We start from the raw sequence: 54,706 nt of genomic DNA, 5'->3' as shown, positions 1-54,706 counted from the left end.
ATATTATGACCATTTGCAATATCAAAGCCAATCACTTCATATCCGTCGGCACACAAAACTTTTTCAACAACTGAACCAATCATTCCTTCGTTGCCCGTAACTAATATTTTCATAGTCCTCACCTGCATATGATTTTGCTCAAGACCTGCTTAAAGTGGCAGCCCCGCACAAAAACCAATAATCCCCGCGAATACAATAAGAATAATCATTTTAATAGGGGGAGAAAGCGGTTGCTGCCGACAACCGCTTTCTCCCCCTATTAAATATCCATGAGAAGCTTTGCACTCTGTAGTAAATTAATGGTGCATGATAATAATTAGTATTGGATTATTTTGACAATTTTAAGCTTTTATAAAAATTGACTTCTCTTAGGTTATTCCACCATAAATATCAATAAACCACTCACCTAAATTAGGAAATTTTTCGTGCGTAGAATTGGTGAGACGCTCAATTTTTTGTTCAATTTCATCCATAGCTTTTTTAGTAAGTTTAACTCCATTAGAGTAAGCTTGAGTTACTAATTTAACAACAGGATGCTTCCCTTTCCATGTCATATTTTTAGCAAAGTTCAAAGCTGTCTCTACTTCATCCAAAATACTTCCATTCCAATGTTTCTCTAATATCCCCCATGTTCGCTCAATCGGATTATATTTGCTGTGATAGGGGGGATAGTAGGCTAAACGGATATTTAATTGATTAGATTGAGCAAATTCTACTATACGTTTCATGAACTGGGTACGCCGAGAATTATTCTCTCCACCATTATCTTGATTAAGAATAAGCGTTTTTATATTTGAAAATCGCCGACGTTCGCTTTTCCAAAAATCTTCTAAAATATCAACGATAAAATCACTGGTTACCTTAGACTCTGTAAAGTATAAAAATAGTTCATCTAGCTCTGGAAGAAAGATACCATAAGGAGTGACAGTTGTTTTTGGATTAAAATCATGGTCTTCAGTCTTGGTTAAAGCCCTGTTTCTGCCTCCCCTATCAAAAGGACCAATATTTACACGAGCTTTGGCATCAAGACTGAGACGTAAAATGCTCTTATCATCTAAAGCCGATTGATTCACTGTTACTAGTTGCTCAAAGATTGCATCAGTTTCTGGGATTTTTTTTGAGGAAGTACTTTTGCTACCCGTTTGAGCCGATACCCTAAATAATTCAATTTAACGCGAATTGTCTCTTCTGTCGGTAACTGTTCATTACTATAATCAAACTTATCAATTAGTAACTTTCGTACTTGGCTTGCCGTTAGGCGTGTATACAATCTCTGGCTTTTAAAACTAGGGTCTGTTTGACTCTGGTCATCGACTAAATTTTTAATATCTCTTAAAAGATTAGGTACAGCAGATTGCAGGTAAATAGAATACACTAAGATTGGTGCATTAAGAGAAAAAATGAAGCCTTACTCCATCGACTTTAGAGAAAAAGTAGTTAAAGCTTACGAACAAGGAAATACCTCGGTCAGAAAAATAGCAACAAGGTTTGATGTGAGTAAAGCTTTTGTGCAGAGAATGCTGAAACATTCATAAGATAGAAGGTCATCTGATACCAGGAAAACAGGGTGGAACGATCAAGGGTGAGTTAGAAGGGTCTGAAACTCAACTTACTTGTATGGTAGAAAAATACCCAGATGCAACTCTATCAGAATACTGTGAATACTGGGGAGAAACCCATAACCAATGGGTAAGCACCAGCACCATGTGTCGTGCATTACAAAGACAGGAATTGACACGAAAAAAAAGACTTTACGCAGTAGTCAAGCGGCAACTCCTAGAGTCCAAAATCTCAGGGGTGAATATTGGGAGAAAGTCAAAAATATAGAACCTAAAAACCTCGTATTTTTAGATGAAATGGGTGTTTTACTGGGCTTGACAAGAACTCATGCTCGAAGCCCTTATGGAACTAGAGTATATGACTTAAAACCTTTTTACCGTGGAGCAAAAATCACAGTTATTGGTGCAATCAGCTTAAAAGAAGTTTTAGCAGTGATGACTTTAAATGGCTCGATGGGTGGAGATGCTTTTGAAGTCTTCATTGAAAAATGTTTAGTTCCTCAGTTGTGGTCAGGTGCTGTAGTTGTTATGGATAATCTTCCAGCCCACAAGATTGCAACAATTGAACCTCTAATTCAATCTGTTGGTGCTAGTATTCTAAATTTGTCACCCTACTCTCCCGATTTTAATCCAATTGAACATTGGTGGTCTCAACTTAAAGCTTTCTTGCGCCAGTTTTCTCCAACTACAACTCATATGGTTGATACGCTGATTGCCACTGCACTCGATTTGGTCAACTCCAAGCATCTACGAAACTGGTTTACCAACTGTTGCTACTGTACTTCATAAACTTGCAATCTGCTGTATCAAAGTATATGTGTATATCCAGATGGTCCGGTTCCCTTGGATTCTCCACTTTATATAGAACGCTCACTGATTGAAAGCTTAGCTTATCAGGAAATAACTCAACCGGGTTGTGTCATCCGCATTCGAGCTCCAAGAGGTATGGGGAAAAGTTCTCTAGTGTTGCGGTTGTTAAACTTTGCTCAACAGCAGGATTACCACACAGTCAAGCTAGATTGTCAGCAAATCGATACGCTCAGCTTGCATAATGTCAACCAGTTTTTGCGTTGTTTTTGTAGGCAAATGGCAAAAGCATTGGGGATAGAAGCCAATTTAGATGCTAACTGGGATGAAGAAATTGGTATTAAGTTGAGCTGTAGTTTCTACATAAAAAACTACTTACTCGAACAAATTAGAGAGCCGATAGTTCTTGTCTTAGAACAAGTTGACTGTTTGTTTGAATACCCTCAACTTGCTCAAGAGCTTTTTTCTTTGTTGCGATCGTGGTACGAAGAAGCACGGCGGGATAGGAACTGGCAAAAACTAAGACTTGTTGTGGTTTACTCCACTGAAGTTTCTGTTTCTCTAGATATCAATCGTTCTCCGTTCAATATTGGATTACCATTATGCCTACCAGAATTCACTCAGCAACAAGTCCAGGAATTAGCGCAACGACACGGGCTAAATTGGGATTCTAGAAAAGAAGCTAGGAAATTGATGTCTCTGATAGGGGGACATCCAGCACTAGTGAGGAGCGCTCTATATCATGTGTGTTGTCAAGGAATGACTTTAGACGAACTGATTGCCGAAGCTCTTGCTAATGGCGGAGTCTACCGCCATTATCTCTGGCAACATTGGATAGTTCTACAAGAAAAGCCCGCGCTGATACAAGCATATACTCAGCTTGTTAGATCTGACCAAAGCATTGTTCTGACTCCCATTGAAGCTTACAAGCTTCACAGCCTTGGATTAGTTGCATACGTTGGCGAACGTCTGATTCCGCGTTGCGAACTCTACCGCGCCTACTTTCAAAAACAACTATCCGTATTGCATTAGTTATCATTTTATTATTGCTTGCGTTCCCTATAAGAATTCAAAATTTAACAAATATTCTTCAGATATCGGCTAGATAATTCATCCTCTATCTACGTGCATGAATGTAGTCTACAAATTGACATCCTCCCCTAACTAGAAGTTAGGGGATTCCCAGAATCACTTCTGAGACTTCTCCATCAGCTCCAGCAATAGCAAGTAGTGCATATCCATAGTTAAGGTATGCTTCAACAGGAATTTCGGAAATACCTAAGTTCTTTTTTAAAAATTCTGAAGCAGGTAGTACTTCTTTAATAGTGCTCCTTAATGACCTCTTTGATTTTTTGATGATTGACTGTTTAGCAGATGCAATTTATAACTGAAAGAATTGTTTCCTAAGTTACTAATGACTATTTACCTATTACAGTAGTTTTCACCTAAATGAAACACACCGCTTGTAAGGGCGCAACGCCTTGCGCCCTTACGACTGTGGTCTGTTTACCTGAAAATGGCTGTAAATTCTTTCTATAATTGCCGATCCACTGCTAGTGGTATCTACAGGTTTAAATATTCTCAATATCAAAGCGAAAATGCAAGGACAGTTAAGACACTTAAGTAGATTCACAAAAGACCAATGACAAATGACAAATGACATTTCCATAAATCTACTGAGTTACGACCTATAATGAGCAAATGTTTGGCATTACCCATTCTCTCAGTCACATTTTTATATGCGATATCAGGTTGGCGGCAGTCTCCCAAGTAACGATCCGACCTATGTTGTTCGTGAAGCAGACGGAATATTATATAACGCATTGAAAGCAGGCGATTTTTGTTACGTCTTCAACTCCCGTCAGATGGGGAAGTCATCTTTATTACAGCGAATTAGCTATCTTCTAGAACAAGAAGGCTGTGCTTGTGTTTACATAGATGTTTCTAGATTGGGTAGCGATGAAACCACACCGTTGCAATGGTACAAAGGCACTATTCTGACTCTTTTCCACTCTTTAGACTTAGCACAGTACATTAACTTTAAAGATTGGTGGCAACAGCAAGCAGACCTTTCACCTATACAAAGATTGCATCAATTTGTGGAAGAGGTGTTGCTCCGTTACGTGCAACATCAGCGCGTTTTCATCTTCATTGATGAAATTGATAGCTTGCTGAGTTTGAATTTCCCTGTTAACGACTTCTTTGTTTGGATTCGTCATTGCTACAACCAGCGCTCGCACAACCCAAAGTTTGACTGTCTTGGATTTGCTCTATTTGGTGTAGCCAGTCCCAGAGATTTCCTAACTGACAAACGCCGAACACCTTTTAACATTGGTACAGCTATTGAGTTATACGGCTTTCAAGTGCATGAAGCCAGACCTTTACTCAAAGGCTTAGAAGAAGTGGTTAACCAAAGCGAAACTGTGCTGCGAGAAATCCTAGTCTGGACTCAAGGACAGCCGTTTTTAACCCAAAAACTCTGTCAGATAGTCTACCTGATAGCCTTAGAATCTGCCACTGGCACGATTTCCCTACCTGTGGGAACTGAGAAATTTTGGATAGAGCAACTCGTGCGATCGCGCATCATTCAACATTGGGAATCACTTGACGAACCCGAACACTTACGTACAATTCGCGATCGCCTGCTATTCGACGAGCAAAAAGCAGGGCGCTTACTAGGACTTTATCAGCGCATCTTGCTTGCTGAAGAAGCAGAGAGTGCAACACTAGAAAACTGGAGAGGTCAAGAAGCCGGTAGTAGTAACAATGAGCCTTCTTCTGCTCCCTATCGTCTCGTACCAACTGATGACACTCAAGAACAAACAGAACTATTGCTCTGTGGCTTAGTTGAAAAGCACAATAATTATCTCCGCATAAAAAATCCTATTTACCGCAATGTCTTTAATGCTGAATGGGTCATCAGACAGTTAGATAATCTCCGTCCTTACTCATAGACATTTAATGCTTGGGTCAAGTCAAGCTATCAAGACAAATCGCGTTTGCTACGAGAACAGGCATTACAGGATGCTCAAAAGTGGGCGCAAGGCAAAAGTCTCAGCGATCTCGATTATCAATTCTTAGCGGCTAGTCAAGAATGTGAAGCGCAAGAGGTGTAAATGGCACTGGAAGCAGCAAGGCCAAAAGCAGTAGAAGCACAACTTTAACAACAAAACAAAGCGGCTAAACTGCAAAGATTTCTACTGATGGCAGTGTGTATCGGCTTAGTCATTTCTATCGTATTAGGGATAGGAGCATTTATTCTCTACCGTCAAGCACTCAAGAGCAAATATCAAGCAAGAAACAGCGAAATTCAAGCTCTCACTTCTTCGGCTGAAGGGTTATTTGCTTCAAATCGCTCCTTAGATACACTTGTAGAAGCAATTAAAGCCAGAAAAAAATTACAAAAGCTAAATAAAGCAAACACCAAGATCGAGCAAAGAGTAGAAAATATACTACGTCAAGTAGTTTACAATAGCGTTATTGACACGTAGACTAAAAAGCAGAATATTAACAGTTCTCCTTTCCCACTAGAAGATTAGCTATGAGCGTAGGGTGGGCAATACCCACCCTACATACTGGAGTGGAATTTTAGAGCGGAAAGGGAGTAAAGCAGCTTGATTACCAAGTCCATTCTCAACCATGAATATCTTTCAAAATTTATCTATAATTAATAATTCAGTTATTACTATTAAAGATTTTCAACCCACCAATCCGAGTTTTGACGCTCAAGCTCAAATCTCACAATTGTCCCAGGAAGAAGCCACGAGGTTTTTAAATAGTCTTGAGCAATTACCCAATTATGTCAGTGAGTTCTTAGCAACAGCAACAGGAGCTAATGTTGAATTACAACTTGGCAATGACTTTCTTAACCTTAACTTCTTGGGAGAAATTGATAGTCTGAGGATGCTGGAGAACTTATCTCATAGCTTAGGTTTAAGAAAAATTAGTGATAGCCTTAGTGTTTTTCCGATCTTGAATCCCAGTCTTCATGTGAAGGGAGTCGAGCCGCACAATCTGTCCTATCAAATTACTATTCCTGACGTTAATCCAGGAGATATTCTTAGGCTATTCAATTATTTAGGAGGAATCAGCTTACCTGATGCTTTTAAATGGCAACTTAAGTCTTTAGAGAATGTAGCTTTAATCTTAACAAATTCAGTAATTTGTTTACAATTTGTCAACGATATTCAGTTAGATTTAGACGAAATATTTAACCTTGATACTTCTGGACCTTACATGGGTATGGCAATTGATGGCATTATTAGTGGAATTTTTGGCAAATCTGAACTCAGCATATCTACACCAAAGTTCGGTTTTTTTAAAGAAACTCAAGGAGTTGAATTGAGTTTAAAGGGATTATTGAATTCCCAAAATCTTGAATTGACCTTTAATGACAGAATCACGTTAAATTATAAATTGCCTAATGATATTGCTTTTGGTTGTTTAACGGGTGGAATTCCTATTATTAATAGCTTGAAGTTAATCAATCCAGAACTGATTATAACTAACCTTAGCCATTCTTTTACACATTCAGAGTTAGGGCAGATTAATTTAAGCAAAGGGTTTAACTTTATTGGAAATACTGATTTTACAAATCTCGATACGAATTTTGCTAATTTTATTCACAGCCAGTTAGGAGTTGATTGCTTAAAGGTTTATATCAGTTTCGATCCTGTAGGCTCGGTCAGTTTAACGGGTAATATTCAAAGAAATATCCTGCTATATTCCATAAACAATTTTAGTGCTACTTTTAGTCATCTGGTCATAGGGCTAGATATTGGGACCGATCTAGAACCAAACTTTGGAGTAACCGGAAACTTGGCTATCCAAGGCTACGATCCAACGCAAAACGACGAACCCGTATTATTTCTTGCTGGCAAACTTTCCCTCGAACCCGAATCCATAACCGCATGCTTCTATCAACAAGGTAAAAATTCTTGGTGTAATCCCTATGGGTTAGTGGGAACTGAATTTCGCAATATTGGTTTTCAAGGAGGTGGAACTTATTTACCTCCCTACTTCGATAACTTTGGTTTTATCGGAGATTTAAAATGGCAAGAAATAGACCTTGAGGTAGCATTTCTCATGGACACTAACGATCCTGAGAGATTAGCTTTTATTTTAACTACCAATCAGCCAGTTAACTTAGTAGATTTGTGGCAGGGACCAATCGCTTCTGTTATTCTGAAGCAAGCAAGTTCCTCAATCAATTTAGTTAATAAAGCATTAGCGTTTTTAAACACTTTTCTGGACTTAAACATTGAATCTATCGATCGCCATGGAGACGGAAAACTCGATCCCTTAGTAAAGTATGTTCTTTTCCCAGCAACAATTGCAGGTCAACCGATATCAGAAGGGTTGGAAATTAATGGCAAGATGACTGCTTGGGGACGTGAGGCAACCTTAACCCTTCAAGGTGACAGAACTTTCAGTAAAGTTGAAGGTTCTTTGAATGTTCCCGAAATTGATTTAGGATTTCTAAAAATTGGTGGAACGAATGACGATTGTTTAGATTTAGCTCTGAACGTAACCCCTAATGAGCAATACCTCATGGGGGATGGTTATGTTAAGCTTCTTGACAATGAAATTGCAAATGTTGAATTTCAGATTACACCTACCAGTGCCATCTTTAAAAACTTTGACCTGAGTTTGGCTAATCTGGTAGCGATCGATGTGAATACCCTAAGTATCGAGCTAAAATCTGGCAGTGGGAGTGGTACTGGAACGATTTTAGTGTTAGGGAATACTTTGGCCGATAGTACGTTTGATGTTACCAGGGATAGTGTGACACTGAAGAACACCAAGCTGAATTTAGCAGGTTTCTTGACTATCGATATTCCAACTCTCACGGTTAGCTTGAAAAATCAGAGTGCATCGGGAACAGGAAAGATCGCGGCTTTTAATCAATCTTTAGGAAGCGGTACCTTATCATTTAATCCTCAGAAAGTCACCATTGATAATGTTTCTCTCGGTTTAGGGGATGTTCTAAAGCTGAATGTTCCCAGTTTCAAACTTGACTTGACAAATAAAAAGGTTTTTGGAATAGGTGATATTACTCTCCTGGGAAAACAATTCACCTCATCAGGTATCAGCCTCAATGAAAGCGGATTTCAGGCTAACAGTAATTTCAATTTTGGCATTTTAGCTTTCAGTGGTGCTACAGTTACTTTAAACAAAAAGACTAATGGTAATATCGATAACTCTGCTAGTATTGCAGGAAACCTCAAGTTTCTAGGGTATAATTTTGCTAACGTCACTGCTAGCGTTAATAGCAGCAAATTAACTGTGTCTGGTAGCTTCAATTTTGGTGGTCTTTTCATCCTCAAAGGAGCTAACAACAAGAAAAATGCAACCATAACAATCAATAAAGCGAAGAATAAACTGTACAGTTCTGTCAGGATCGCCGGTAGTTTTTATGTGTTAGGCAAAGAGTTGACTTCAATCGCTGTTAGTGATACAATTAAAAAATTAAAATTTTTCGGCATAAAAATTATCGGGAAAGCCGACAAGAATTAACTTACCTTTGTACCAACAAGGAATTTATCTACATCTCTTGCTAAAAAGTGAGAACTATTGATTTGAATAATTTCATATACTTCTGTTTTCAGCAAAGAACCGACACTAGCTACCATATCCGCAAGATATACTCTAGGTAATACTGGCAACTGGAAATTTAAAAATGACTTAGGAACAGTTTTAACAATTAAACACAGTTTTCTGTCATTTATATGCCACACGCCAGTAAATTTATTGCCTGTTATCAATTCTTTTGGTTTGGATAAAAAGAATGTTTGAATTCTGGTTTGCTCATAAGTCATATCATCTTTAAATGAGATAGCAAATTTTTCCCAATCTGTATTAAAACGCCATTTTCCAAAAAGTAAAGTTTCTATTTCTATATCGGAAAGATTCATACGATTAATTAACTCTATTTTTGCTTGATTATTATTCATGAGAAAGTTTCTTTACAAATTTTTACACGAGAAAAGAATAAGTGCATTTGCCATACAAGCCAAGAACCAACTCGCCAAGCTCCCATTGAAAGGGGTTCAACGGAGGAATTTAGAGATAAGTCAAAAATATCTTGGTCATAGTGTAACCATTTGACTGGTAAATGTCCCATCGGTGTCGTGGGGTATAAATTAAAAATGAGCTGGTCATATTCTAACCAGATTCCCTCCTTTCGCCAACCAAGGCGATCGCCAAGTCTCTTTTCTGTTTCATAATCTACTTGACTACCTATTTCACTCCAAATACTTTGCTGAATACTAAAGCCGAAATATCCACGGCTGTGTTGTTGCCAAAGGCGATCGATGGTATAAAGAGCTTTACACGAAAAATTATTAATATCTTCTTTGTAAACTTCATTCCAATCATTCTTACCCATGACTTTTAGCATTAATTTAGCGGTTTCAAGATCGGCTTCTTTCCACTTGTTCTGTGCTAGGAGATTCTGTAGTTGACTATAATCGATATTTTTACTGCTTTTAAAGTCTTTGGTGAACGTAACATCATTATTACTTGTGTTCACCAATTCTCTTTTTTCAAGAGGAAGTATAAAATTTGTATTAACAACATTTGTTTCTTCTATTCCTAGCAATTTTCTTTGAACAGCCAGTTGCTCTGATGTATAATTAGATATTGAGTAAATGATTTTATCTAAAGTAATGATATCATCACTTAATTCAAAATTAGGAAATTGGCCATCTAATAATTCAGACTTATTAAAAGCATCTTTTAGTCTATCTTTTTTTTCGTAACTTGCCACTAATAAATCGAGAAACTTTTCAGAAATTGTGTCTGCTTCTTCTAGTTTTAATAAATTCGATGGAGAATTTAAAGCACTATCAGCTAAATTTTTAATTTCTCCTACAGTTGTGTAAAAATCTGCATCTAATTTTACTACTTCATCTATTAAAGATTGAAATGGACTAAAGTAATCTTGTAAAAAATTTTCAAGATTGATTGCTGTTTCAGCTATTTTTGCTATTTCTTGACGAATTTTAGTGGCTCTTATCTGATATTCATAAATCTCTTGATACACCTCTAAATCTTTAACTATTTGCTGAATAATTTGCTTTTGTTTTTTGGTATCTTCTGCTATATTTTTAATTCCTTCAGTCAACAACTGAATTTTTTCTAACATCAAAAAGTTAGTATTGCTTAAAAGTAAAATTGATTTTAAGTTTTCTTGTTTTTCCCATTTTAGTTTCTCAATAATTTGATGATTTTTCTGATTTTTTATTTCCAACTTGTTTCTTTCGTCATTTATCTTCTTAATTTCAATATATTTTTGATTAAATAAATCTTTCCAGTCATCTGTAAGTTTTAACAAAAACTCTTGATAACTATCTTTATAATTTTCCACAAAATCAATAATTTGAGTGTAATCTCTCATTAATGATTTGATTTCTGTAAAAGTTTGCCCTTGACTTATTTCTTGTTTTCGTTTAATTTTCCCCCAAAAATAATAATGATATTTAATACCTTCTTTCAGTAAGATTTGACATTCTCTAATTTTTTTGGGAATTTTTTTTAATTTTGTATTTTTTAGAATGGGTAATTGATAAGTTTTTTCATAAATTGTAATAGATTCAAAAGTAATTGGTTTGTTTTGCTTTCTAGTTAGCATTGCTGTAGATATGATGGAACTATGCGATCGCCCAGTTCCAATAAACCTGTAGGTAAACTTATGGCATCTGGGATAATTTTGAGCATAACGCGATTGATAAACTTGTAGCCACTAACCTCTCATCCATTTTAACACCTTTGGGTTTTTGTTATAATAGTAGACCGCACCATCTTTAGTAGTGATGGACTTTCCCTGACTTGCTCTGCTTTTAATAGTAGTAATAGAATAATTTGTTAATGTTTTAATCTCTTGATGAGAAAGCCCCACACTTGTGTCTGTTAATGCTGATGTTTCTGGTTGAATTGGAAATCCATTGTTAGAGAAAGTATCTATTATAATTTGCTCGTTTTGAGGTGAATTGTCGATAATTCCCTTTTGGAGTTTATAATCCTGTACGGAGACAAGTTGCCAATTAGAGCCGAATGTAAGCTCTAAAATCCATTGATGATACTTAAACAGGCTCTCTCTATGCCCAACGCTGATAAAAGTTGTTTTTGTTTGTTGTAATTGTTGATATAAATTTCCTTCATTGTTTAAATCTAAAGCATTTGTCGCTTCATCTAAGATAGTGAAGCTAGGGCGAGTCATTAAGAGTCTTGCAAAAGCAAGACGTTGTTGTTCTCCTAACGACAGTATATTCTCCCAAGGAACTTCTGTGTCAAAGCTGTTTACACGGGTAAGCAAGTTTTGGAGATTAACTTGTCGCAAAGTTTCTTCAAGTTCTTTGTCGCTCACTTGCGTAGTTGTATGAGGATAGAGTAACTGTTCGCGCAAAGTTCCTAAAATTATATAAGGACGTTGGGGTAAAAATAAGACTTCTTCTAGGGGAGGTCGTACCAGATGACCAGTCCCCGCATCCCACAAACCAGCGATCGCTCTCAATAGAGAACTTTTTCCTCGTCCACTCGGTCCAATAATTAACAACCCTTCTCCCGATTGAACAGACAGTGACAAATTTTCGACGATCGCTTGTTCGTAGTTTGGCGTTTGTAAGGTGACATTCTCAAAAGCCAAACGCTTGTCTTCTATAACTTTAATAGTACTGACATTCTCCGGTTTTTTGGTAACAGTCTCTAATGCATCTGAGAACTCAGCTAACCGCTCAACGTAACTAGAAAACCGCCCAGAATTCCCAAATTGAGCTATTAATTCTCCCAAAGCATTAGAAAAGAGAAAGCAACAGAAACTAACTTGGTTAATTTCTCCATAGTCAATTTGACCTGTAATAAATAAAGGTGTGAGTACAAACATCGAAAATACAGTGATAGCAGACTGATAGGATCTGTTAAAAACATCTTGACCTCTCTCCCAACTCAGCCTGCGTTCGGCACTTTTTAGAACATTATTAAATCTTCGATTGATTATATTTAATTCTTTCTCTTCTCCCTGAAAAAAAGCTATAGATTCAGCATGCTTGCGAACATGAGTCAGACAATAAGTAAAGTCAGCTTTAAACTCAAGTTCTTCTTGATTAATTTTATTTAGTTCTCGAGTTAAGTAAACAGCAATCAAATTACCAACGATTGTATAAATAATCAAATAAATCGCAATTTGTGAGGAAATAGTCCAAAGAATGATTAGAAAACTCAACATTTCCAGCACTTTTTCTATAAAAGTAGCTGAAAAGAGCAAAGCACTACTAGTAATTGGTTCAAGTTCTTGAGAGATGCGTTGATCTGGGTTACTAATATTGGATTTAAAATTAATTTTATAATAGGCTTGCTTACTCAAATATTTTTCTAAAATGCGCTCGTTCAGCCATGTGTACCAATCAAGAGCGATTCTTTTTCTGACATATCTAGAAAATGCAACCAAGAGCGTTACTACTAGAATACCAAGGGAAGAAATCCATAACGTATCAAGATATTTAGATAAGTCTTTCTCTTGGATAACTATATCCAGCACATGGCGATTCCAAAAGCTATTAAAGGCACTTACACCTACAAGCGAGATGATTAATAATATTAGGAGAGCAAGCATTCCCCATGAGCGAATCACGTCTGAAAATGTTCTTCCTTCTGGCTCTGTTGGATACCAGTAAGGTTGAGCTACCACGCTGACATCCTTCCAAAATTGCGTAAAACCTGAGAGAGGATCGAGCGTGGCTGGATTGCGAGTAACTTGAGTTTGCATATCTTAAAAACAGGAGTTTTAAATAAAGATCTTTGAGGTTTTATCTTAGGATTTCCCAGCAATAAATTCTCCATCTTGTGGGACTAAATTCTCCATCTTGTGGGACTAAATTCTCCATCTTGTGGGACTAAATTCTCCATCTTGTGGGACGGGCGTCCCCGCCCGTTCTATATTATTTGCGGGCGGGGACGCCCGCACCACGAAATTTCGAAATTTTGGAAGTCCCTTATCGATGCCATTTTCTACTTTTACCGCAATTCGGTGCGTTGTTGTTCGTGCAGTTTCCCAATGCTCCATGCCCAATACTCCATGACCTAATTTCTACCAGTCAGCAGAATTTCGGCAATTGCGTGAGAAATCGGGAAGTGTGGTGAAAAAATCTCCAGCCAGAAAAATTCCCCAACTGGGTTAATCTCAAGGAATATATGCCGACCATCGGGTGTAACGATAATATCGATCGCTCCATAGTTTAAACCAAAATAACCCATCAGTTTAAGAAGCTTTTTCTCAATATCCTCAGGCAAATCGTAAGGTTGCCAACTCTCGCTTAAAGCTCTCCCTTCTTTGCGCCAGTCGTAAGTCGCTCTCTCCAAACGTTGGGAGTCCACTGCAGCAGTAAATACACGGTGTCCTACAATAGTCGTCCGCAACTCTAGCGCCTTTGACAAATTTTCTTGAAACGTCATCGGACAAAAACGCAATCCTTCAAGATTTTCCAGATCGTCATCTGTTACTGGATTGGTGAAAACAACAAACTCTTCTCCCCGCTCGCCAAAGATGGCAAAGGAAGAAAGCATTTTTGTGACTATACCCTGCTCTTTACACTCAGAGGCAAATTGCTTCACTGCTTCTGGATTGTTTGAAGTTAAAGTACGCGGAGTCAAAAGACCAACCTCTCGTGCGACTTGCAGCTGTAGTTGCTTATTATTGGTCAAGTCCACACTTGATATTTTGTCGAAGTGGAATCCCTTGATGCTGGCAATCAAACCCCTAACAGTAGCGCGAGATTCTTTAATTGAGGCTTCTCTAAATTGCTTGTCCATCGTTTCAGGAATTTTTTCCCCGTAGCGCATCCGTCGATACCAAACTGAGCACACGTCATTCAAATCTAGCTTCTGTTCGCCATCAGTAATAATTGCTCGCTCGGAATCGCCATGGTAAATATCTAGCTGCACTTCAATAGGAAATCTATCTGTGTCAAAACGAAATGCTTTTTCTCCTCTCGCTTCAATTGCTTTAATGACTAAAGGAATACTTTCGTTGTCTTGACTGAACGTAATTATTAATACTGCCATATGAATTAGGGATTAGGGATTGGGGATTAGAGATTAGGAAATTCTAGCCACTATCCTTTGTTTGAAGTAGGGTGTCAGCGATCGCATGAGATATAGGCAACTCCAGATCTCGTTCCAACATTCCCCACTCTCCTATGGGGTTAATTTCCAAAAAGACATATTCTCCTGATGGTGTGAGGATAAAATCAAAGGCTCCAAAAAAAAGCCCAAATCTAGCCATAAAGGTTTTAAGACGACGAACGACTTCATAAGGAAGCTCATGATGTTGCCACGATCCAATCTCAACACCAGGAATCCGCCAATCCGCTTGTGATGCTGCATCAACAGGCGCATTTAGCGCTCCCACAAAGACATTACCATTCACATACACTACCCGCAATTCCAAATGCTTGGGAATGAGTTCTTGAAAAACCATGGGACAATAGCGCAGTGACTCAGCATCATGCAAATCTTCTTCTTTAACGATACTGGTGTAAAGGAAGAACGAGGTAGGTTCCATACTGCGGGAAAGAGGAGTTAACAACTTACTCACCATTCTTCCGTTGACCTGTTGGAAAAAGTCCCGTACTGCTTCAGCTTTATTGGTGACAAGAGTCCGAGGAGTGACAAAATCGACTTCAGAAGCAACCCGCAGTTGGCGCAGCTTGTTGTGTGCAAAATTTATCCGCTCTAAATCGTCTACCCAACGAGCTTCCCTGAGACTGTCCCAAAAACCATCTAAGGTTGCCTGTGATTCTCGAACGCAGGCTTCTTGGAACTTTGGAGCTAATTCGTGACTTAATTCTGGTTCCCAAATGCGACGCATCCAAACAGCTTGCACCTGCTCTGTGCTGATAGAGTAGGTGCCATATTCTAACCTATGGTAGCTTTTAGACTTGTCAAAGTGTGCTACTATTTGTACTTCTAGAGGAAACTTGTCAGTGTCCAAGCGGAATGGTTGTGCTCCTCTTTTTGACAAAGCTTCTGCCACTCTATCTATAGTAAAGAAATCACCGCTGTGGGTGATTAATAAAACAACATTACGCGACAGGTGCATAAAACATTTTCTTTAAGATTGTTTGGATGCATGCGCTTTGGGCTAGTTGTTTAGCGATCTTCTAAATCAGAAGGAAACTTGAAGGTGAAAGGAAGAGGAGGATAAGGAGGATCTGCGGGAGTATCTTTAGGAGGATCTGCAGGAGGAGCGTCTGACTTTGCTGATGTAGATTGATCTTCCAAGAAGCGGGCAAAAAATGGCACAGCCTTGATACTCGCTGATTCTACTGTCTTTGTAGACATAATCATTTCCTCTTGGTAAATTTGTTTGAGCGTTTTCTTTATACCATTTATTTTAAATAAATACAAAACTCCAGTTAAAGAACTGATTGAGGAAATAATATCCTTGCTAGAACAATGCATCTCAATTTCCGATTCTATTCAAGCAATTGATGAATTTGAGCAAGGTATCAATGAGGATCGAGTGGTGCAAGCGTTGTAGTGAGTCTGTTGAGTCTGGCTGGGAAAGCCGCGATTGAGAGATCTGGTTCGGAGATCAGACACCGAACTAAGCTCTGAAAGTCGAAAACGATCTGAGCGACAGTTGATGAATCAAAGCGATCGCTGTGATAAAGTTCGCCTGATAGACCTCCTAGTTGCTCTTGGGAAGAAAGGCTCGTTTCCAAATTGTCACTTAGATGAAGTTCCAGCTCATAACCACTGGTTTTGAGTGTAGACTGAACTGAGTCGATTTCAAGTTGCGGCAGCGTGAAGGGCTGTACTATCGATCCATGATAGGCAAGCATAAAGTGAGCTAGCGGATTGCGGGCATCGCTGTCTGGAAAGGGGAGATCGGCAAGTAAATTATTGAATGGGACTTGCGGGTGCGCGTAAGATTCTTTGGTCTCGGCTCGAATTCTTGCTAACAGTGTACGAAATGTGGGCATACCTCGCAGATCCACATGGAGAACCAACGTAGTGACGAACATACCCATCAAGCCCTCAAGACTAGTATGGTTACGGTTGGCAACGGGTGTGGCGACGACTAATCGATCCTGCTGTAAATAAAGATGAAGATACGCACCGAAGGCGGCTAGTAAGGACATGAATAATGTCGCGCCCTGACTGCGGGCGAGCGCACGAAGTCCTATAACAACATCCGCAGCGATCGAGAATTCTACCGCACCACCGCTATGACTAGCGTAACTGTCAATCCGTGGGGCGGGCGGTAGCTTCAGTCGCGGTAGTTCCCGAAATTTCTTACGCCAATAAGCGCACTCCCGTTCTAGAAGATTTCCTTGAAAGTCGTGGTACAGATTTTGAATGAACTTTGTATATCGAAGGGGTAGAGGAGATAATGGTGAAGATTGACCTTCTCGAAAAGCAGCATAGACCTGGCTGAACTCGCGATACAGAATCCCGATCGACCAACCATCAGCAATAATGTTGTGTAGATTGAACACCAACAAATGCTCGTGAGACGACAGCTTAAGGAGCAGGGAGCGAAAAAGCGGTCCGGTGCGGAAATCGAATGGGGTTTCTAGTTCCCGCTCGATCAGCAAACAGGCGTGCGCCTCGCGTTGTTCTATCGGTAGTGATTCCAGTTCATACACTGTGAGCGAAGTCGATCTGGAAGGATGAATGAACTGCCAAACCTGCTCATCCTTCACACAAAAAGTCACCCTGAGAGTTTCTTGGCGATCGACTATATAGTCAAGACAGCGACGCAAAGCTTCAACATCGAGTTCTCCCCTGAGTCGGAAAACACCCGGAACGATGTAAACTGGAAGACCAGTACATCTTTGCTCAATATACCACAGCCGCTGCTGTGCAAACGTAAGGGGTAATTGATTTGTCTGTCTTTGGGCAAGAAGCTTTGCAAGCAATTTTCGTTTTTCAGAACTGCTGAGACCAGAGCTAGAAATGTCCATTTACTCAACCGCTCCCGAAAGGTTTTTAAGTAAAAAATGTAACAAAAAAGTTAATAACTGGAAGTTGCTGACAAATATTTATGTCCAAGTTTGTTGAATTGATATGTTATTTACCATAGATCGAATTTAAGTTTCATTTTCTCTACTTAGACGATTCAACATCTCGTCAATTTCCTCATCAGAGAGAGCATTCACTTGTTCGTGAATCTCTTCTTCATCAAAGCCAACCGCATCTTGCCGTTTCGGTACGGGTTTAACCATTGCTTGCTCGATCGCTTGTATCAATTGCACTGGAGTGGGGCAATCAAAAAGCGTATCAGGTCCAAGTTCCACACCGAAAACGTCCCGAATGCGAGAAGTCACCATAATTGCCTGCAACGAATCTCCATTCAGATCGAAAAAGTCGTCATTGATGCTGATTTCGCGAATGTGTAAAACCTCACGAAAAATATTCAACACCCCTGCTGTTATTTCTTCCGTCGAGGCAGTTGGTTGCTTGTTGTTATCGCCAGAGCGATTGTCGATGGTAGCAGAACGCGGCTCTTGGTCTCGAGATGGTGGGTACTTTTCATCTTCCCAAAGGCGAGAGGTTGTGAATTCCCGTAATTGAGGCAAGGCATTCTCCTTGAATCGCAGTACCCTCATAGTTTTGTTTTCAGCCTGCAGGCTGGCAAAATTCTGGGTAGAAACCAACACTTGGGGAGATGATTGTCCAAGGATACGACGGAAGGCTTCAGCACCTTGTTGAGAACTCATTCCCTGCTGGAGTTCCGGATGCAGATCTGGGGAAGCGACGGGACTAGTCAATCTCTTTTTCTGTCGCTCAGTCGCTTTCTTCAGTACAAAACCCTCGATAGAAGCACATACGCGACCTTCTTCACTCAGTAAAAGAATATCAAAAGAAATTGTTTCCTTCCCCGAGCGACCGTTATCTAAATAGCGTGCGTAAGCAACAATTTTAGGTGAAAGCGACTCATAAAGTCTCAACTTTTTGTAATTGAACGGAAAATAAAATTCTTTTGGATCGAGAGCAAAACTTGTTGCTACATCAAGTAGAGCCGGATGCAACTTATAATAGTGTAAATCTTCACAATAGTCTTCGGGTAAGGTTAACTCAGTTATGGCCTGATTTTGACCAAAATATTTATCGGCAATTGTCCGATACCATCGCGGTCCGACAGACACGGCACCAAAACGCTTCACATTCTCTGCGGTGGTTATGAGATCCGGAGCGGCAGATATTTTTACCCGACACGCACGTCTCAAAGCTTCGATTTTATAAAATGTTGGTTGCCAGTCGTCAATCGCAGCAATTTTACCTCGAGCATTTTCATACCACTCGGATGCAGTATCCTGGCTAAAAATGGTAAAGTTGTAGTAATCTCCCCGGTCTTCAAGAACCACACGGACTTCACACTCTTGGGATTCGTACACCTCCAAGGTCTCAAGGAATAGGACGTCGCGTAGCTCTATTGCTGTGCAAGGTTTCCAATGCTGATAAGCAGCTCGACCCAATTCAAGGAAAGCTGTACCGGGAGCCAATGGGCGCTCATCAAGCCAGTGTTCGTTGATAATCCAGTGTTGTTGTGCTGACAAGCGAGCGTGATAAATTCTTCGACCGGGAGCAGTCTCCACACAATGCGTGAATAGGGGGTGAGGAACCCACTGCTGTCGCGGTACACCAGAGGACTTGTCCATTAGCAAGCGCATCGCCGCACCAGCATCACTCCAAATACCCCAGTTAATGGAACAGACAAAAGACTCGCTCTCAGCGTTCATCTTATGAGCAAAGGCATCCTGAAAAGCATTTGCCGCACAATAATCTGCCTGGGCATGTAGACCGAGCGTAGAAGCTAACGATGAACTCATTGCAAAAAAGTCACGTTCTGGATTACGGGTAAGGTCGAAGAGTAGCTGCGTACCTTGTATCTTCGGTCTCAAAACCTCGTTGGCTTTCTCTGGAGTTTCAAGCTGCATTAATCCATCATCAAGTACCATCGCACATTGGATGACCCCGTTGATTGAACCAAAGCATTGATTAATATCTGAAATTGTTGCAGCTAGCTCGTTGCGATCGCAAATGTCGGTGCTATAAATTTGAACTTGTCCACCCCGGCGTTCAATTTCTTGAATGCGACGGATTCGATGTCGTGTTAACTCTTGTGGATCTGCTTCGCTATGCCAATTTTGCGAACTCTCAAGTTGGTCATCGCTCACTTGAGCAACAAGCAAAGCTGTGTCAGTTGCCAACCGTGCTTCTGGAGTAGCTGGTAAGCTCTCAACTGTTGTAAAACCGTGTTCTACAAGTAGCTTTTCCCACCTGTTTTGGCTTAAAAGGGGCGATCGCTGGCGTAAATGGGTATCGTCAAATTGCCACCAACCCTTAGACAAGCCCCATACCATATCTACCCAAGGGGGTGTTTCAATTGCTTCAATCAGTGCTATAATTCCTTGGTCGGCTAGTAGACACCGTAAATTAAAGAGTGTAGCCTCTATGCTTGATGTAGCATGAACAACATTGAGCCCGAGAATGACATCAAAACTACCAAGAGAATAGCCTTGTACTGTGGGATGACTTGAAATGTCGAGAACTCCTGTTTGTATAAAGTCAAACCCATCCTTCTGGGCACGACACTTTAGCTGTTCCACGAAGGTAGGACCAATATCAGTTACCCAATACTCGACTTTAACAGGAGCTTGAGCAAGTGCTTGGGCAATGACTTGTGTCAATAACCCGTTACCAGCACCAACTTCAAGAATCCGTAAAGGACGCTTTTGCTGCTGGATTGCCAGCTGACTCACTAACTCAGCTAAAACGTGTCGATAGATCGGCTCTGTGCTATGTTCTAAAGTGTTTTTTGTGGCTTGTTCGAGAAAATCGAATCGTCCTTCTGGGTAAAGAACACTAATTGCAGGAATTTTACCAGAGAGGGCTTGGTGGTAATGGGCGGCGCAGTGGTCTAAAACATCAATTATGCCAGTAAATAAGGGATAACGAGACCGCAGTGAGGCACTCAAATCAGCCGAATGTAACTGGTTATAATTTGGCTTGACATAAAGTCGCTCATTTTGCCTTACAAGAACCCCGCCTTCTTCGAGTAGCCTCACCATGAAATCGACAAATCGCTCCATGGAAGACAGCACGCCGAGACGCTGCAAAAGTGTTTGACGGTCTATACCTGTGGCTGGGTTTGATTCTTCCAGTGCAACTTTGATATAATCAAATGCATAGCAACGACACAGTTCTAGTAGTCCTTCTTCCAATCCGGGATAATCTCTAAGGGAAGCGATGGAAAGCTGCTTTGACCATGCAGACTCCGCAGCGTATAAATTCTCCTTCCAAGATTGTAGATTAAACGCATCTGGCTGGGTCAGAAAGTCGTGCCAAGATTCTCGTGGCGGAAATGGTGACCGAGCAATCAGTGCTAATTTGGCTGCGTATTCCTTAGCTAAAAAATTGGCAAGGGACAGACCTACACCACCAAGTCCACCTGCGATGAGATAAACCCCACCATGTTGCAATCGTAAAGTTTCATCACAATTTGAGGTTAAGTGTTTGTGTTCGTACTCAAGAATCAGACGAGCTTCGCCGCGATAAGCGATCGCTGGTTCCTCATCTAGTACCGTAGACTCACAGAGTAAGCAATCCATAAGTTGCGATCGCTCTGCTTCATCTACTGGAAATTCGATCTCAAGACTGCGACAAGTTATATGAGGATACTCAAGAGGAATGACGCGACACGGACCTAGTAAAGTTGCTTTTGCCGGACAGATTCGATCGGTTGGTTCAATAGCGTGAAGGTTGGTAGAGACAATTGTCAACTGACACGCAGAGCGATCGTGTCTTCCCAACGCCTGTGCTAAGAACAGAAGCATCAGGAAGCCATCTTCGGGATTTGGCTCGTCCGTCGGCGGTGTAACAAACCAAAAGTTAATGATATATTTTGGAATTTTGTTGCGCTGCTTAAAATCATCTAACAACAACTGGTAGTGTTCTGTCTTGGTCGGATTCATTGCATAGCTTGCACCTGGTAAGGCTTGAAAATCAGTACTGCGACTAACAGTAAATACCTCGATCCCTAAGTTCTGCAAATGCTGGGCAAAACTTTGACCGATACCGCAGTCATCTAAAAACAAAAGCCAGTTATCGTGGCAAGCTACGTTTAAAGGATCGAATGGCAAAAGAGGCAGTGTATGACGCCACCGAGGTGTATAAAACCATTGTGCCATATCCTTTTTCTTGGTCAATGGTATTGGTGGTAATTGTTTGGGTGAAATTGGTAGCGGGGAATTGCCTTTTCGGCTTGGTTCGTACCAATAACGCTGGCGTTGGAAGGGATAGGTTGGTAGCGCTACACGTCCTGGAGTTGTTTCAGCATGAAGCCGTTGCCAATCGATTGCACCACCCGCAAGCCACACATGAATGAGGGCTTGGAAAATAGCTTTTTGATTTTCAGGTGCAGTTGCAACAGAATTGTAGATGTTGATAATTCTCGTACTGTTCTCACTTGCTATCTGAGGACTTGCAAGCAGGTTAAGTACATTGTCATTGGGTCCTAGTTCGAGCAAAAGGTACTCGGAATCAAGTGGTAATTGAGAGATGTCTACTTGCTGAGTGAGTTGACGCACCCAATATTGTGGGTCGGTCACCTCTGTGTCGTCTACCCAATCGCCCGTTACCAAATCGAAGAACGGCACTTGAGGTAACTGGAGAGACACAGTTTGAAGCAGTGTTGTGAGTTGGTCTAACAATAATGTGTCTTTAGGAGACTGCTTGCTTAGGGCACTCTGCTTGACAATCAGCATCAGAGCATCCTCGATTGTCATCACTCCGGCAATGGAGGCACAAATGTATTTTCCTATACCAAAGCCGATGACCCCTGCTGGCTCAACGCCTAAAGATTGTAACAACTTTGCGAAAGCATACTCAATAGCACAAAGGATAGGCTGACTATTGGTGTGCGCGAATAATTCTTTTTCAGCGTTGCTTTCTGCTGTTAATGGATATAGTATGTAGTGCAGATCCTGTTGAAAATAAGGCTTGAGGACTTGGACACAGCGATCGAATGCCCGTGCAAATACAGGTTCGCCTTCATATACACGGCGGACAATCTCCGGATTCATGGCTCCCAAACCGTGAAACAGAAAGAGCGGCTGGCTGACACTGTTCTTCACAACAAAGCTGACGCTATCAGCAGTAGCACGACGTAGAGCCTCAATAGCTTCGCCATGAGTCCGACACATAATAGCTCGACGGTATGAGTGTTCGCTTCGTCCTAACTGTAACGTATAAGCTACGTCAGCTAAACACAAATCTGGGTGGAGATCCAAGTGGTCGGCTAGATTTTTTGTGATTTGCTCTAGTGCTACTGGGGTACGAGCTGACAGTGGAAGTACTTGAGGAGTATAATGCCCAGATTCCCTTTCGCGATTTGGAGCTTCTTCCAAAACCAAGTGACCATTGGTTCCACCGATACCAAAGGAACTAACCCCAGCACGTCGCGGTTGGTCTCCATCAGGCCATTCCTTCGACGTAGTATTGACGTAAAAGGGGCTATTGTCAAAATCTATTTTTGGGTTAGGAGACTGGAAATGAAGACTTGGTAACAGCAGACGGTGACGCAGTGAAAGAATGGTTTTAATTGCACCTGCAACCCCAGCTGCTGCATCAAGGTGTCCGATATTGGTTTTGACTGACCCCAAAGCACAGAACTTGGTGTTTTGGGTTTTGCCAGCAAAGGCTTGATTGAGAGCCGCCACTTCAACAGGATCGCCTAATGAAGTCGCTGTGCCATGAGCCTCAATGTAACCTACCGCCTCAAAATCACCACCTGCCATTTCATGAGCTAGGGAAATAACCTCCGCTTGTCCATCGACACTGGGAGCCGTGTAACCTACTTTATCTGAACCATCGTTATTGAGAGCAAAGCCCCTAATAATGGCGAGAATATTATCCCGGTCTTTTAGGGCATCATCAAGCCGTTTGAGAACTAACACACCTACCCCGTCACCAGGAACTGTGCCAGCAGCTCGTTGATCGAATGCCATACAGTGTCCATCCGGTGATGGAATTCCTCCCGGCTCGTATATATAACCTGCTTTTTGTGGAACGTGAATGGAACTGCCACCTGCTAGTGCCATATCACAGTGATAGTCGAGCAGCGCTTGACAAGCAGTATTAATGGCAACAAGTGAAGTAGAGCACGCCGTGCGAATGACGACAGCAGGTCCTTTAAGACCTAGTTTGTAAGCAACTCGGGTGGCGAAGAAATCTGGATAATTGCCCAAGAAAACATGGGTTTGCCCAGATCTGAGATTCAGATCTTCACTATCCTGCAAAACATGGTTAAGGTATGTTGTGTTACCTGAACCACCGTAAACGCCTATCCAGCCACTATACCGCTTTGAATCATATCCTGAATTCTCCAGTGCCGTCCATGCAGTTTCTAAAAAGAGGCGGTGTTGCGGATCCATTAACTCTGCCTCGTGAGGAGCGATGCCAAAGAAATCTGCATCAAACAGGTCAATATTTGAAAGCATCCCCTTTGCTCTTACGTAATGAGGATTACGGACGAGTTGCTCTGAAATGCCTGCTGCTAGCAATTCATCAGGTGTGAAATGTCGGATTGATTCGACCCCGTCGCGCAGATTTTGCCAGAATAAATCTAGGTTGTCTGCACCTGGAAATTTTCCAGCCATGCCGATAATAGCAATAGCTACTCTGTCCGAGTTTTGCAGATCAGTCATGTTGGGGTCTCCTTTGTCTTGGGGAATTGCCTGTGCGGTAAGCGCTAAGTTGTTGTTGTGCCCGGTTTTGGTCAGCCGCAGCTTTCTTGGGCGTGCCATCTCGTGTTTTTAAATGGTCGGCTAGTTTGCGAATTGTGGGATATTGAAACATCTCCACAACACTGAGTTCTGTACCCAAGGTTTTTCGGAGCATGCTACAAACTCGTACCATTGTTAAAGAGTTTCCACCTAAATCGAAGAAGTTATCTTCTCTGCTCGGGTTTTCGATTTGAAGGACTTCCTGCCAAACCTTGGCGATTTTCTGTTCGGTTCCGCGTTCTGGTGGACTGCTTTGTTTGCGTTCGCCAAAGGTCAAATCATGAGTTTGTGGTAGAGCGCTGCGGTCAACTTTTCCAGATGGTTTGAGGGGGAAGTGGCTCAATATTAAAATGTGACTGGGAACCATGTAATCGGGCAGATGCATACGCAAATGTTCCCTTAACTCAGGTCCCAACACAGAGCCGATCTCGCCTTGGATCGGAAGGTTTGCCATGCGCGTCAAGTTTGGCGTAGAAGAAGAGGGTTTGATTGGAGCGCTCGCCACTGTTTCCCTTACAAGTTGTTGTGGTGATGGGACTTGAAAAATGGCATCGAAACATTCTACATTTCCCGATAAAGCCCAGGTGAGCTCGACATCCACTCCCATGTTTTTGCCCGCGAGTGCTAGATCGTTTGGATTGACAGCGCTTCCGTATGTTCTCTCTTGTCTTTGTGCCCGCCATGTTCCTACTGTATCGGCTCCGCTGTTTTCTCTCAACCAATCTAAAGCCTCTAAATCTTCTACTATACGGGCATTGGGTATGTTTCGTACCGTCAATCGCTGCCAATCCTGTTTTTTCAGACGGGTTTGAAGAGATGTCATTTCTAAGTCGTCCCTGCGCCAGTCCAGACAAATTTCATTTCCTCTTGGTTTTTCGCTATTGTCATCTATCCGAAGTATGACATCATAACGATGGCGGGTTAATTCGTTGAAAGCACTACCACGTTGGAGTTGTACTTTGACATCACAGATGCGTGGGAAGCGTTGTTTTAATGCATGGAAGAAACGGGGATCGACCAACAATTCATTTTGGTGAAAGACTCGTTGACGGACGCGACGCTGCAATTCCCGCTTTGTGGTGGAGTCTTCTGCCCGATGTAGTGCAACTGCAGCGTGAAAGACTTCTAATGTAGCTAAGTTTCGGACATCACCTACATAGATGATACCGCCAGGATTCATTGCCTCAATTGCTATCTCTAGAACATGAATCAAATAATCTACGCTAGGGAAGTACTGAATCGTGGAATTCAAAATACAAGTATCAAACTTGTCTTGGCATAATTCTTGATACTGCTGTGCATCCGCAAGGTGCAATTCTACCTTAGATTTTTCGGGTCTGTTCTGTAGATGTTCCGCGATGTAGTCTAAACCAGCTTGGGAGATATCTATGCCAACATATTTCTCCACCACAGGAGCAATTCGGAACAGTAGCAGTCCGGTGCCGCAACCAATTTCTAAGACTCGTTGTGGTTTATGAGATAAGATCTGATCGACGCGGTATTCCAACCATTCTCGCATCTGCTCTGTGGGAATGGGTTGTCCGGTGTAGCTGTTAACCCAGCCTGTGATGTTAAAAGTAGGGTCAGAGGTGAGGTGCTCCTGAGTGTAAAGGTGCTTGTCGAACAATTCTGCCCAATTTGCTTTTTGATGTTCAGACAATGACTCGTTGGTTTTCTTGCTGACAACTGTTGAAACAAATTCTGGTGTTGGTACAGCGTAAGCAACCAGAGTCTTGTCTTCAGTTTTAGAGCCAGCCGCCAAAATTAAACAATCCCGGACTGCTGTGTGTTGAGCGACACAAGCTTGAATTTCACTTGGTTCGACTCGAAAGCCTCTAATTTTCACCTGATCGTCCACGCGACCGATAAATTCAAAGATTCCATCTGCACGTCTCTTGACAAGATCCCTAGTACGATATAATCGGGCATTGGGATCTGAACTAAAAGGATCTGTAATAAAGTTCTCTGCTGTCAGTTCGGGACGCCGCCAATAACCTCGTGCTAAGCCATCTCCACCAACGTAAAGTTCTCCAACAATGCCATCTGAAACAGGTTCTCGTCGAGCATCAAGTACGTAAACGTAGGTGTTGGAAATCGGTTGACCGATAGGCACTTGTTCCCCATCACAGTCCGAAACGTCTTTCATTCGATGACAGCAAGTGAAGGTTGTATTCTCTGTTGGTCCGTAGCCGTTGATGACCGCGCAATCACTCAGATGAGTCAGTACCCGTCGAACCCGTTGCGGAGAGAGAATATCGCCTCCAGCAAGCAGCTGGCGAAGTCCTCGGAAACCATCAATATTTTCATCGACCATCAAGTGAAATAAGCTAGCGGTAAGCCATGCAGTGGTTACTCCTTGCTGCTGAATCAGTTGTCCCAGTTCTTCTAAGGAAGGACGGCTAGGTGTAGCAATGACTAGACGACCTCCGTTCAGCAAAGCACCCCAAATCTCGAAAGTGGAAGCATCAAAAGTTAACGGTGCTAATTGTAACAGCGCTTCTGTCTCATCGAGCTTGGCATAGTTGCATTCTTTGACTAACCGAATGACACCGCGATGAACCACGCTCACACCATTGGGCTGTCCTGTAGAGCCAGAGGTGTACATGATATAGCAGAGGTTTTCAGGACTGGTTTGCAAAGGCAAGTTAGTTTTCTCTCGAGCAAGAATACTTGCTTGGTCTCGGTCGAGGTAAACTAGCTGTGGAGAACTATTGAATTGTGCTGGCAGATGTTGTGCTGTTTTGCTATCAGTGATAATGAGCTTCAGTGCTGTGTCTTGTACAACAAAGCGAATCCGTGCGGCTGGATCTTCTGGGTTAAGAGGAACGTAGCACGCAGAACTTTTAAGAATCGCTAGTATTGCAACAATGCTGTCGATTCCACGTTCTAAGTAAACCCCTATAGGCGTTTCTGGTGTCACGCCAAAGGTTTGCAAATATCGAGCTAGCTGATTAGCTCTGATGTTCAACGCTTCATAAGACAGTGTTTGTCGATCGTAAACCAGTGCGATCGCCTGTGGTTGTTCGACAACTTTGGCTTCAAAAATTTCGTGGATCGTCTTCTCTCGTGGATATAAAATCTGGAAGTTATGACGCCGTGCATCAGTTAGCTGCATCCGCTCTGAGGGGTCTATAATCGGTAGTTGTTGAACGCTTTGGCTCGAATCGTTGCTGAGCGATCGCAACAAAGTGACAAAATGATGTGCTAATTTGTCGATTGTTGATGCCTTAAACAGATCGGTATTGTAAATGATGTGACCCGTCAATCCATCTTCATCTTCTAACAAATGTACTTCTAGATCGAAACGTACAGTGTACGCTTTAAAATCACGAGATTTAACCTCAAGACCGGGCAAAACTGGTGGTTTCATTGAAGCGTTTTGAAGCGCAAAAACCACTTGTATTAAAGGGTTTTGACTACTGTCTCTTTCCGGTGCAAGAACCTCCACCACCTGCTCAAAAGGAAAGTCCTGACGTGCATAAGCTGACAGCGTTACTTGGCGTACCTGTTTTAACAGGTCTGTGAAAGCTATATCTGGGGAAACATGACACCGCAAGACTAGCGTATTGACAAAGAAACCTATAAGATGCTCTATTTCGCGACGGTTACGGTTGGCAATGGGCGTTCCAATAACAATGTCTTCCTGACCTGAGTACCGATAGAGCAGAACAAAAAAAGCAGCCACCAGAGTCATGAAAAGTGTCACGCCATGCTCGCGGCTTAGCTTTTCAAGAGCGACGGATGTTTCCGATCCGAGGTGGAATTGTACGTTGTCACCAACAAAAGTCTGAATCGCTGGACGGGAATAGTCTCTTGGCAATTGTAAAGGTGAAAGATTTGCTAATTGACTTTTCCAATAAGCAAGCTGGCTCTCTCGAACCTCACCTTGCAACCACGCACGTTGACCAACAGCAAAATCAGTGTAACGAATTGGCAGTTCGGGAAGTTGCAATGTCTCACCAGTAAGAATTGCTAAATAATGCTGACTAAGTTCGCGGTTAAAGACGCCTATCGACCAGCCATCACTGATGATGTGGTGCAAATTCACGAAGAAAATACGCTCCTCATTGCTAAGTCGCACAAGTGTAAAGCGAAAAAGAGGTCCACTGCTCAATGAGAAACGCCAGAGATATTCAGTTTGAGATATATCTGCGAGAGCGCTTTGAATGTCACAACTTGCTTGTGATGTTAGGTCAATGACGTTAAGCGCTACTTTTACTAATGTCTCTATCTTTTGTATGGGTTCGCCATTGACGGCTGGAAAGCTAGTGCGTAGAGACGCTTGTCGAGCAACAATGGCGTTTAGTGCAGCTACAAAGATATCTTCGTCTAAGCTTCCTTGAATGTGATAGCTCATCACAATATTGTACGAGGGGTTCCCCGGATCGAGATTGTCAAGAAACCAAAGACGCCCTTGAGCAAAAGACACAGGTGTATCGCTTTCTAACGCTATAGCAGAGATCTGGGGCAGAATATGAGAAGGAGCGCAACGTGTAGCAGTGATTTTAGAACTTAATTGCACAACTGTTTGAGCTTCCAGCAAATCTGACAATAGCAGTTCGACTGAGAAAGCTTCGCGTATGCGAGAAATAATCTGGGTAGCCAGCAGCGAATTTCCTCCCAATTCAAAGAAGTTGTCGTCAACGCCGACTTTAACATCTAAAATATCGCACCAAATCGAGGCTAAAATTTCTTCAGTAGGAGTGCGTGGTGCCACAAAGCCTTCTTCGGAAATCTTTTGAGATAGATCTGGTGTCGGTAAAAGCTGACGGTTGATTTTACCGTTGGGGGTTAATGGCATGGTATCTAATAGCACAAAAGCTGTAGGCACCATGTAATTGGGTAGTGACTGTAAGAGAAAGCGGTGCATTTCTCCCGGAGTTGGAGCTTGTTGTGGCTGGGGTACGACATAAGCGACTAAGCGCTTGTCACCAATTTGGTCTTGCTGGGCAATGACCGCAGTCTGGAGGACATTAGGGTGTTGAGCCAGCACGGCTTCAATTTCTCCCAATTCAATCCGAAATCCCCGTATTTTTACTTGGTTGTCAATGCGACCTCTGAACTCGATATTACCATCACTTAAGTACCGCGCTAAATCACCCGTTTTGTACAGGCGTGCTCCTGGTTTATCGCTGTAGGGGTGAGGAATGAACTTCTCTACAGTCAAGTCTGCGCGATTGAAGTAACCTTGGGCAAGACCGTCACCGCCAACATAGAGTTCACCTGTCACGCCAATGGGAACGGGTTGTCCATAGGGATCGAGAATGTAAACTTGGGTGTTGGAGATGGGGCGTCCAATGGGGACAGAAGTACCAATTTTGCTGGAATCAGCGATCGCAAAGCAGCAGGTAAAAGTTGTGTTCTCCGTGGGACCGTAGCCGTTAATCAACTTACAGTTTTTTAACTCCCGCACAGCTTTCTTGACATGGGCAACAGATAATGCATCACCCCCCGCCACTAGTTGACGTAAAGGCTTTAAATTCTCAAGTTGCTCATCTACCATCAGGTGAAATAGACCCGCTGTCAGCCATAGCGTTGTAATTTTATATTGCTGAATAATATGCCCCAACTCCTCTAAAGTTGGTGTATGGGGTGGGAAGATTGCTAACTGCGCTCCGTTAAGTAAGCAGCCCCAAATCTCAAAAGTCGAAGCGTCGAAGGATATGGGCGCTAGCTGTAGAAAAACTTCTTTTGCACTGAGGTTGATATAGTTGGTTTCTTTAACCAGGCGCACCACACCACGGTGAATGACACTAACTCCCTTGGGTGTTCCTGTAGAACCTGAGGTGTACATTACATAAGCGCGGTTGTTAGCAAACACGCGACAGATAAGTTTTTCTTTACTTTCTTGGTCGATCGCTTGCCAGTCTGAGTCCAGACAAACAAACTTTGCTTTGACAGCAGACAGTTTTTCAACTAACTGAGCTTGAGTCAGCACCACTGACACCCGTGCATTTGATAGCATAAAGGAAATACGCTCTTCTGGATATCCAGGGTCTATCGGCACATAAGCCCCACCTGCCTTGAGAATTCCTAGAAGTCCCACCACCATCTCTAGAGAGCGCTGAACGCAGATACCTACTAATACCTCTGGTCCTATACCTAGCGATCGCAAATAGCGTGCTAGTTGATTGGCTCGATCGTTTAATTCGCGGTAGGTCAATTTTTGCTCTTGAAACATTAGAGCTATTGCTTCTGGATTCCTCTCCACTTGGGCTTCAAATAACTGATGGATACACTGCTCGTGGGGATACGCAACTCGTGTATTGTTCCACTCCACTAATAGTTGATGTTGCTCGGTAGCTGTCAACAAAGGCAATTTAGCAAGATGCTGCTGCGGATGAGCGACAATTCCTTTGAGTAAGGTCTGGAAATTCCTCAGTAACCGCTCAATTGTGCCTGTATCAAATAAGTCGGTGTTGTAATCGCAATCTAACACTAACTTACCGTTTACTTCTGTAACATTCAAGCTCAAATCAAATGCAGTAAAACTGATAGGTTTAGGAAACAAATTTGTTTCCAGTCCAAACATTTCTGGTATAGTAATAGGTCGATCTAAGTTAAATGTTGCTGTGACAAGAGGAGTTCGGCTAGCGTCTCTAGGTACGTTTAGCTTGTCGATTAACCGGGCAAAGGGATAATCTTGATGTTCGTAAGCATTCAACAATCGCTCTTTGATTGTTGTTATGTACTCCAAAAATGTTGGCTCGTTAACAATACAACTTCGTATGGGCAATATGTGGGCGCAGTAGCCGACCAATCCATCGCTCCCTTTCAGCGATCGCCCTGCTGTTGGAGTCCCAACGACAATATCGTTTTGACCTGTTAATCTGTGAAGCAAAGCTGTATATGCCGACAACAGTGTCATAAACAATGTACAGCCATTGTCTGTACTTAATTGTTTTATCTCACGGTAAAGGCTAGCATCAAGCTGTATCGTTTGTCTGCTACCTTTATAAGTCTTAATCGACGGGCGAGGATGGTCAGTCGGTAGGTCTAAAATGGGAATTGAGTCAGCAAATCGTTCCAACCAGTAAGATTCATGAGCTAGCATTGCCTCAGTTTGGCTTTGTTGCTCTTGCCATTCGATATATTCCCGAAATTGCATGGGTGGCGGTAGTTGGCAAACAACACCCTGACATTCTGCAGAATATAATGCACCTATCTCTTTGAGGATGACTCCGATTGACCAACCATCAACAATAATATGATGAATTGTCAAAACTAATAAATGCAGTTGTTCTTCTAGCTTGACGATCGAGAAGCGAAACAGTTGCTCGTAGATAAGATCGAAAGGTTTTTGGGTTTCTTTTTTCAACCAATCAGCCACTTGCAATTCACGCTCGTGACTATCCAAACTTGAGAAGTCAATGAAAGGAACGTCTGCGGTTAAAGATGGTAAAACCTGCTGAAAATCATTTTGGCTGCTGACGATCGTTCGTAAAGCTTCATGGCGGTTGACAACTGTCTGTAGCGCCTGACGCATTGCACTAGGGTTAAAAACTCCCTTGAGTTCAAGACTGATGGAGACGTTGTATGCTAGCGAACCATCATCCTTCATCTGTGCTAAAATTCCCAGATGTTTTTGGGCTTCGTTTAAGGGGATTTTACGTGGTATCTCGGCGACAATTACAGCCTGTTGGGATAAAACTCCTACATTTTCCGTACCGTTAGGAATTGTTGCAACTTCTCTAAATCCATTTTCCTCTAAGAGTTTTCGCCATTGAGAGGCAGAAAGCAAGGGGTAGGATGGTCGTAAATGATGGTCAGTAAACTTCCACCAACCTTCTGTTAAGCCAAAAATGAGATCTATCCAGCGTTGGCGCTCTGTTGTCTCTAACAGCACCAGTAATCCGTCAGGAGCTAACAACTGTTGAACGTGTTTTATTGTTTGGCTAAGATCTCGAGTAGCATGCAGTACATTAGCAGCTACAACCACATCGTACTGATGGAAACCAAATCCTTGGATAGAAGGGTCTTGTTCGATGTCTAAAATTTGGTATCGCACACTACGGTAATTGCGGAACTTCTGCTGAGCCTTGGTTAAGAGTGAGGGAGAGATATCAGTAAACACATATTCAGTTTGAGCGCTCAGATAAGGCAGAATATAAGAAGTTGTGCCGCCAGTTCCCGCCCCAATTTCTAGAATGCGTACTTGTCGTTCTTTTGACCAACGCTCCAATGTTGTTGAAACAACTTTTTGCACTAAGGTGTTCGTGACAACAGATCTGGGGGAATCTTGATAGAACTGGGTTGCGGTGGTCAAATCTCCTTCAGGGAATAACAAAGCAAGAGCATGACACTCTCCTCTTAGCACTTGTGCGAGTCTTTGTCCACAACGTCCGAATAACGTCAGGTCAGCTTTGGCTGCTGGGTACTGTTGAATCAAAAGCTCAATCTCTGGCTCTTGTTGGTCTTTAGCTAAAGGAAGTTGGGTGACTTCCCACTGACCATCTATTTGACACAGCACCCCTGTTTCCGCCAGTATTGAGAGCAAGCGCTCGAGCAGTGGCTGATATTGCGCGATCGCACCCGTGTGCTTTGCTACCGATGACGTTGAGAAGCGTTGTTTGAGATGGAACTTCCATCCCATTTGCTCAAAAGCTCTCAGTATATAGGAAACACTCAAAACTTCCAGTTTTGTCAATAGCTCCCCGTAAACATCTAAACTTTGTTGGGAAAACAATTGAGCTAACTCGGGTTGGAGGCGATCGCTAATAGTTTTAGGAGTCAGCAAAAAATCTGATGGGAATTGCTGGCTCTGTTGCTTTTGGGGCTGATTTGTACCTTCCTCACGAGGAGATAATTGTGATTGCGCCTGACCATTTAATGATACCGATCCTTTTTTATCCCCCTGCTTAAAGGAAGGTTTTAAGAAAAAACCTCCTTTTTGCAAATCCTTAATGCTGTCTTTTATAGCTTGAATGACATAATCAATATCTTCATCTGTATGAGCTGTAGACAGAAAACAGGAACGTGCTTCCCAGATATAAACTCCCTTTTCCACTAGATGATGGAACAGCAAATCCATTTCCAGAGGTTGATAGAGATAGCTAATATTTCCTGATAAGGCAAAACGAAATAGCGAACCACAATGTAATATTTTAATAGGCAATTTCTCTTGCTCAAAGTAAGCATTGAGGGTATTGGCTAAGCGCAATGTCCGCTGATTTAACTGCTCCTGTAGTGCGTTTCCTTGTGTTTTAATATACTGAAGCACGGAGCGTGCCGCAATCATAGATAGTGGGTGCTTGGCAAAAGTCCCTGCAAAAAATGTTGTTTCCACCCCTGGATACGAATCATCGCCATATTGCCAGAACCCGCCATCGATTCTATCCATGTATGTCGCTTGACCTGCGACGATTCCAATCGGCATTCCACCGCCGACAAGTTTACCATAGGCGACAATATCTGCCTTGACACCAAACCATGCCTGCGATCCAGCCGGATGAAGGCGGAAACCCGTGACAATTTCATCAAAAATCAAAGCAATACCAGCTTCTTGGGTCAATTGCCTCAATTGTTGAAGAAATGCTCTCGGTTGTAAATCGGGTCTGCGGCTTGGTACGGGTTCAACCAAAACAGCAGCCAACTCATGAGCATGAGCTTTGATAATTTCAAGGGATTGAGGAGCATCATAGGTGAGAACCAAAACGTCATTCACCATAGATTGCGGCACGCCAGGAACCATTGGGACGGCGCTAAGCTTACCGTCAACATTTTGTGCGACAGCCAAAACCCCATCAAAGTGACCGTGATAAGAGCAGCTAAACACAGCAATTTTGGTGCGACCTGTGGCGGCTCGTGCCAAACGCACTGCTGTCATCATGGCTTCTGTACCTGTATTACAGAAGGTGATTCGCTCCATACCTGTTAGTTCGCATAACAACGTTGCGACTTCACCTGCAATTTTTGATTGGGGACCAAGTTGTATCCCTTGTTTCAACTGCTCTTCCAAGGCTGCTGCGATAAAGGGGGGATTGTGACCAAAAAGATGTACGCCAAACCCCATTGTCAAGTCTACATATTCATTTCCATCTATGTCCCAAAATCTGCTTCCCTGAGAATAGTCTCCCACTATGGGATAACACATCTCTTTGGTTTCCAAACGAAACTGAATCAACGATCTTCTATCCGCCCAAATTGAGCGATAGGTTTGTGCGAGTTGTTTTGATTTTTGAGTACGCTTGGTATAACGAGCAATGATTTCTTCTAAGTGATGTTGCTGTTGAGGGTTGAGTCGTCTGGCTTCGATCTGTTCACTTTGCCAAAAAGGAATTGCTCTAGGAGATTGAGGAGTTGTTTGTTGACCCTCCACTCGTCGTGCAGGAGATTGTTGAGCAACTTGGTTCTGCTGGGATGGCTGAGTAGAATTGACAGCAGGCTCTCTTGATAAAGAAGGTTGCAGTGGGTCAGTTTTTGATGAAAGCAATTGTGGGGATAATCTGCTACTACTACCCAAGACTTCTAACTGCTGAGACATGATCTGGAACTGGGCAGACATGATATGAAGTTGTTGCTTCATAATTCCTTCTACTCCAGTCTCTGGTATTGTCGTTTGATTTTCTCTCTCTTTCTCGGTTGTAGATTGTGTAGATGTGACAACAGTAGTTGGTTGTGGCTGAAGCAGAGGGACTTCTGGCTGTGGAGAATTTATTTGCACCCACTGTTCGCCTAAATTTTGGTCTATGTAATTTGTTAGTGCATCAACAGTTGTAAACTCTTCAAAAAACTGGCGAATAGTAATCTTGATTCCATAGGTATTTTCAATGGTTTGTACGGCATTAGCTAGGATTATGGAATCAGCCCCCATTTCCAAAAAAGACTTATGAATGTCTACTTCGAGTGGAGCTAATTGCAGCAAATCTCCGATCGAGGAACGCATTGCTGAGAGGATAGTGTCTCGCCGATTGGGTTGCTCAGAAGCATCCATCTGTGATTTAGAGTCTTTTGTACCTAATTTTTGTCCAGCCATCAGTATACCTTGTTCTTCAAACCAGTAAAGTTTTCGCTGGAAGGGATAATTGGGAAGTGGCAGCCGAGTGCGCGAGTAGTCCTGTTCAAATCCCATCCAATTGATATCTGCTCCCCGCACATACAACGCACAGAGGCTCTCCTGTAAAACCTGCCAGTCATTCTTAGCTGGATTCAACGAAGGTAGCCAGATAGCATTAGCTTCTTGGTTAAAGCTTTGACCCATGTTACATAAAATTGGCTTTGAACCAATTTCTAGAAATAGTTCATAGCCCTGCTTTAGCAGACTGGTTATCCCTGCTGCAAATCTGACAGCATTTCGTGCGTGCTGTCGCCAATAATTAGCATCGAGGACAACCCCTGGTAGCATGAGTTCGCCAGTCAAGTTGGAAATGAGTGGCAAGCGTAGGGCTTGAACTGAAACTTGGTTAACAGCATCTTCCAATGCATCCAGCATTGGTTCCATTAAGGGAGAGTGGAAGGCATGAGAAACTTTTAAAGGTCGGCTCTCGATTCCTTCTAATTGCAACGCAGCAACTATAGCTCTTACAGCTTCACTCTTACCAGAAATCACGATATTGTTTTTGCTATTAATAGTGGCAATGCTCGCCTGCTTTGTGTAAGGTTGAATCGCTCTTATCACCTTACTTTCCTCAGCAAACACCGCCACCATCTCACCATCTTGAGGCAGGGCTTGCATCAAACGAGATCTTTGTGCAACCAGCTTAAGACCATCTTCTAGGCTAAAAACCCCTGCCACACAAGCAGCAACATATTCACCCACGCTATGACCCATAACCACCGCAGGTTCAATGCCCCAAGATTTCCATAACTCAGTTAGGGCATATTCAAAAGCAAATAAGCTTGGTTGAGTGTAGGCGGTTCGATCGAGGGGGGAACTCATCCCAGGTTCTGGGTAGAGTACTGATAGTATGGGTTTTTCTAGAATAGGTCGCAGGATTTCATCGCAGCGATCGAGAACTTTGCGAAATGTCGGCTGTGTCTCGTACAGCTTTTGACCCATTCCTATATACTGAGACCCCTGTCCCGTGAAGAGGAAGGCGACTTTGGGCTTAGTGGATTGTACCTGCTTGCAGAAAACTCCTAGTGGTTTTTCTCCGGCTATAAAAGAAGCTAGCTTTTCTCGCATTTTGGCTGTGGAGTCTGCTACCACACCCAGTCGATGATTAAAGTGCGATCGCCCGGTATTAGCACTAAAGCAGATATCTTCTATGGCTCGCTCTGATGCTGCTAAGTAGTTTTGATAACGCTCTGACAATTGCTGTAGCGCCTCTTCAGTCTTTGCTGAGAGTGTCAGCAAATGCATAGGTCGTTTTGCATCTGCTGGCAGAGGCTTTGATACTGGTGCCTCTTCCAGCACCACATGGGCGTTGGTTCCGCTAAAGCCAAAGGAACTTACTCCCGCCAGCCGCTGCCGTATTCCTACAGTCCAAGGTGTCCGTTCAGTGGTTACGACTACCGGGATCTCATTCCAGCTAATATAAGGATTTGGTTGCTTGAAGTGTAGATGGGGTGGAATCTCTTGATGTTGAAGGGCTAATACTACCTTGATCAAACCCGCAATACCAGCCGCCGCTTCCAAGTGACCGATGTTGGTCTTAACTGAACCAATCATCAGCGGTTGAGATTGGGAGTGGTTTTTGCCGAACACTGCTGCCAATGCCCCTACCTCAATGGGATCTCCCAAAGATGTACCAGTGCCATGAGCCTCTACGTAATTTATTCGATCTGGCTCTACCCCTGCATTCTCCAAGGCATGACAAATCACCGCTTGCTGAGACGGTCCATTGGGAACCGTCAGTCCACTGGTGCGACCATCCTGGTTGACTGCTGTGCCTCGAATCAGAGCCAATATCTTGTCCCCGTCTGCCATAGCATCCGATAGCCGCTTCAGTACGATCGCTCCACCACCTTCTGCTCGAACAAAACCGTCAGCTGCTGCATCAAAAGTCTTGCAACGACCATCGGGAGCTAGCATTCCAGCTTTTGAGAAATTAATACTAAATTCTGGTGAGAGGAGACGGTTTGTACTTCCTACTAATGCTAAATTACACTCTTTATTACGTAGACTTTGGCAAGCTAAATGCACTGCTACCAATGATGAAGAGCAAGCTGTATCCACCGACAGACTGGGGCCTTGTAAACCTAGAATGTACGATAAGCGACCCGATGCTACGCTATGAGAGATCCCTGTGGCAAAGTAAGCGTCAATTTCTTTCGGATCTCTGGTCAGCAGGCGTTGGAAATAGTCATTGCCACAGATACCGATGAACACACCTGTTTGGCTGCCAACCAGATGGTCTGCCACTAATCCTGCGTTCTCCAGTGCTTCCCAACTGACCTCTAAAAGTAAACGTTGCTGGGGGTCAAGGCTCACTGCCTCTCGAGGAGAAATACCAAAAAACTGGGGATCGAACTCACGTAAGCGATCGACAAAGCCACCATACTTAGTAGATATTTTTCCAGGTTTATTTGGATTTGAGTTGTAATAGGTATCCAGATCCCATCGATCTTTAGGGACTTCAGTAATAGCATCCACCCCGTTGCATAATAATTGCCAAAAAGTCTCTGGGCTATCGACACCTCCGGGAAATCTGCAACCCATGCCTATAATAGCGATCGGTTCAGTCTTAGCACTCTCTAAGGTTCTGAGTTTGGTTTTCATCTCCCTTAGTTCAACCAGTGCCTTCTTCATCAAGGACTGATAGTCAGTATTGCCTGAATTCCCGTTCACCAATCTTTACTCTCCTCTTTTACTGTCTGTTCTCTTCAATTCAGTTTCTTTTTTTGTTTCCATTACAACAAATTCTGGTCACATACTCCTCTTACGGCAATTACATAGCTCCTAGTTCTTGAGCTAACAGTTCGGCAATTTCGTCGGAGGATAGTTCTTCCAAGCTAGTTGACAGCGCTGATTTTTCATCCGCTTCTTGTAATCTTACAGTAGATTCCTGAGAAAACTGCACGGAAAGAACTTCCTGGGTTAGATAATTGACCAGTGCCTCGACAGTAGGGTAGTCAAAAGTTAAGGTTGGGGGCAAGCTGCTCTTCAAACTGATTTGCAGACAATTTCTCAATTCTACAGACGTTAGAGAATCCATTCCTAGAGAAAAAAACCCTTGCTGTAGGTTTATATGAGATGGATTTATACCCAGAACCTTGGCCACTTGCGAGCGAACATGGGCAACCAAAAGCTCGCGGCGCTGAGGAGCGATCGCTGCCTCTAATTGTTGGCGAAACTCAGCAAGGGGAACTGCTAAGTGCTCGGATATTTCTGTGAAGTCATAAAAGAAAGGCGAAATTGGTAATCGCTTCGTAAACTGCGACCAGTCAATGGGTACCACCCCTACCTGGACAAATGGCTGTGAGAACAACTGCTCCAGCACATCTAATCCCTGCTGCGGGGCTATGGTTCCCATGCCCTTCACCTCAAGTTGCTCGCCAACCTGGCGTTGTGCGGCGGCTCCTATTGTTGCCCAAGGTCCCCAGTTGATGCTCAATCCTGGTAGTCCCATTGCCCGACGATAATAAGCCAAAGCATCCAGAACAGCATTAGCTGCTGCATGGTTGGCTTGACCGGGATTGCCCAGTAGAGAAGCAACAGAAGAGAACAGCACAAAGAAGTCTAAGGGCTGGTTGTGAGTCAAAGTGTGTAAATTCCATGCTCCTTGTATCTTAGGAGCCATGACTCGTTCAAAGCGCTCCCAGTTCTGCTGCAAAAGAATCCCGTCATCCAAAACACCCACAGCGTGAACAATCCCCCGCAACGGTCTTTTGGAAAGCTCAATTTCTGCTAGCAATCGAGCAACTTGCTTTTCATCAGAAACATCTGCTTGGGCTACAACTACCTCAGCACCTGCTTGCTCTAACTCTTTTAACTGACTCCTGACCAAATCGTTAGCACCACTGCGCCCTGCCAGCACTAGATGTCGCGCTCCCTTTTCTACCATCCAGCGAGCCACGAGTAAACCCAGACCACCCAAACCGCCGGTAATTAAATAAGTATTATCTTCACGAAAAGTGAGTTGCTGTTGCGGTAGAGATGTTTCATGAAAGGTCGTGGATTTTACCACATTTGACTGCTGAGATACCACGATTTTGCCAATGTGTTTGGCTTGCTGTAAGTAGCGGAAGGCGCTGACCGCGTCTTGAATAGGGAACACCATTTGTGGTATTGGTTTAAGCTGACCTTCTCGGAATTGTTGCATCAGTTGACGCAGCATGAATTGAATTAAAGCAGGTTGCTGTTGACATACCTGTATGAGATCGACAAGAAAGTAGGAGACATCAGACCTGACCTCAGCGACTTGATTAAACTCCCAAACATCCCTCTTGCCAATTTCTAAAAAGCGACCTCGAACGCTAACAACTGATAGACTCTTAGGAATAAATTCTCCAGTCAAACAATTAAGTACAATATCTACCCCCTGACTCTTGGTGATTGCCATGACTTCATCAGCAAAATCCAGAGTGCGGGAGTTCATAACGTGTTTTACTCCCTGAGACTTAAGAAATTCCCATTTGCCAGGACTTGCTGTGCCAAACACCTCAGCCCCAGCCTGCTGGGCTAGTTGAACTGCGGCTTGACCTACCCCTCCAGTGGCTGCATGGATCAACACCCGATCTCCTGGAGATATTTTGGCAAGGTGGTGTAGCGTATAATGGGCTGTTAAGAAAGTAACTGGGATTGTAGCTGCCTCCTCAAAGCTAAGAGCTTCTGGCTTAATTGCCACTAAAGCAGCATCGACCGTTACGTACTGTTTAAAACTGCCAGGAGTTATAGCTAAGACTGCATCTCCAATCTCAAAGCCTTCTACTCCTTCTCCAATGGCTACCACCTCGCCTGCACACTCAAGCCCTAGAGAACCAGGATCGCCTGGGTACAAGTCCAATGCATTGAGAATGTCTCTAAAATTCAACCCCGTAGCGATCGCTCGAATCTCTATCTCGCCAGCACTAGGTTGACGGCGCTTAGTTGGCTGTAGTTCTAAATTCTCTAGATTTCCCCGATTTGATAGACTGAGTTGAAACGGTTGGTTGGCAGGCAGAGCGAGCCGATCTTCAACTCGTGGAGCAGTTGGGATCGGGCAACTACGTATCAGCCTCGCTACGTGACGTATACCGTCACGGAAAGCTACTTGGTCTTCTGAACCCTCTGACCAGATTTCTTCAAATAGGTTTTGTACCTGACTCCCGACTTCTTTGGGATCTAAATCCACCCGGATGCAGTTTAGTTCTGGGTGTTCCAAAGCAATAACTTTGCCCATTCCCCACAAAGAAGATTGCGCCACTCCCAAAACATTGGGATTTCGATCTGTTGCTAGCACTGCACCTTGGGTCACTAACCAGAGGGAAGGGGGTGTGGAAAATCCTGCTTTGACCAAAGCTTGGACTAAGTGCAAAGTGCTGCCACATCCTTGCTTTGAAGCCATCTCTAAATTGGCTCCTGTTAAAAGATGCTCTACCGCATCTAAGCTCCACAGATGTACTACTCCACGCAGAGGCGTTTCTGTTCCCATTGCCGCCAGCAACCGCTCAAAGTCGGCTGGGTTGTTTGGGTCTATCCTGAATCCTTCCAATAACTTTTTATACTCTTGTCCTGGGAAGACTAAGGTACAAACCTCTCCTTTAGACTGTAGTCGTAGCGCCAAATTCTGACCAATACCGCCACGATCTGCCAAAATTAGCCAACCGCTTGATTTAAATGTTGGTAGTTCTAGCTTGATATTGGTATCTGCTGCAGAGGCTACAATTACTGACTGTGGCAATAAATGAGCGAGATCGGAGCCAATGGTCGTAAGCTGTTTAAACCCATTTTCCTGCAACAATTTGCGCCACTGGTCAGCTTTAAGCAGTGGGTAGTCGGGACGTAGATCGCGATCGCTAAATTTCCACCACCCTTCTAGCAATCCAAAGATTAAGTCTATCCAGCACCGACGAGCTGTTCCCTCCAATAGCACTAGCATCCCTCCAGGAGTCAATAACTGCTGTACGTGCTGTAGAGTCTGACGCAAATCACTGGTAGCATGCAGCACATTTGCAGCCAGAATTAAATCGTACTGATGTAAATCGAATCCCTGAGTTTCTGGTGGTTTTTCGATGTCTAAAACCCGATACTCCACGAAGGGGTAGTCCCGAAATTTCTCCCGTGCCTGAGTTGCGAACAAAGTTCCGATGTCAGTATATACATATTTTGTTTGATGGGCACTTAGGTGCGGCAGAATGTAAGAGGTTGTCCCCCCAGTACCTGCTCCAATTTCGAGAATTCGCACTCCACGTTGTGCGGGCAAACGCTCTAGCAAGACGGAAATGGCTTTTTGCACCAATACGTTCATTGGTGCAAACGCTGGGGAATTTTGATATAAACTTGCTGCTGTTGTAGCATCGCCTGCTGGGAATAACAACTGTAGCGGGTCACAACTTCCTTGCAGTACTTCTGCCAGTCTTGCTCCACAACGCCCTAGCAGGGTTAGCTCGGCAATGGCTGTTGGGTATCGCTCTAACAGCATACTCCATTGCTTCTGTGGGTCTTGAATTTCAGGGACTACAGCAACTTCCCACTCTTCACCAACTTGCCGCAGCACCCCAACTTCAACTAGTATCTCTAACAGGCGGCTTAGCAATTGCTGGTGTTGGCTGACTACTCCTAACTGCTTTGCTATGAATGAAGTACTCAAGATTGCTTTGTGTTGGAACTTCCACCCTATTCGGTTGAAAGCATACAAAATATAAGCTACGCTCAAGGATTCAAGTTGAGTTAATAATTCCGGTTGTGGAATTAATTCAGCTACTTTGGGCGTGAGGCGATCGCTTATTTCAAAAGGAGTCAGTAAATAGTCCTGTGGCTCATGACGCCCAAAACGTGCTTGAGGTCGCCACTCTACCTCATAAAGCCAGTCCTGCCAAGATTTATCAGAAGTTTCTAGCAGTTCCTTGGGACTGGTTCGTTTGAAGGATAGGCCATCTACTCGAAGTACAATGGTTCCGTTTTCATCAAACAGACTTAAATCAGTTGTTAAGGTTTCTGGATCTAAATCTTTAACTGGGCGCATTTGAGCATGGCTCCACATGCTCAACTCCAGACGTCTGTAAACTTCTAAACGTTCTAAAGCGAATGGCAGATAAGTTTGCGATTTTACCGAAGCGGGGAAAGCTGCCATGCTAACTTGAAAGCAAGCATCTAGCAGCACTGGATGCAGTTGATAGTCCAAAGCCTCTGAAACTAATGCTTCAGGTATCCGAATTCGACCTAAAGTTTCTCCTTCTTGCCAAAAGAGCCGTTCAATAGCTTGGAAGCTTGTACCATAATCAATGCCCCGCTTTTGACACTGTTGGTAGTAAGCTGCTACAGATAGCTCCTGGTTACATCGCTCCCTTAATTGAGATAGGTTGACTCTTTCTAGTTTTAGCTTTTGTTCTTTCAGGACAAATTTTCCGCCAATATGCAGTTTCCAAGACTCTTCGTCTGATTCAGAATCACCAACCAAGCTGTAAATTTGGAATGCAGATACCGACTCGTGGGTAAGAATCAACTGCACAGTTTGGACTTTTTCTTCAGACAAAGTTAGTGCCTGAGATATGACGACGTCTTCTATAACCAAATTGTCGGACTTAAACGCAGTTGTCCCAGCAGTAACTGCCATTTCTAAATAAGCTGCCACTGGCAAAATGGTTTTCTGGTAGACGCAATGGTGCTTTAAAAAGGCAGGCGCATTAGAATTGAGGTAGGATTCAAACAAAATATCTTTATGGGCAGAGCATAACCGATGACCGAGTAGGGGATGAGGAGGATTTTGGATCTTAGTTGCGCGATTTTGGATTGAGGGTTTGTGGGTTGTTTCAATCCAGTACCGCTGCCCCTGAAACGGGTATGTTGGCAATGCTACCTTTAGCCGCTCATTGTCTCGGTAAAAACCAGACCAATCTATCTGCGCTCCTTCCACGTAAAGCTGAGCTAAGCTTTGGAGCATTTGCTGCCAATCTTCCTGCCCCAAAGACAAAGAAGGCAGCCATCGTCCTACTCCTTCTGGCAAGCACTTACGCCCCATTCCCAACAAGGTTGGCTTTGGTCCACATTCCACAAAAACTTCATAACCTGCACGATACAGCGCCAGAATACCCGCAGCAAACTGCACTGGCTGACAAACGTGCTGACACCAATATTCACCCGTAGCCACTTCTGCTTTTGCGAGTTCCCCAGTGACATTAGCAATTAGGTCAATTTTTGGTGGGGAGTAGATAACCTTACTCACCATCCTTGCAAACTCCGACAGCATTGGCTCCATTAAGGGAGAATGGAAGGCATGGGAAACCTGCAAAGGTGTCGCTTTGATTCCCATGGCTTCTAGCGTTGCCACCACTAAACGGACTGTCTCCCGTTTTCCAGATATGACCACACTTTCAGAACCGTTGAGGGCGGCGATAGACACGCTATGTAAATAGGGTTGAATCACTGCTTCTACTTGACGCTTTGAGGCTAACAAGGCGACCATTTCTCCATTTTGGGGTAAAGCCTGCATCAGTCGTCCCCGTGCGGCAATCAGCATAAGACCATCTTCTAGACTGAAGACCCCTGCTACAGTTGCAGCTACATATTCCCCAACACTGTGACCCATAACCGCTGCCGGTTTAATACCCCAGGACTGCCATAACTCTGCCAAGGCGTACTCGAGGGTAAATAAAACCGGCTGGGTGTAAGCTGTTTCATTTATGGGTGAGGTTTCTCCTGGTTCTGGATATAGAACTTTCAGCAAAGGCACATCCAGATAGGTACGCAAAATTTCGTCGCAGCGATTGATAGTAGCGCGGAAGGTAGGCTGCGTTTCATAAAGAGAGCGCCCCATACCGATATACTGCGAGCCCTGACCAGTGAACAAAAATGCTATTTTCGGTGGTTGCGTGCTAGATAACTGTCCGGTCACCAGTTTGAAGGTCTCCTTAGCGGTAGCAAAAGCACTCAATTGGTCGCGCAACTGTGTAGTGGATTCTGCGACAACCGCAAGACGGCAATCGAAATGCGATCGCCCCTTGTTTGCAGTGAAACAAACATCTGTAATCGATGCCACACAATCCGATGTTAGGAACACTTCATAACTATGTACCAGATCCTTAAGTTCTGCCTCACTTTTTGCTGAGAGTGTCAATAGCTGAACGGGACCCTCAACCCCCGCCGACCTATATTCTGGCGTTGGCGCTTCTTCTAGAATGACATGGGCATTAACGCCACCGAAACCAAAGGAACTTACGCCAGCTCGCCTTGGAATGATATCTTCTTCCTTTGTCTTTAACTGCTGCCAATCTTTTGTTTGTTCTACTATGTAGAATGGACTACCCTCTAATTTAATTCGAGGGTTCAGTTGCTGATAATTAGTGATTTTCGGCAATTTTTTGTGCTTCATTGCCAATAACACTTTTATTATCCCAGCGATTCCTGCCGCTGATTCCAAATGCCCAATATTTGTTTTAACTGAACCTAATCCGCAATGAGGTTCCCGAGCTGCATCCATCCCATACTGTTGATAGAGTTGTGTAAACGCCCGTTTTAGCCCATTAATTTCAATCGGATCGCCTAATGGCGTACCTGTGCCATGAGCTTCAATGTAAGAAACTGTATTAGGTGAAATATTTGCTTTCGTATATGCAGAGCGAATAACTTGTGATTGAGCATAGGCATTAGGAGAAGTTAAAGTCCGGGCTGTACCACCGTGATTAACGGCACTTCCTCTAATCACGCCATAAATATAATCTTTATCCTTAATTGCATTTTTGAGAGGTTTTAATAAGATTACCCCTGCCCCTTCACCTCGTACATAACCATCCGCTTTAGCATCAAAGGTTTTGCACTGTCCTTGTGGTGATAACATACCCAACTTGCTGAAGGAGATGTAATACGTAGGGGTACACAACACGTTGACGCCACCCACTAAGACCATCTCGCATTCATTTTCCTTGAGAGCATTGATTGCCTGATGAATTGCCACAAGTGAGCTTGAACAAGCAGTGTCTACAGCTACACTAGGTCCATGAAAATTAAAAAAATAGGAGATCCGATTCGGAATTATAGTAGTATAAGTGCCTGTTGAAAGATGTCCCTCAATATTATTTTGTTGCTTTTCCAGTAATTCTTTATAATCGAAATTACAAACTCCAACAAAAACACCTACGTGAGTTCCTGACAGTTGTGCAGGCGAATATCCGCCATCTTCTAAGCATGACCAAGCCATCTCGAGCATTAGCCTTTGTTGAGGGTCTAACAGCATAGCTTCTCGGCGTGAAATGCAAAAAAACATGGGGTCAAATTTGTCTGCACCTTCAATAAACCCACCCCATTTACTTATACTTTTATTGCTTTCTTCAGGATTTGCAGAATAAAAGTTTTCAAGATTCCATCGATTTGAGGGAATCTCCGTTATGTTATTTATTCCTTTCTCAAGATTGTCCCAAAACTGGTGATAGTCTTTTGCACCTGGAAATCGGCAGGCCATGCCGATGATGGCAACTAAATCTTTTGATTTATCCATAGGTTCCACTAACTTAATCCGTTAAATGAGCAAAAACGGCAGTAAAGCACAGCTAATCAAAGTTAATCTACTTTGTATACTGCTTTTGCATTTTAAAGGACAAACTCACAGACATCCTTGAGGTGGTGAATTTTTTTCATTGGCACTGCCTTCTGCTTTTCCTGTTCAATCTGTTTTTTCCTCCTGAATACTGTTGATGACTATCTACAAGATTCTGCAAATTAATAGCGTTGTAACAAAGGGCAACTTTACTTATCTAGTCTAGGCTTAAACCAAATAATATCAGCAACTTGTCTGTTATTAAGATTGTGTGGTCGAGAAAGCGGTCATAAGATCGCTAACTAGCTAGCCGAAGTTAATACTATTTTTGAACACTCTGATACAGGATATCAAAAATTCCATGTGATTCCAAGAGCTTAGTAGTAAATTTTATATTTAACACTTAGGATTTTGAAAGTCAATTCCATAACTAGGTGCAATACTCTACGCATTAGTCACATATTTTGTAACACAAAGAAGGGAGAGCCAGAAGGTATAAGCAGAGAAAGTTCCAGCCAAAGGAAAAAAAGAATGGACAGAGATTTTTGGCAACGAAATTTACAAATTTTACGATAAAGAGTAAAAAAAGTCAAGAAAAAGTGAAAAAAGGTAAGGAAAATTAGGAAATAAAAAATACAAGTAACACGGTTTAAACCCCTCCGAACTTCCCCAGAGCATGGGAAACGCGCCTACAGGAGTTCTCTTTGAATTTATTTATGGAGAAAAATAAACGCTCTGCAACATTATTCAATCCCACACCTTTAAGCGTGAGGTTCCCGAATTCCCTCAGCAAAGCAGCATAAATGTCTTCGCGAACTTCCAACGAAACGCATTTGTTGTATCTTAAGAAAAACAGTAGTGTTGTTCTTCCTTGTGCTGCTGTGAAAGAATCTTGTTAGGTGTTAAACTCGACTTTAATCATTTTCCAGCAAAGCGATAAGCTGGATGCCGAGTACTTTATGTATCGGACACGCTAAAACCTTTATCTGTCTAAAATATGGCAACCCAAGTTATTCGAGATCGACCCTTAACAAATACTGCTTCAGCTTTTACTCAATTTTGGGAGGATGTAAGAGCGATCGCTGGACCTTACTGGTATCCAAAAAAGCCAGGTGAAAGAGCATTCTCAGACGTGATTCGTGCATGGGGAACGCTCATTCTTTTGATATTATTAATAATCGGGCTTGTAAGTGCAACTGTTGTTAATAGTTTTGTCTATCGCCGTTTGATCGATGTCATCGTCCAAGAAAAAGATTATCCTAAGTTCATTAATACATTATTGGTTTATGTTTTCATACTTGTCTTAGTAACCCTCTTAACAGGATTTTCTAAAGATGTCAGAAAAAAAATAGCTCTTGATTGGTATCAATGGTTAAATAATCAAATTGTCAATAAATATTTGAGTAATCGTGCTTACTATACAATCAACTTTAAATCCAATATCGATAATCCAGATCAACGTCTTTCTCAAGAAATTGAACCCGTTACTAGTAATGCTCTTAGTTTTTCAGCTACTTTTCTAGAAAAAGTGTTGGAAATGATAAGTTTTTTAATAATTGTTTGGTCAATTTCTAAACAAATCGCAATTCCTCTACTTTTTTATACAATCATAGGAAATTTGATTGCTATTTATTTGACTCAAGAATTAAATAAGATTAATCAAGAGGAACTCAAATCTCAAGCTGACTACAATTATTGCCTAACTCATGTTCGAAATCATGCTGAATCGATAGCTTTTTTCCAGGGAGAAAAACAAGAGTCAAATATAATTCAGCGCCGATTTATTCATCTCCTAAAAAATACTGAACGCAAGATTAATTGGGAAAGAGGTCAGGAAATTTTTAATAGCGGGTACCGATCTGTTATCCAAATATTTCCATTTTTAGTACTCGGACCTTTGTATATGAGAGGTGAAATTGATTACGGACAAGTGGAACAAGCTGCTTTCGCTAGCTTTCTGTTTGCTACTGCTGTAGGAGAATTAATAAGTGAATTTGGGACTTCCGGACAATTTTCTAGTTACACTGAGCGTTTAGCTGAGTTTTCAGATGCGTTAGAAGCAGTGACCAAACAACCCGAAAATGTAAGTACCATTAAATCAATAGAAGAAAATCGTCTCGCTTTTGAGGATGTCACCTTACAAACGCCTGATTATAAACAGACGATCGTCGAAGATTTATCAGTGACTGTTCAAAAAGGAGAAGGTTTATTGATTGTTGGGGCTAGTGGTCGAGGTAAAAGTTCTCTATTGAGAGCGATCGCTGGTTTGTGGAATGCGGGTACTGGTCGTCTGGTGCGACCTCCTCTAGAAGAAGTCTTATTTTTGCCCCAACGTCCTTACATAATTTTGGGAACTTTACGCGAACAGTTACTCTATCCTAATACGAATCGTCAAATGACTGAGGCAGAACTCAAAGCAGTTTTGCAACAGGTTAACCTGCAAAACTTACTCAATCGAGTCGATGGCTTTGATACAGAAGTTCCTTGGGAGAATATATTATCGTTAGGAGAACAACAGCGCCTTGCTTTCGCACGACTATTAGTTACCCGTCCTAGCTTCACTATATTAGATGAAGCAACGAGTGCTTTGGATTTGAACAATGAAGGGAATTTATATCAACAGTTACAAGCAACTCAAACAACTTTTATCAGTGTTGGACATCGAGAAAGTTTGTTTAATTATCATCAATGGGTTTTGGAACTTTCACCTGATTCTGGTTGGCAACTTTTGACCGTGCAGGATTATCGGTTGCAAAAAGCAAAAGAAATTGTCACTAATCCCCCCAACAATGCTCGAATTAAAATAGATGATTTTTCCAATAATGAATTCCAAACTCAACCAGAAATAGGGGTAGTAACAGGTACAATAGAAGGACTGTCTCATAAAGAAATGCAGGCATTAACAGACTATTCACTTAGTACTGTTAGAAGCAAAGCTAGCCAAGATAAGTCTATTACTACCAAAGATGGCTCTACCTACCGCTATAATAAAGACCCGAAGGTGTTAAAATGGCTAAAAATTTAGCACTATATTTTCAACAAACTGCGATTCTTGCTCAGCTATTGCAAATATAAATTATCAATTTCACAAGTGCCTTCCCCTAGCAATAAGCAATTATTAATTGTGAGATTGTTTATTGCTTATTCTTCTGGGTTTTTCACTTACGGCTACGGGACATCCTGCTGTTATGTCTTTAGCACGCTGCGCTGCTAAACAGGGAGCTTAAAGCCGCAAAGCCTCAATTTACTGTATTGTAGCAATTCTCACATTCGTGAGGTACAGAATATTGAATTAACCGCCAATGAACGCAGATGGACGCAGATAAATTTGTACCTCTGTAGACTAAGAAATGCTATACATTTTGTAATATAGTTTGGTTTATTTCCACCTAGTTACTTAAATGTTTTAATTATTCACTTAATTATCTTAACTGTCCTAACTGTCCTAACTATCTTAACTGTCCGCGAACCTATCCCACGTCTTGCACTCGGAAATAGAAATGTTAAATACGTAACTACGTGCAAGAAGCATTATTTCTTCGCTTTTATGTAAAAAAAGACACTATAATTTGCGGAAAGATAAGTTCAAGCTCAGTTTCTGCTGCTTCTGCCCGCTCGGATCGGTAGACTGAAAACTTTAGAGTTAACCTGAGTTCAACGAAGTCAAAACAGACCTCACTTCAAAACCGCTATAGATGTTGCCCTCTTTTAAAACAAGGAGAGGGAGGGAGTGAGTGTGAGGTCTGTCGAACTCACGTTTAGAGTTAAGTATTTTTAATGATTTTTATCAGTAATTTATCGCGTACAACTGTATTATTATTTACAGTAAAATTTTAGAGTTCCAATGCTAATTCTATTAGACGTAAGATATTTAGTTATCTTATCTTATCTGCTATTGCATTTTCTTGATAAACTTGATACCTTGATGCTGACAAGCTTATTGGGAAGTTTAGGCTCAAATTTATTTGAGTTATGGTAAACAAGTTTTAACTTACTTTCGTCAGATTTCTACCAGTACGTAAGTTCTAGTATTATTGGGAGATGAAAATGTTGTGACAAACAAGGTATATACCCAATCGGTTCTGACATTTGATGGTCAAGATGATTACGTAGATTTTGGCAAAAATGATATTGGTGGTATTTTTGCTGAGGGGAGTTCTGCCTTTACAATTTCAGGATGGGTGAATCCGCATCAGCTTACAAGCAAAGCCAGTACCTATGGGACGCGCAATGTTTTTTTTGCCCGATCTTCAGATAGGTACAGTGATAATTTTGAGTTCGGCATCAGTGAGTCAGGAAATCTCGATGTATACATTGATGAGAAGCTCGACAACGTTCTCAAAACCTTTGGCAATGGAGAACTAACGATCGGACAATGGCACTTCTTTGCAATTGTCTTTCATCAAGGTCAACTCACCATATATCTTGATGAGCATGAGTATACAGGCTCGTTGAGAGGTGCCTCATTAAACAAAGCGACGAGTTCTGTAACTTTGGGCGCGACTTTACACAACAACATATATTTTACAGGTCAAATAGCTAACATAAGTGTCTGGAATTACGCTTGTTCGCCGGCGGAAATCCAAAGGCAACGGTATGAGCCTTTAGTTGGAAATGAAGAAGGATTAGTCGCTTACTGGAGATTAAACGAAGGAGAAGGAACAACTGTCCGAGACCAAACGGCAAATGCCCATGATGGCAAGTTGCGTGGCAATCCCACGTGGGATTTAGCAGAACTGCCGACTTTTGGCGAAGCGTCAAGCCAAGAGCCGACCGCACAATCATCCCATGAGGACGAAACACAAAATGAGACAGCAACTGGTGTAGAGGAAAACCCTCCTTTAACAGAAACTGGGGTACGGGAGGAAGATTCCCCGACTCAAGAGACAACGGTTTTAGTCCTACCGGTAGCTAGGGATGAGGGTCAACCAAAAGCAAGAAAAGAGACAAGGAAAAAATCTGCTCGCAACCAAACATCTCCCCCCCAGCCACAAGCAAGGGAAATCGAAATAGACCAAACAAGTCAAAGCGAAGTCCCAGACAATATCCCACAGCAGGAGCGATCGCAAATATTCACTCAGGAGCAATCGCAAGAAGCTATGAATCCAACAGCCAAGGGCAAATATAAAATACTAGCTATCGATGGAGGTGGTATTCGGAGTATTATCCCAGCACTGATACTAGCAGAAATTGAAAAGCGGACGCAAAAGCAGATATTTAGTTTGTTTGATTTAATTGCAGGCACTTCCACCGGAGGAGTTCTCGCACTCGGACTGACTAAACCCCGATTAAATTTAGAGCCATCCGATAGCACGCCAGTCGCTCAATATACTGCAGAGGATCTGGTAAAATTCTTTGTTGAGTATGGACCGTCCATGTTTTACGAGCCATTATGGGAAAAAATACTCGGACCGATAGAAGATGTATTTATCCAGCCAAAATATGCGGCGGATAGCAGAGAGGAAATTTTCCGGGAATATTTTGGAGATGCACCTCTAGAGGGGAATCTCAAAGAAGTGTTCGTAACTAGCTACGATATCGAGCAGCGAATTCCCATATTATTTACAAACAAAATTGAAAAACAACAGACAGAATCGAAAAGGTTTCGCAAGTTATGTGTCGGCTTTACTCTTACAGATGCAGCCATGGCAACAAGTGCGATTCCAACTTATTTTCCTCCCTATCGCGTTGCCAGTTCCCAGAATCCTAGCGGGTTCTATACTTTAGTGGATGGTGGATTAATTGCTAATAATCCCACAAATTTAGCAATTATGGAAGCGAAAATGAGCAGACAAGACACAAAACCAGTGGAGACGGACGATCTGTTGGTAGTTTCCTTGGGAACGGGTTCCCTGACGAGTGTCTATACCTATGACGAAGTCAAAAATTGGGGGCTGTTGCAATGGGGACAACCGCTTTTAAATATTGTGTTTGATGGTGGTAGTGAAGTGGTAGCCGGAGAATTAGAACGTTGGTTTGAGGCAAGTCAAAAAGACCTCAAAGGTTCTTATTATCGGTTTCAAACATTCCTCACAGGCGAGTTGGAACTCGTAGATAATGTCAAGTTGGAAAACATTCGTCAGCTACAAGCCTTAGCCCACCAACTTATTGCAGCACAAAGTCAACAAATTGATGAGTTGTGTAATATTTTGTTAAGCTGAAGGCGATCGCGATAAGCCGGGTACGGCTTGCGCTTCGCGAACGCAAAAATAAATCGGCAGTTCGTCGATTAGGTACAGCCCAGCTGTATAAAGCGTATAGTGATAGAACAATGGGGTCTTTAAACAAACCGTGTTATCGGATTGTCGCCATTCCAGGGGAAGGAATTGGACCAGAAGTTGTAGAAGCTTCCTTAAAAATTCTGCAACGTGTTGCTCAACTGGAAGGATTTACCTTGCTCTTAGACTATGGTTGGCTCGGATCTGCCGCCTTAGAACAATTTGGGAGTGGCTTCCCTCAAGCCACCGCCCAACTTTGTGAAGGAGCTGATGGGATTGTATTTGGTGCGATAAGCCAAGGGGGACTGCTAGAACTGCGAAAGCATTTCGATTTTTTTTGCAATCTTCGTCCAATTCGGATCGTTAACAGTCTGTTGCATAAATCTAGTCTCCGACCAGAGAAAGTTCAAGGACTCGATATGCTGATCGTTCGAGAACTAGTGAGTGGGATTTATTTTGGTCTAGCTGGACGAGCTTCAGACGAGCGGGGAGCTTATGGCTACCATACTATGCGCTATTACGATGAAGAAATTCGGCGAATTGCTCGCAAAGCTTTACAGCAAGCCCAACAGCGACGAGGATTACTCACCGTAGCCCACAAAGAAAACGCCTTACCCCACTTACCCTGGACTCGCCTGGTGCAAGAAGAAGCTACACAGTTTCCAGGCGTTATTGTCGAGTCAATGCTGGTGGACAACTTAGCCATGCAAATGGTTCTGAATCCCCAGAGATTTGATGTGATTTTGGCAGGCAATATGTTTGGTGATATTCTGAGCGATATTGGAGGTGCCTTGGTTGGCTCCATTGGCTTATTAGGATCGGCTAGTCTGAACGCTGATGGATTTGGGTTGTACGAAGCAATTCACGGTACAGCCCCTGACATTGCAGGTAAGGGCATTGCTAATCCTCTTGGAACCCTAGGAGCCTGTATTTTAATGCTTCAGCAATGGGGGGAAACGCGAGCAGCTCAACGGATTATTGCAGCGCAAGACCGAATTTTAGCCAAAGGATATCGGACAGCCGATCTATCTCCTCAAGGGGAAGAAATTTTTGTCAACACGGAAATCCTAGTTGAGCTTTTGCTGGAAGAGCTTTCCACCGTACACATTCTGAATTAGGAGTCCTTCATGAGTCCTGTAAATAAGGTTTTATACTTAGGAGATGATATCAATACTGATGATATTATTCCCGCCAATCGAGGAACGACAGACGATCCCGATTATTTAAAACAGTATGCTTTAGAACATCTTATTGGAGTCGGGGAACTCCTAAAATATAATATCATTGAAGCCGGGGAAAATTTCGGGTGTGGTTCTAGTCGAGAAATTGCCCCCATTGCCCTCAAAGCTGCTGGAATTGAGAAGGTTCGAGCGCGATCGTTCGCCGAAATTTTTTATCGCAATAGCATTAATATTGGACTGTCCCTAGAAATTCTAGGGGAAAAACAGGAGAATCCAGTAGTGGATGCGATCGCAGCCGCAGGGGGACTGATGTCTTTTAATCAGATGCGTCGTCAGGGGAAAATGACGATTCCTCCGAGCCTGACTCCTACTCGACCCATGACTTTAGTTGAAAAACTATTGGCTAAAGCTTCCGGTAATCCCTACGTCCAACCAGGAGAAGTAGTTTTTGCCTCTGTCGATTTAGCCTTATCCCATGATGCAGTGGCTTCCTCTGTAGCCAAGACATTTTACAAACACTATGGAGAAGGAGCAAAATTGTGGGATTCTCAACGGGTGGTTTTGGTAGCAGATCACTTTATTCAAGTCAATGACATCCGTCCTGACAAAAAAGCCCATCTCATGTACGAACAGATGGTTCAGTTTGCCAAAGACCAAGGATGCCACTTATTTGATATAATTTCGCCAGGTGAAGCAGCAGGTATCTGCCACGTTTTACTACCAGAAAAAGGATTTGTTCGACCGGGAATGGTAATTGCCGGTACAGATTCTCATACCTGCACTTATGGAGCATTGGGAGCCTTTTCCACGGGCGTAGGCACAACAGATATGGCGAACATTTATGCTATGGGGGATATGTGGATTCGTGTTCCCCAAACCCTAGTGTTCGAGTTGTCTGGAACCCTACCTCACCAAATCAGCGCCAAAGATATTATCCTGTTTATTCTGGGGCAAATCGGTTGCGCTGGAGCTACTAGTAAGGTAATGGAGTTTAGAGGACCGATTCTTGCACAACTACCCTTTGATGAACGGTTAACTCTAGCCAATATGGCTGTTGAATGCGGTGCAATATGTGGATTGATTGTTCCTGATGACACGACCCGAAATTATGTGAGAAGCCGAACTTCACAAGAATTTGAAGAAATTATTGCCGATCCTGATGCTGAATATGAAAGACTGTATCAATTTGACCTCAGTCATCTAGAACCGCAAGTCGCCCGCCCCCCGAAACCGGATCGGGTAGTACCTGTTAGTCAGTTAGAAGACATTCTCATTACCAAAGCTTTTATTGGCTCTTGCACGGGAGGAAAACTCTACGATCTGGCTCAGGCTGCGGAAGTTTTAAAGGGTCGCCAACTAGCAGACGGAGTTAACTTGTTTATTGTACCTGCTTCCGTAGAGATTCGAGAACAAGCTGAAGCATTAGGCTATCTTGAGATTTTTGAACAAGCAGGAGCGCAAATTCTCAAGTCAGGTTGTGGGGCTTGTATCAATTCTGGACTTGGGGTTTTGGCAAAAGAAGAAACGGGGGTTTATGCAACCAATCGCAATTTTAAAGGACGCAGTGGCGATCCAACGGGCAAAAACTATTTGGCT

22 protein-coding genes and 1 pseudogene are annotated in these 54,706 nt (G+C 42.7%); 11 read left to right on the top strand and 12 right to left on the bottom strand.

Annotation, left to right across the window (positions count from 1 at the left end):
* The coding region (locus tag ACKTT2_RS17025) for an NAD-dependent epimerase/dehydratase family protein (RefSeq protein ID WP_407888973.1) at nucleotides 1-113 on the bottom strand (113 nt) is incomplete at its 3' end.
* 255 nt (nucleotides 114-368) lie between these two features.
* Nucleotides 369-1,375 (bottom strand): annotated as a pseudogene (locus ACKTT2_RS17020) (ISAzo13 family transposase).
* 25 nt (nucleotides 1,376-1,400) lie between these two features.
* On the opposite strand from ACKTT2_RS17020, the gene ACKTT2_RS17015 reads away from it, so the two are divergent.
* From ACKTT2_RS17015 to ACKTT2_RS16990, 6 genes are all read left to right on the top strand, one after another.
* Complete coding sequence (locus tag ACKTT2_RS17015; protein ID WP_407888969.1) at nucleotides 1,401-1,535, top strand: hypothetical protein; 135 nt, start codon at nucleotides 1,401-1,403, stop codon at nucleotides 1,533-1,535.
* A gap of 150 nt (nucleotides 1,536-1,685) precedes the next feature.
* Nucleotides 1,686-2,348: an IS630 family transposase gene (locus ACKTT2_RS17010; protein WP_407888967.1), complete on the top strand. Its 663-nt coding sequence runs from the start codon at nucleotides 1,686-1,688 to the stop codon at nucleotides 2,346-2,348.
* Nucleotides 2,349-2,357: 9 nt separating this feature from the next.
* A complete protein-coding gene (locus ACKTT2_RS17005; RefSeq protein ID WP_407888971.1) occupies nucleotides 2,358-3,398 on the top strand; it encodes an AAA-like domain-containing protein in 1,041 nt (346 codons plus the stop codon).
* 707 nt (nucleotides 3,399-4,105) lie between these two features.
* A complete protein-coding gene (locus tag ACKTT2_RS17000; protein ID WP_407888965.1) occupies nucleotides 4,106-5,320 on the top strand; it encodes an AAA-like domain-containing protein in 1,215 nt (404 codons plus the stop codon).
* Nucleotides 5,321-5,569: 249 nt separating this feature from the next.
* Complete coding sequence (locus tag ACKTT2_RS16995; protein WP_407888963.1) at nucleotides 5,570-5,857, top strand: hypothetical protein; 288 nt, start codon at nucleotides 5,570-5,572, stop codon at nucleotides 5,855-5,857.
* Nucleotides 5,858-6,005: 148 nt separating this feature from the next.
* Nucleotides 6,006-8,882, top strand: coding sequence for a hypothetical protein (locus ACKTT2_RS16990; protein ID WP_407888961.1), 2,877 nt, complete (start codon nucleotides 6,006-6,008; stop codon nucleotides 8,880-8,882).
* Here the strand turns inward: ACKTT2_RS16990 and ACKTT2_RS16985 are convergent.
* From ACKTT2_RS16985 to ACKTT2_RS16960, 6 genes are all read right to left on the bottom strand, one after another.
* Nucleotides 8,879-9,319, bottom strand: coding sequence for a hypothetical protein (locus tag ACKTT2_RS16985; RefSeq protein WP_407888959.1), 441 nt, complete (start codon nucleotides 9,317-9,319; stop codon nucleotides 8,879-8,881). The genes ACKTT2_RS16990 and ACKTT2_RS16985 overlap by 4 nt on opposite strands.
* Complete coding sequence (locus ACKTT2_RS16980; protein WP_407888957.1) at nucleotides 9,316-10,998, bottom strand: GUN4 domain-containing protein; 1,683 nt, start codon at nucleotides 10,996-10,998, stop codon at nucleotides 9,316-9,318. The genes ACKTT2_RS16985 and ACKTT2_RS16980 overlap by 4 nt, the downstream gene beginning before the upstream one ends.
* Before the next feature lie 111 nt (nucleotides 10,999-11,109).
* A complete protein-coding gene (locus tag ACKTT2_RS16975; RefSeq protein WP_407888955.1) occupies nucleotides 11,110-13,131 on the bottom strand; it encodes an ABC transporter ATP-binding protein/permease in 2,022 nt (673 codons plus the stop codon).
* A 314-nt stretch (nucleotides 13,132-13,445) separates the two neighbouring features.
* Entirely contained in the window at nucleotides 13,446-14,426 is a 981-nt protein-coding gene (locus ACKTT2_RS16970; protein ID WP_407888953.1) for an MvdD family ATP-grasp ribosomal peptide maturase, read from the bottom strand.
* A gap of 43 nt (nucleotides 14,427-14,469) precedes the next feature.
* Nucleotides 14,470-15,462, bottom strand: a complete 993-nt coding sequence (locus ACKTT2_RS16965) for an MvdC family ATP-grasp ribosomal peptide maturase (protein WP_407888951.1) — start codon at nucleotides 15,460-15,462, stop codon at nucleotides 14,470-14,472.
* Between the two features lie 50 nt (nucleotides 15,463-15,512).
* Nucleotides 15,513-15,704, bottom strand: a complete 192-nt coding sequence (locus ACKTT2_RS16960; RefSeq protein ID WP_407888949.1) for a microviridin/marinostatin family tricyclic proteinase inhibitor — start codon at nucleotides 15,702-15,704, stop codon at nucleotides 15,513-15,515.
* Nucleotides 15,705-15,729: 25 nt separating this feature from the next.
* Between ACKTT2_RS16960 and ACKTT2_RS16955 the strand changes: the two genes are divergently transcribed.
* A complete protein-coding gene (locus ACKTT2_RS16955; protein WP_407888947.1) occupies nucleotides 15,730-15,903 on the top strand; it encodes a hypothetical protein in 174 nt (57 codons plus the stop codon).
* On the opposite strand, the gene ACKTT2_RS16950 is transcribed toward ACKTT2_RS16955, so the two are convergent.
* From ACKTT2_RS16950 to ACKTT2_RS16935, 4 genes are all read right to left on the bottom strand, one after another.
* Nucleotides 15,872-17,332, bottom strand: coding sequence for a condensation domain-containing protein (locus ACKTT2_RS16950; RefSeq protein WP_407888944.1), 1,461 nt, complete (start codon nucleotides 17,330-17,332; stop codon nucleotides 15,872-15,874). The genes ACKTT2_RS16955 and ACKTT2_RS16950 overlap by 32 nt on opposite strands.
* Nucleotides 17,333-17,458: 126 nt before the next feature.
* Entirely contained in the window at nucleotides 17,459-24,079 is a 6,621-nt protein-coding gene (locus ACKTT2_RS16945) for a beta-ketoacyl synthase N-terminal-like domain-containing protein (protein WP_407888942.1), read from the bottom strand.
* On the bottom strand, nucleotides 24,072-37,886 hold the full coding sequence (locus ACKTT2_RS16940) for a non-ribosomal peptide synthetase (RefSeq protein WP_407888940.1): 13,815 nt from the start codon (nucleotides 37,884-37,886) through the stop codon (nucleotides 24,072-24,074). Before ACKTT2_RS16940 ends, ACKTT2_RS16945 begins: the two co-directional genes overlap by 8 nt.
* Nucleotides 37,887-37,986: 100 nt before the next feature.
* Complete coding sequence (locus ACKTT2_RS16935) at nucleotides 37,987-45,672, bottom strand: SDR family NAD(P)-dependent oxidoreductase (protein ID WP_407888938.1); 7,686 nt, start codon at nucleotides 45,670-45,672, stop codon at nucleotides 37,987-37,989.
* Nucleotides 45,673-46,708: 1,036 nt separating this feature from the next.
* Here ACKTT2_RS16935 and ACKTT2_RS16930 point away from each other — a divergent pair.
* From ACKTT2_RS16930 to ACKTT2_RS16915, 4 genes are all read left to right on the top strand, one after another.
* Entirely contained in the window at nucleotides 46,709-48,736 is a 2,028-nt protein-coding gene (locus ACKTT2_RS16930) for an ABC transporter ATP-binding protein/permease (protein ID WP_407888936.1), read from the top strand.
* Between the two features lie 1,027 nt (nucleotides 48,737-49,763).
* Complete coding sequence (locus ACKTT2_RS16925) at nucleotides 49,764-51,872, top strand: patatin-like phospholipase family protein (protein ID WP_407888934.1); 2,109 nt, start codon at nucleotides 49,764-49,766, stop codon at nucleotides 51,870-51,872.
* 110 nt (nucleotides 51,873-51,982) lie between these two features.
* The gene (locus ACKTT2_RS16920; RefSeq protein ID WP_407888932.1) at nucleotides 51,983-53,047 is read left to right on the top strand and encodes an isocitrate/isopropylmalate dehydrogenase family protein; all 1,065 of its coding nucleotides are present in this window, start codon (nucleotides 51,983-51,985) and stop codon (nucleotides 53,045-53,047) included.
* A 9-nt stretch (nucleotides 53,048-53,056) separates the two neighbouring features.
* Nucleotides 53,057-54,706 (top strand): aconitase/3-isopropylmalate dehydratase large subunit family protein (locus tag ACKTT2_RS16915; RefSeq protein ID WP_407888930.1); only part of this gene is annotated, 1,650 nt, incomplete at its 3' end.

Source organism: Scytonema hankhaensis NUACC26 (genome assembly GCF_045865695.1).
GTDB lineage: Bacteria > Cyanobacteriota > Cyanobacteriia > Cyanobacteriales > Nostocaceae > Scytonema.
The sequence above is the reverse complement of the archived record's forward strand: the minus strand, read 5'-3'. Positions and strand labels throughout refer to the sequence as shown.

Coding starts and splice junctions, on each gene's coding strand:
- ACKTT2_RS17010 (WP_407888967.1), top strand. CDS start 1,686: ATGGGTAAGCACCAGCACCATGTGTCGTGCATTACAAAGACAGGAATT.
- ACKTT2_RS17000 (WP_407888965.1), top strand. CDS start 4,106: ATGCGATATCAGGTTGGCGGCAGTCTCCCAAGTAACGATCCGACCTAT.
- ACKTT2_RS16960 (WP_407888949.1), bottom strand. CDS start 15,704: ATGTCTACAAAGACAGTAGAATCAGCGAGTATCAAGGCTGTGCCATTT.
- ACKTT2_RS16920 (WP_407888932.1), top strand. CDS start 51,983: ATGGGGTCTTTAAACAAACCGTGTTATCGGATTGTCGCCATTCCAGGG.
- ACKTT2_RS16945 (WP_407888942.1), bottom strand. CDS start 24,079: ATGACTGATCTGCAAAACTCGGACAGAGTAGCTATTGCTATTATCGGC.
- ACKTT2_RS17015 (WP_407888969.1), top strand. CDS start 1,401: ATGAAGCCTTACTCCATCGACTTTAGAGAAAAAGTAGTTAAAGCTTAC.
- ACKTT2_RS16930 (WP_407888936.1), top strand. CDS start 46,709: ATGGCAACCCAAGTTATTCGAGATCGACCCTTAACAAATACTGCTTCA.
- ACKTT2_RS16975 (WP_407888955.1), bottom strand. CDS start 13,131: ATGCAAACTCAAGTTACTCGCAATCCAGCCACGCTCGATCCTCTCTCA.
- ACKTT2_RS16935 (WP_407888938.1), bottom strand. CDS start 45,672: ATGGATAAATCAAAAGATTTAGTTGCCATCATCGGCATGGCCTGCCGA.
- ACKTT2_RS16980 (WP_407888957.1), bottom strand. CDS start 10,998: ATGCTAACTAGAAAGCAAAACAAACCAATTACTTTTGAATCTATTACA.
- ACKTT2_RS16990 (WP_407888961.1), top strand. CDS start 6,006: ATGAATATCTTTCAAAATTTATCTATAATTAATAATTCAGTTATTACT.
- ACKTT2_RS16950 (WP_407888944.1), bottom strand. CDS start 17,332: ATGGACATTTCTAGCTCTGGTCTCAGCAGTTCTGAAAAACGAAAATTG.
- ACKTT2_RS16970 (WP_407888953.1), bottom strand. CDS start 14,426: ATGGCAGTATTAATAATTACGTTCAGTCAAGACAACGAAAGTATTCCT.
- ACKTT2_RS16965 (WP_407888951.1), bottom strand. CDS start 15,462: ATGCACCTGTCGCGTAATGTTGTTTTATTAATCACCCACAGCGGTGAT.
- ACKTT2_RS16995 (WP_407888963.1), top strand. CDS start 5,570: ATGGCAGTGTGTATCGGCTTAGTCATTTCTATCGTATTAGGGATAGGA.
- ACKTT2_RS16985 (WP_407888959.1), bottom strand. CDS start 9,319: ATGAATAATAATCAAGCAAAAATAGAGTTAATTAATCGTATGAATCTT.